Genomic DNA, 45,667 nt, shown 5'->3' with positions numbered 1-45,667 from the left:
TACAACTCGGCAACCGAACGCCCACAGGACCACCCAACGCGAGCTTCTTTACCCTTGGCATCCCTGGGCGGGCCATCAAGTCCATATTCATAAAGTGATCGATAAGAATGATGCAACGGTCTTCCGCTGCAGTCTTTCGGGCCGGGCATCCGATCGGTGGTTGGAAGTTCCTGCGTGGATGTTTGATCGAGTTTCCAGCGCGCGCTGGCAGATCACGGCTGCACCGTATGTCGAGTTTGCTGCGCTTGGCGCCTTGGCGGTCCTGCTTCGGGACACGAGTACCACATCACAAATGCAGGAGATGGGCGCAATATTGAACTCTCACGAGGCGAATCGGGGAGATATCCATGCCGCGCCCATCCACGAAAGACCAGTTCGACCTGTTCTCAAAGCCGAACGATGCCAAGATGGTGGCGACACCGCAATGGCAGGCGCTGCCGGCGGAGACACGGCGGTCAGTGACGACGCTTATGGTGAGCCTGATCCTCGCTCACATCGACGGCGAGCGCACTCCCGGACAGGAGGAAACGCGTCATGATGCATGAGAAGATTATGACGCACCATCTGGAGCGCAAGGCGATCTTGTATGTACGGCAGTCGTCCGCCCATCAGGTGCTGCACAATCGCGAGAGCGGCACACTGCAATATGCCATGCGCGACCGCCTGACGGCACTCGGCTGGTCTCGCATCGAGACGATCGATGACGATCTCGGCCGTTCTGCCGCCGCCGGCGTCGCACGCGCGGGCTTTGACCGAATGGTCGCCGAAGTCTGCCTCGGCAAGATCGGGGCGGTGGCAGCGCGCGAGGTATCGCGCTTTGCCCGTAACAGCCGCGACTGGCAGCAGCTCATCGAGATGTGCCGCGTCGTCGACACTGTGCTGATCGACCAGGAGACGGTTTACGCGCCACGTCAGGGCAATGACCGATTGCTGCTGGGGCTCAAGGGAAGCCTCAACGAATATGAACTCGATCTACTACGCCAGCGTTCGCTCTCGGCCCGCTACGAGAAGGCCCGCCGGGGTGAACTTGTCGTTGCAGCCCCAGTCGGCTTTGTGAAGGTCGGGGACCGGCTCGAGAAGGATCCCGACCGCCGCGTGCAGGAGGCGATCATCCTGGTGTTCGACAAGGTTGCTGAATTCGGCAGCGCCCGGCAGGCCTTGATGTGGTTCCTCGAACATGGACTGGATCTGCCAGCAAAACGCAATAATGGCGAGGTGATCTGGCGCAGGCCGAGCTACGCAACCATCCATCGGATGATCGGGAATCCGATCTACGGTGGCGCTTATGCCTATGGTAAAACTCGTACTGCACCGGGGTTTGGTCCGTCACCCGCTCACACAGGTGTTCGACGCAAGGCGCGCGAAGAATGGCTGGCACTGATCCCGGATGCCCATGAAGGTTATGTCAGCTGGGAAAGGGCAGAGACAATCCGAAAGATGGTGAGCGACAATGTATCCACAAGCCGACATCATGGAGCGCCCAAGCATGGCGACGCGCTGCTCGCCGGGCTTGTTCGTTGCCGGCGCTGTGGCCGTAAGCTCACGGTGCGTTACACGGGTACCAAGCACAACATCCCGCGCTATTCCTGCTGGCGGGGGCTGCTCGACAATGGCGAACCGCGCTGCATCGCTTTCGGTGGGCTGCGCGTCGATGATGCGATTGAGCAAGCACTCCTGTGTGTCGTCGAGCCTGGCGCGGTAGCTGCCGCTGCCGAGGCCGAAACACAGGCAGTCAGTCGCCGCGATCAGGTCCGGGATTCCCTCAGCCGCGATCTGGAGGCTGCCCGCTACGCCGCCGAGCGGGCTTTCCGGCAATATGACGCGGCCGATCCCGAGAACCGGTTGGTTGCGGCAGAACTGGAGATGCGATGGAACCGTGCCCTCGCGCATGTAGGCGAGATCGAGGGCAAGATCGCCGCACACGACAACGCCACGCCAGGACCATCACCCGTATTGGCAACGGATATCACGGCACTGGCTACAAACCTCTGGACTGTCTGGTCGGCACCGACGACGGATGCCAGGCTCAAGAAGCGCATCGTGCGCAGCGTCATTCAGGAGGTGGTCGCCGACATCGACGATGAAGCCTCCGAGATCGTCCTGTTGATCCATTGGGTTGGCGGCGCCCATACAGAACTGCGCCTGCCGAAGCGGCGCCGTGGACAGCGCAACAGCACCGCCGACGACATTATCGCAGCCATCCGGCAGCTGGTGCTGATCGCCGGCGACGATCTGATCGCCGGCATTCTCAACCGCAACGGCCTGGTGACCGGGCACGGAAATCGCTGGACACGCGAGCGGGTCACGGCACACAGGTCCCATCACAAAATCCCGGTTTTCCGGTCGGCGCCGGACGGGAACGATCCATGGCTAAACCTGAACAAGGCGGCGCGCCTGCTCGGCGTTGCACCGAAGACCCTCAGACTTGCCGCCGAAGCCGGCGAGATAAAGGGGGTCCACCCCTTGCCGGATGGTCCATGGATCTTCAACCGATCGGAACTTGGAAAACCGCAAGCCCAGCAGATCGTTTGCCGGGCCCGGAAGAACCCAAAGTACCCCACGGGATCGCATCCCGATCAGCAAACCCTATTCCCTGCAAAAACATAGAGAGATGGGTGTTATGAAACAGGATTGTAAACCTGGATGAAGCGCTCGAAGCGCTCCTGCTGCTGCAGGAAGTTGAAGGAGGCCGGCTTTGTGGCCTCTTTCTTGAGGGTAAGGTGCATGCGTTCATGCCGCCCATTCTGCTGCGGATGGCTGGGCTTGATGCGCTCGAGGGCGATGCCCAGTCTGAGCCACCAGACCGAGAGCCTGGAGAGCCCGAAGAGGGCGTTACCACTGGCAAAGGGCCCGCCGTTGTCGGTGCGGATGGCGCTTGGCAGGCCGAATTCCTTGAAGGTGCGCTCGAAGACAGTGAAGGCAAGCTCTGCCCGTGTGGAGGAGAGGCCTTCGCAGGCCAGGAGGTAGCGGGAGCGATAGTCGGTGATGGTCAGGGGATAGCAGTATTGCTTGTTGCCCAGCCGGAACTCGCCCTTGTAATCAGCACACCACAGTCCATTTGGCGCGTTGGCCGCCTGCAACAGGGTGCCCTCGGCCTTGTAGCGGCGGCGCTTGCGGCGCTGCACCAGGCCGTGGCGGTCGAGCACCGCATGCACGGTCGAGATCGCCGGCGGCTTGATCATGGGATAGAGCCGGATCAGCTTGTCGCGGACCTTGGGCGCGCCCCAGGAGGCGTGTTCGTGCTTGATGCCGAGGATGCAGCTCTCGACCTGATAAGGCAGCCGGTTGGCTTGCCGGTAAGGGCGTCGGCTGCGGTCAAACAAGGCATCGACACCGCATTCCCTGTAGCGATTGAAAATCTTGTAACCAGTGACACGGGAAATCCCGAACTCCCGGCACAGTGAGGCCATTTTCTCACCTTCCAGAAGGCGGGCCACAAAACGAAGACGTTCGTCCATTGGCTTACACTCTTTCCAGGGCATTTTGGGAGCCTCCCAAAATGCCCAGTTGTGTAAACCATGTGCCCGGAATAAACTGTCAGCTATGTGTCGGTAAGCTCATTAGAATCAATAAGTTAATATACCTAACGCGACTCTCAATCAGCTTGTTTAGCTGTTACGAGCCGGTGCCTTTGTTCCGGCTTCTGTTCCTGCCAAAAAATCGAGGCGTTGGTCCGCGGGCCGTATCGTAGACGGCAATCGACCTCTGATAGCCGCTCAGGCAACGCGGTGCTCTTGCGCGCCGGCCGCATCGCTTTCGACCAATGCGGCATGCAGGGCCTTGACCGCCTCGGTCATCTCGCCGGTGCCGACGATGAACTGCACGTCCACATGCCGGCCGGTGTCCTGTATCGCGATCGGGTCGATCCCGGCCTCGGCCAGGGCGTTCAGGCCGTGACGCGCGACCTGCAATCCGGCCATGTTGCTGCCCACTGCGCTGACCAGGGCGACTTTGCGCACCTGTATAACGGCGGCCGGATAGGCGGTGAGAATCTCCTTCTCCACCGCCTGCATCGCCTTGAGTGGGCCGATGACGTAGTGGGTGATCGTGTTGGCGTTCGAGGTCTTGGAAACGATCCAGACATCGTGGCGTGTCAACGCCTTGAGGATCGCGGCGTCATAGCCCTTGACGCCCACCATGTCCTGCTCGAACACCTGCAGTGCGACCAGCGGCAGCCCGGTGACCATCTCGACCCGCGGTGCGCCGCTGGTGTCGGAATAGATCAATGTGCCAGAATCGCCAGGATCGAAGGCGCTGGCGACCCGCAACGGGATTTCGGCCTGCCGCAGGATCTTGGCCGCCGCGGGATGGATCGCCTCCATGCCAAGGTTAGAGAGCTGGTCGGCCATGTCGTAGTTGGTGTGGCCGATCTTGATGACCCGATCCTCACCCACCAGCCTGGGATCGGCACTGGAGAGGTGGAACTCCTTGTGGATCACGGCCTCGCGGGCGCCGGTGCGCGCGGCCAGATGGGCGAATGTGACTTCAGAGTAACCGCGGTCGAACTCCTTCATCAGGCCCTCGCTGCACTGAGCATAGCCGGTCACGATGGGCATTTCGCGCGCCAGATCGACATCGTTGAAGGCGTCGTCGAGCCGCGTGGCCAGCGTTGGCTGGCTTTCGTCGCGCCAGCCGGTCAGGTCGATCAGGCGTGCGTCGATACCGTGCCGGGCCAGAAGCAGCACCGTGACGAAGGCCGAATGGGCCTCACCCAACCCTGAGAGCAACTCGCGGATCGTCATCATTTGCTGGTCGAGACGGAAATGGCCATAGGAGCAGAGTCGCTGCAGATCCAACAGGCAGGTGCGCGCACCTTCGATCCGCTCGCGAACGAATTTGTCGGCCGAGCCTTGGTCGCCGGGGTGCGCCAGCAACCGGCCATTTACTTCGCTCATTGCGTCGAAGACCCGGTCGAGGGCGTCGCTCCAGCCCATGCTGCTGTCCTCGGACGCGAACTGCCCATAGACACCCGGTGCACCGGTCTTCTTGTTCTCCAGAAGCAGGTCGGTGATGCCGCCGTAGGCCGAGACCACGAAAACGCGCTGATACAAGGACTCGCCTTCGCGGCCGCGAGTGAAGAGTGTCTCGATCAACTCGTCCGAGCGGCTCATTGTCGTGCCGCCGATCTTCTCGATCGTGTGTGCGCCCATATTCGGACTCCTTCTCGCTTCGGCAGGACCGCCCTGCGGGGAGGGGTGGGGATAGGGAATCAGCCGCGCACGGACACCGCCGCCGCGTCCAGAATGCCAAGCCCGGCCTCGAGTTGCTCGGTCGGTATGGTCAATGGGGCCAGAACCTTGACCACCTCGCCATACGCGCCCGAGGTCTCGATGATCAGGCCGCGTTCGAAGCAGGCCGCGCAGATGCTGTCGGCACGTTCGCCCGACCCCACGTCGATGCCGCGCATCATGCCACGGCCCTTGGTGTACGCGCCTGGTAGTTTTGCCGCGATTACATCCAGTCCCTGTTCCAGAATTTCGCCTTTGCGCCGCACCTCGGATGCGAAGCTGTCGTCGGACCAGAACTTCTCGAGCGCGACGCGCCCGGTGACGAAGGCGTGGGTGTTGCCGCGGAAGGTGCCGTTGTGCTCGGCCGGCTTCCAGATGTCTTGCTCGGGCTTGATAAGCAGCGCCGCGAAGGGGAGCCCGAAGCCCGAGAGCGACTTGGCCTGGGTGATCAAGTCGGGCGTGATGCCCATCTTCTCGAACGAGAAGTAGGAACCGGTGCGTCCGCAGCCGGCCTGGATGTCATCAACGATCAGCAGCGCGCCATGCGCGCGCGCTAGCCGTTCGACCCCCTGCAGCCACGCGGCCGAGCAGGCGTTCAGGCCGCCCTCGCCCTGGACCGTCTCGACAATGAAGGCCGCCGGGGCGTCGATTCCCGAGGAGGGATTGCCGAGCAAAGTCTCCAGGATTTCAAGTGTGTCCACGGCTTCGCCCAGCGATCCCTCGAAGGGCAGGTGCGTGACATCGTTCAATGAAACGCCGCCGCTGCTCTCGCGCTTGCCGGCGTTGCCGGTCGCGGCAAGTGCGCCCAGCGTCATGCCATGAAAGCTGTTGGTGAAGGCAACGACGTTCCTGCGACCGGTCACCTTGCGCGCGAGCTTCAGCGCCGCCTCCACGGCATTGGTGCCGGTCGGGCCGGTCATCATGACCTTGTGGTCCATATCCCGCGGTTTGAGGATCAGCCGTTCGAAATCCTCCAGGAACTCGGCCTTCATGCTGGTATACATGTCGAGCCCGTGGGCGATGCCATCCGCCGTTATGTGGTCGATCAGTGCGGCCTTCATGTCGGGGTCGTTGTGGCCGTAGTTGAGCACCGAGCAGCCGGCAAGAAAGTCGATGTATTCGCGACCTTCGGTGTCGCGCAGGGTGGCATTCTGCGCGCTGGTGAAGACAACCGGAAAGCTGCGGCAATAGCTGCGCACGATGGATTCGCGGCGCTCGAAAATGTCGGTCTTGGCAAGGTTCATTCTGGGCCTCCTGAAGGCTGTGGACTCATGTGTCAGATCAAGGGGCGACCTTGGCCTTGCCATCCTCCGTGGCGGTTTTACGGGCTTCGCTGGCTTCGATCTCGCTGATCGTGACCATGTATTCAGTGGCGTGGCGGCCCTCGAAATGTGTGTCGCGCTTGTAGTGAGGTTCGCGCTCAAGCGTGGCGTCCATATGGTCGGCGAAGGAGTTGAACAGCGCCCAGCTCGCCTCGTTGTCGGCGGTGATCGTTGTCTGTAGCCGCTTGATGTCGGCGCAAACATCACGCGCCAGCAGATGTTCCAGCATGCGCCGCGCCACCCCCATGCCGCGGGCCTTGGAATCGACGGCTACCTGCCAGATGAACAGCGTGTCGGGGGCGTTGGGCAGGATGAAGGCTGAAACCCAGCCCACGATCTGGCCCTCAAGTTCAGCGATCACGCAGGTTTCACCGAAATGGTCGCATTGCAGTGTGTTGCAGTACATCGAATTCTCGTCAAGCGGCCCGCTCTCGCGGATCAACTGCCACACATCAGAGCCGTCTTCCGATGTTGCCGCCCGAAGCGTCAGCCCGTCGCTGGCCTGGTCTTTCGTTCCGTTACTCTCAGCCATGATTTTGTCCTTGCCCAAAGCATCTATCCTGCTTCGGGGACAGCCTACTACGTCCGGCACCGCACGTCGTGCGTCATCGCCGGGGTGTGGCATTGGCGCGCAGAGCCGGGCAGGTCGGATGTGACCATCGTGGGGGGTGCTATCGAGGAAATCCGGATGTCAGGCGTTCGGAGAAGATACCGGTGCATTGATAATCATATCCTTCCTATCCCCTACATTGTGAAAGCGAAGTTCAATAATTTCGACGAATGACCAAAGAACTATTAAGGCGAAGACACTCCTGGGAATGTCAATTTCTGGTTGCTACGAAATGCCGCATTCTATACAGTGATATTCTGTATTTTAATGCCGTGTGCCTGCGATGCGTTTATTTTCACAGGCGGCTTTGGCTTTCGGCGCTTCGGATAGACTTGGTCGGCTGCTTGGCATTCAAGGAGACTCCCGATGAGCGACCAAAAGCCGGATACGCCAGGCCAGACACCCCCTGAAGATAAATCCCAAGAATTGGCCTCGCGCTTTCCGACAGCCTATACGATCCTGTTCCTGCTGATCGTCCTGGTGGCGGCGCTGACCTGGATCATCCCCGCAGGCGAGTACGAGCGGGCGATGAACGAGGAGGTCGGTCGTGAAGTTGCCGTGGCCGACACCTACAGCGAAGTGGAGCCGAATCCGCAGGGGCCCTTCGATGTCCTGCTTGCGCCGATCGGCGGATTCTACGATCCCGACAGCTATGTCGCCAACGCCATCGACGTGGCGCTTTTCGTGCTGATGCTGGGGGGATTCCTGGGGGTCGTGAATGCCACGGGTTCCATTGATACCGGAATTCGATTGGCCATGCTGGCCATGAAGGGGCGGGAGGTCTGGATGATACCCATCCTCATGTGCCTCTTCGCAGCTGGCGGGACGACCTATGGCATGGCCGAGGAGACGCTAGCCTTCTACATCATACTTTTGCCGGTCGTGTTGCGCGCCGGTTTCGATGCCGTGACAGGGGTGGCCATCATCCTGGTCGGCGCCGGGATCGGGGTGCTCGGATCCACGATCAATCCCTTCGCGACGATCATAGCGTCCAATGCCGCAGGTATTCCCTTTACCGAGGGGATCATCCTGCGCTTCGTCATCCTGTTGGGCGGTCTGGCAATCTGCATTGCCTATGTCATGCGCTATGCCGCCCGGGTCAAGGCGGATCGAAGCCGCTCCGTGGTTGCCAGGCAGTGGCCCGCACACGAGCAGGTCTTTCTGGGGGCAGAGGCTGACAAGATGACGATCAACAGTCTCAGCGGCACGCAGAAGGTGATCCTGGTGATCTTTGCCGCGACCTTTGCCGTGATGATCTGGGGCGTTTCCTCTCAGGGCTGGTGGATGGCGCGGATGGGGGCGCTGTTCCTTGGCTCCGCCATTCTGGTGGGATTGATCGCCAGGCTCGGCGAGAAGAAGCTGACGGGATCGTTCATAGACGGTGCGCGCGAGCTTCTTGGAGTGGCCCTGATTATCGGGCTGGCGCGCGGCATCGTCGTGATCATGGAACAGGGGCGCATTGCCGACACGATTCTCCATGCCTCGGCCCAGGCCCTGTCCGACCTTTCCAGTGTGGTCTTCATCAACACCATGTTTGCCATCGAACTGGGGATGAGCTTCTTTGTTCCCTCATCGTCCGGCCTGGCCGTCCTGTCGATGCCAATCCTGGCACCGCTGGCCGATTTTTCCGGCGTGGGGCGCGATCTGGTGGTGACGGCCTACCAGTCGGCGAACGGTCTGGTGAATCTGATCAATCCCACATTTGCTGTCGTGGTTGGCGGCCTGGCCATTGGCCGTGTGCCCTATGACCGATGGATCGCCTTCATCTGGCCGCTCCTCTTGATCCTGCTTGTCTTCATCGCCGTCGTGCTCAGTCTCGGCACAGTGATATAAATTTCGGGAGAAAGCGCGACCATGTCCCAGTCCCCCCTAGGCGTTCATTCCGAAACCGGGCGGCTGCGGCAGGTGATCATCTGTCGTCCGGGTTTGGCGCACCGGCGATTGACGCCCTCGAACTGCGAAGCGTTGCTGTTCGATGATGTCTTCTGGGTCAAGCAGGCCCAGAAAGATCATGATGTCTTCGCCGATATCATGCGCCGGGAAGGTATCGAAGTCCTGGATGTGAACAGTCTGCTGGGTGAGACCCTGGACATTCCCGAGGCCCGCAAGATGGTCCTGGACCATCGCATAACATCGAATTTCGTTGGTGTCGGGATGCTGGATGAGTTGCGCGCCTGGCTGGCCGATCTTTCAGGCGCCGCTCTGGCCGAATACCTGATCGGCGGCCTTTCCGTGGCAGACCTGCCGTTTCATCCCACGGGCATGTTCGGAAGCTATCTCGGCCATCATGGCTTCATTCTGCCACCCCTGCCGAACTTCCTCTTCACCCGGGACAACTCTGCCTGGATCTACGGTGGGGTGACACTCAATCCCATGTACTGGCAGGCGCGACGCCACGAAACCCTACTGACGGCGGCAATCTATCGCTTCCACCCGAAATTCGCCGGCAAGGTCGATGTCCTCTGGGGCGACCCCGAAAGGGATCATGCCCTGGCCACTCTGGAGGGTGGGGATGTCATGCCCGTGGGCAATGGCCTGGTCCTGATCGGAATGGGCGAGCGCACATCACCCCAGGGCGTTGGCCTGCTGGCCGAAGCACTGTTCGCCCGTGAGGCGGCCGATCGTGTTCTGGCCTGCCAGATACCGAAATCCCGCGCCGCCATGCACCTGGATACGGTGTTCACCTTTTGCGGCGGCGATGTCGTGACGAGCTTCAAGGAGGTGGCCGACGAAATGACCTGTTTCGACCTGCGGCCGGGCGAAGGCGGTGCGCCGCTGTCCATTCGCCATGACAAGCGCCCCATGTTCGAGGTCGTGGGCGAGGCGATGGGCTACAAGAGCCTGAAGGTGATCCCGACAGGTGGCAATGATCCCTTCGAACGCGAGCGCGAGCAGTGGAATGACGGCAATAATGTCCTGTCCCTGCGTCCCGGCGTTGTCGTCGGCTATGATCGCAACGACGACACCAATGCGGCCCTGCGTGCCGAGGGGATCGAGGTGCTGGAGGTCCCCGGTGCCGAGCTTGGACGCGGACGTGGTGGTGGGCGCTGCATGAGCTGTCCGACCATACGCGATCCTGCATAACCTGGCCTGTATTACCTGGAGGGAGCAAAGCCATGGCCTTCAACCTCAAGAACCGTCACTTTCTGACCCTGCGGGATTTCACACCGCAGGAAATCGCTTTCCTCCTGAAACTGTCGACGGATCTCAAGGCCGCGAAATATGCGGGGACCGAGGTTCCGCAACTCCGCGGCAAGGAGATTGCGCTGATTTTCGAGAAGGACTCTACCCGCACGCGGGTCGGTTTTGAGGTTGCCGCGCATGACCAGGGCGCCCTGGTCACCTATCTGGGGCCCTCCGGCACCCATCTGGGACGCAAGGAAACGGTGAAGGACACGGCCCGCGTTCTTGGCCGCGTCTATGATGCGATCGAGTACAGGGGGTTCGGGCAGAAGGTTGTCGAGGAGTTGGCCCAGTACGCGGGGGTTCCGGTCTATAACGGCCTGACCGACGAATTCCATCCAACCCAGATCCTGGCCGATTTCCTGACCATGCAGGAGCATTCCGAGAAACCTTTGCGCCAGGTGGCCTTTGCATTCCTGGGCGATGTCGCCAACAACATGGGTGACAGCTTGCTGATCGGTGCGGCAAAGATGGGCATGGATATAAGACTGTGCGGCCCGAAAAGCTGCTGGCCGCACAAGGGAATCGAGGAAGAGGCCCGGGCCATTGCAGCGAAGACCGAGGCACGGGTTACGGTGACAGACGACCTGGACAAGGCGGTCGACGGTGTCGATTTCATTTACACCGATGTCTGGGTCTCGATGGGCGAGGCGAAGGAGAAGTGGGCGGAGCGCATCAAGCTTCTCACCCCCTATCAGGTCAATTCCGAAGTCATGAAAAAGAGCGGCAATCCGCGCGTGAAGTTCATGCACTGCCTGCCTGCTTTTCATAATACGGAGACAGGCGTGGGAGCGGAGATCGCCGAGACCTTCGGGATCGAGGCCATGGAGGTGACGGAAGAGGTCTTCGAAAGTCCAGCTTCGATCGTCTTCGAACAGGCCGAGAACAGGCTGCACACGATCAAGGCGGTCCTTGTCGCAACACTTGGGAGTTGAAGACGCTATGCTGGTCGTTGCAGCGCTTGGCGGTAATGCCCTCTTGAAACGGGGGGAGCCGCTTACAGCGGATAATCAGCGCCGGAACGTGCAGGTGGCCGCGCAATCACTGGCGGAACTCGTGCGTGCGGGGCATGCACTGGTCGTCACGCACGGCAATGGTCCGCAGGTTGGGCTGCTCGCTCTGCAGGGGGCGGCCTACAAGCCGGATGAGCTCTATCCGCTGGATGTGCTGGGGGCCGAGACGGAGGGCATGATCGGCTATCTGATCGAACAAGAGCTCGAGAACCGGCTGGGACATGACCGTCCGGTCGCCACCCTCTTGACCCAGGTTCTGGTCGATCCGGCAGACCCGGCCTTCAAGAAACCAACGAAATTCGTGGGGCCCGTCTATAGCGAAGAGGAGGCCAAGCAGCTTGCCGACAAGCGGGATTGGGACATTGCGCGCGACGGCAAGCACTGGCGGCGTGTTGTGCCCTCTCCGAAACCCAAGGACATCCCCGACCTGCGCGTATTGCAGCTGCTGCTGGACCAGGGCGTGGTGATCATCTGCACGGGCGGCGGCGGCATTCCCGTAATCGAAAGGGCTGACGGCGCCATGATCGGCATCGAGGCCGTGATCGACAAGGATGCGGCCAGCGCACTGCTGGCTGAGCGGCTGAAGGCCGATGCCCTTCTGATGCTGACGGACGTGGATGCAGTGTACCGTGATTTCGGAAGCGATAACGCAGAGGCAATCCACCATCTTTCAATCAAGGAGGCGCAAGCTCTGGAGCTGCCGGAGGGTTCCATAGGGCCCAAGGTGGAGGCAGCTATCGCCTTCAGCCGCGCCGGTACTGGCTTCGCAGGCATTGGCCGCTTGAGCGATGCTCTTGCTATACTCGAGCAACGTGCCGGGACTGTGGTTTCTGTGGAAGGCTGAGGCTTGATGAATATGGATGGATGGGCCCATGAGTGATCAACAGAAAAAGCCGCCTGCCAGCCTCATGGTCTGGTTCGTGATGGGTCTGGTTGTCCTGGCCAGCTTGAGTCTTTATTTCCAAACCGACAGCGAACCAGCCCCCATCGACCTGTCTTATTCGAGTTTCAGGTTTCACGTGGAGTCCGGGGATGTTGAGTCGGTCGTCATCGGTCAGGAAGCGATCACAGGGGACTTCCGGAGCCCACAGGAAATACCGTCCGGTGGCATGGCACGTGCTTTCCGGACACGTATCCCCGCCATCGAGGATCCAAATCTCATGGCCCTGCTGGATGAACAGGGGGTCGAGGTTTCCGCAGAGCGAGGCAGTCCCATCCCGAATTGGCTATTGGCGTTGCTGCCGTGGGTGCTGATCCTCGGCTTCTGGTATGTCTTCGTGATCCGGCGCATGTCGGGCGGTTTGCCTGGCGGCATGGGCAAGGATGGTCCCGGCGGATTCCTGAAAGGGCGCACCCGCAAGGTGGAGCCGGCGACTGCCCCCAAGGTGCGCTTTGCCAATGTGGCCGGGCAGGACAACGCGAAGGCCGAAGTCTCGGAGTTGCTGCAGTTTTTGCGCAACCCAGAGCGTTACCAACGGCTTGGGGCCGAGGTGCCGCACGGGGTGCTGCTCGAAGGTCCACCCGGTACGGGGAAGACGCTGTTGGCGCGGGCACTGGCAGGCGAAGCGCAAGTTCCTTTCTTCCACACCTCCGCCTCTGAATTCATCGAGATGTTCGTGGGGGTTGGGGCCTCACGGGTGCGAAACCTGTTTGAAGAGGCCAAGAAGCATGCCCCCAGCATCATCTTCATCGATGAACTGGACAGTGTCGGTCGTGTACGTGGCACAGGGTTGGGCGGTGGCAATGATGAGCGGGAACAGACGCTCAACCAGATTCTCGCCGAAATGGACGGTTTCGAGGGGCACGAAGCCGTGGTGGTGCTGGCGGCGACCAACCGGCCGGATGTGCTGGACCCCGCATTGCTGCGTCCTGGCCGCTTTGACCGTCATATCACCCTTGAGTTGCCCGATCAGAAGGCGCGGGTCGCGATCCTGGAAGTGCATTGCAGCAGGGTGCCCTTGGCCGATGACGTAGATCTGGAGCAGGTGGCAGCCGGAACACCGGGATTTTCCGGAGCCGACCTGAAGAACCTGGTCAACGAAGCCGCCATGGCGGCTGCCCGCGAGAATCGCAAGGAAGTGAATGCGCGTCACTTCGACGAAATGCGCGATCGCATCATGATGGGCGCGCTGCGAACGCTCGCCATACATCCCGAGGAACGCCACCGGCTTGCCGTCCATGAATCCGGCCACACGGCGGTTGCCTATTACCTTCCGCATGCCGACCCCATCCACAAGGTGACGATCATTCCGCGGGGGCGGGCCCTGGGCCTGACCCATCAGTTGCCAGAAGTAGAGCGGCATACCCTTCCGGAGGACTACCTGAAGGAGCGCCTGGCCGTGATGCTGGCCGGACGAGCGTCCGAGAAGGTTTTCCTGGAAAGCCTCAGTTCAGGGGCGGACGAAGATATCCGCATGGCCTCCCGTCTTGCCCGTGCCATGGTGGGACGCTGGGGCATGTCAGAAGAGTTGGGCCCAGTCGACGTTCGTGAAAGCGATGAGCATCCCTTCCTGGGCCGCGAAATGGCACAGCCTCGCAGCTTCTCGGAGGCCACGGCTGCAATCGCGGACAAGGCAGTCCAGAAGATCTTGACGGAAGCCGAGGCATTGGCCGTCGAAATCCTTCAGGGCCACCGTTCGAAGGTGGAGCGTCTGATCACGGAACTCGAGACGCAAGAAACCCTGGATCGCAGTGCCGTTGCAGCCTGCCTGGGACCCAAGGAAGTCACTTCAGGCTTTGCCAAGTCCTCGACGAAAGCTCTTGAAGCGGACCGCTCCAATCCTTGAGCAGGCTTGACATCACAGCGACAGCACAAGTGAGGTGGAACCGCTTACAGACTGATTGGGAGCCTTATCAATACTTATGTTCCCAGATTCGTTTATGTGCCGACCTTCAAGGCGTGACAAATTGCAGCGTGGGAATCGTGCCGAAGGTCCCTTATCTCCCCTGTATTAAGGTAGCAGAGAACCACCGAAATCCATGACACCTTACCCGCCGGAAGCTGCTCAATGACAGCCGACATCACAGGGACGCACGCAGAAGAACGCTGGACTGCAGATTCCCTTGCCGGCCACTCTCTGCCTGCTGCGCTGCAGGCAATAGCGGCTTTGCTATGGCTGCCCCAGGCAGCAGCTATAGCCTATGCCATTGACCATCTGGCTGCTGTCGGATCGGTTGATGCGGTCATCGTCCCCGCGCTCGTTGTCCTGATTCTGGGCATCCTTAAGACCGGTCTCAATGCCGTCGGGAGTCGCCTGGCCTTTCGTCACGCACGCCGCAGCCTGACCGAATTGCGGGCGCGCGCAACGTCGGTGCTGGCCGCGCGCTCACCGATCGATATCAACCGTCCGGATTCCGGTTCAGCGGCCAGTGTCCTGGGCGAACAGGCCGAGGCGCTGGTTCCCTATCTGGCCCGCTATCGCCCGGTTCGTTTTCGGGTTGTCCTTCTCCCCTTGGCAATACTGGTTTGTGTCCTGCCGTTTTCCTGGATTGCCGCCGTGATCCTGGTGGTGGCGGCGCCCTTGATCCCGCTGTTCATGGCCCTGATCGGCTGGCGTGCCCGCGCAGCCAGTCGGGAACAGCTGGACGAGATGGGCAGCATGAATGCCTTCCTGCTGGACCGGCTGCGCGGTCTTGCCACCCTTCGTGCCTTGGGAGCGATCGAGCTAACGGCCGAACGGCTGCATGCCGATGCGGAGAACCTGCGCCGGAAAACCATGTCCGTGCTTCGCATAGCCTTCCTGTCGTCGGCCGTGCTCGAACTATTTGCGGCACTTGGCGTTGCGATGGTTGCCGTCTATGTCGGCTTCCATCTGTTGGGGCACCTGAATTTCGGCGCCTGGGGAACGCAACTGAGCCTGGGGGAAGGTCTCTTCATCCTTTTGCTTGCGCCAGCATTCTTCGAGCCGCTGCGGGATCTTTCCGCCACCTGGCACGACAGGGCCGCGGGCCAGGCGGCAGAGGATGCCCTTGAAGCCCTGGCAACCCAGGGACGCGCGTTTCCTGCTTCCCGCCAGAGTGGGACCTCGGAACAGGTCACTCCGAGCGACAAACCGCCCGGCATCGCCATTGAAGGCCTGGATTTCAGTCATGCCGCCGGTGTTCGGGTCTTCGAAGGCCTGGACCTTCGGGTTTCGCCCGGCGAACACCTGGCCTTGTTCGGGCCGAGCGGGAGCGGAAAATCCACCCTGCTTGCCCTGCTTGCCGGTCTTGTCGCTCCCGATCGAGGCCGTATCGTGATCGGCGGCCTGCCCCTGGAGGACGAAACAGCGGAAGAGCTGCGCCGTCGCATGACCTGGGTGGGGCAGCACCCGCATATCTTTCAAGGCACCATGGCCCGCAATGTCAGCCTCGACCGTCCCGAGGTGGGCGAGGCAGAGATCGACAAGGCCTTGCGCCACGTCGGCCTGGAAGACGTGGCCCGCAGTCATGCCGGAAGTCTTGGGGAAGCCGGCGTCGGTCTGTCGGGTGGCGAGGCCCTGCGCCTGGCGCTGGCACGGGCTGCGGCAGCGCCGGACTTTGGGCTTGTTCTTGCGGATGAACCGACCGCCCATCTGGATGCGGCCACGGCGGCGGATATCGGAGATGAGCTGATGGCGCTTGCTGGCAGCAAGACCATGATCGTTGCAACCCATGATCCGCAACTGGCGAACCGCATGGACCGTGTTGTAGACTTGGTGCCGCTCCTGGCCGCAAGGGAGGCTGCGGAATGAGTTCAGGCGTGCAGGATATCAAGGCTGTATTGCTCCTCTTCCGCAAGGAGCGCCCGCTCGAACTCGTGGGGGGTGTCCTCCTGGCCGCGGCAACGGTTCTCTTCGGTATCGCCCTCCTGGGGCTTTCGGGCTGGTTCATAACCGCGACCGCGATCGCAGGCCTGTCGATTGCCTCGGCGCTGGCCTTCGATGTCTTTGCGCCCTCCGCGGGGATCCGGTTCTTTGCGCTGGGCCGGACCTTTGCGCGCTATGGCGAACGCGTGGTCACGCACGATGCAACCCTGCGCATTCTTGCTGCCCTGCGTGCGCGCCTGTTCCGCGGCTGGGCAGCCCCCGGTTCGGCCCGCCTGCTTCTGAAACATCCGGCCAAGCTACTGTTTCGCCTGACCTCGGATATCGATGCGCTCGACAGCCTTTACCTTCGACTGCTCGTTCCCGCGGGTGCCGCCGTTATCGCGGCGCTGGCCACGGCCCTTGCACTTGGGTTGATGGCGCCATGGCTCGGCATTGCGGTTGGGCTTGTGTTGCTGGCTGCCGGACTGGGGCTTCCTGCACTGGCAGCGGGCCGTTCTCTGCGGCCGGCCCAACGCAGGGCCCAGGCACTTGAAGGCCTGCGCGGGCGTGTCGTGGACCTGCTTTCGGGACAAACCGAGCTGGTCATGACGGGACAGCTGGAGGCGCAAACCGCAAAGGTCCGGCGGGCCGATCAGCATGCGGCACGGGCCGATGACCAGCTGGACCGAAGTGAAACGATGGTTGATTCCGGTCTTGGCGTTGTCTCGGCCGTGCTCCTTGCCGGTACGCTTGTCGGCGTTGCCGGGCTTGTGGAGGCCGGGACCATCTCCGCGCCGGTGGCGGCTCTGGGGATGCTGGTGGTTCTTGCGGCCATGGAGCCCTTTGCGGCATTGCGCCGCGGCGCTGTGGAACTGGGCCGGACCTTGCTTGCCACGCGCCGCTTGGCCCCCAAACTGTCGGAAACCGACCAGGGCGTCGAAGCCTTGCCTCTTCCTCCCGGCGACGGTTCGGCAATTCGTCTACAGGGCGTGACGTTGCGCCATCCAGGCAGTTCGGTGCCTGTACTCGAGCAGGTTTCCCTGGAGGTGAGCCCTGGAGAGCATGTGGCACTTGTGGGCACGAGCGGTTCCGGGAAGTCGACCCTGCTCGGCGCCCTTGCTGGTGAGCTTCGCCCAAGTGAAGGACAGGTCGAAACGCGCGAGACCTGTTTGCTGCCCCAGCGAACCGAGCTGTTTCGGGGCAGCCTGCGCGACAATCTGCGCCTTGCCAGACCGGATGCCAATGACGACTGTCTGAATCAGGTGCTGGCGATGTCCGGGTTGGACGCGCGTGACAGGTTGTTCGGATACGGGCTGGATACAGCCCTGGGCGAAGGTGGTTCCGGTCTTTCGGGCGGGCAGGCGCGGCGCCTGGCGCTGGCACGTCTCCTGCTTCGCGACTCGCCCATCTGGCTGCTCGATGAGCCGACCCAGGGCCTCGATGGCGAGATTGCGCGGGATGTTCTGGGTCGGATTCGAAAATGTGCGGAAGGCCGAAGCCTTGTGATCGCTACGCACATCAAGCGTGAAGCCGAGCTGGCGGATCGTCTCTTTGTCCTGGATGCGGGCCGCATTGTTGCCTCGGCGGAACGAGGTACGGAAGCCTTTGCATCAATACTGGGTGGTTTGCGACCTGACTGAGGCCGCTTGCCGATCTTGCCCCTTCCGACTGAATTTCCTGTCGGGGCAAAACTGAAGGAGGCCTGAGAGGGCCAGGGGTAGAAAATGGAACTTGATATCGTTTCGCTGTCGCGTCTGCAGTTCGCGATAACAGCCTTGTATCACTTCCTGTTCGTTCCGCTGACACTTGGTCTGTCCATGCTGCTGGCCATCATGGAAACGGTCTATGTCATGACCGGCCGTCAGATCTGGCGGCAGATGACCAAGTTCTGGGGCGTGCTGTTCGGCATCAACTTCGTTCTGGGGGTGGCCACGGGAATCGTCATGGAGTTCCAGTTCGGGATGAACTGGAGCTATTACAGCCATTATGTCGGCGACATATTCGGGGCACCTCTGGCGATCGAAGGTCTGATGGCCTTCTTCCTGGAAGCCACCTTTGTCGGCCTTTTCTTCTTCGGCTGGGACAAGCTGTCCAAGGTCGGCCACCTGGCCACGACCTGGGCCGTCGCCTTGGGTTCGAACTTCTCGGCGCTGTGGATTTTGATCGCCAACGGCTGGATGCAGAACCCGATCGGCTCGACTTTCAACCCGGAAACCATGCGCATGGAAGTCACGAACTTCTTTGATGTGCTCTTCAATCCCGTGGCGCAAGCGAAGTTCGTGCATACCGTTTCCGCAGGCTATGTGACGGCATCGGTCTTCGTTCTGGGTGTTTCGGCCTGGTACCTTCTAAAGGGGCGCCATACCGATCTGGCCAAGCGCTCGATGACAGTGGCTGCCTCCTTCGGCCTTGCCGCCTCGCTGTCGGTGGTCGTGCTCGGCGATGAAAGCGGCTATCTCTCGACCGAACATCAGAAGATGAAGCTCGCGGCCATGGAAGGTATGTGGGAAACCGAGCCGGCTCCGGCGGCCTTCACCGTGATCGGCTTCCCCGACCAGGAAGCGCGCGAGACACACTTCGCCGTCAAGATCCCCTGGGTCATGGGCCTGATCGGGACACGCTCGTTGACTTCCGAGATACCGGGCATTGAGAACCTGGTCGAGGGAGCTGAGGAGCGTATCCGCAGCGGCATTCGCGGTTATGAGGCGTTGCTGGATATCCGCGCCGCCGGCAGCAGCGAGAACGTGCCCGAGGATGTGCGCCAGGCTTTTGAGGAGAACGGCGCCAACATGGGATATGCCCTGCTGCTGCAGCGTTATCTGGATGATCCGCGGGAAGCCTCGGAGGAACAGATCGAGGCGGCGGCCTGGGATACCGTTCCGCACGTGCCGACGCTTTTCTGGTCGTTCCGGATCATGGTGGGACTGGGCTTCTTCTTCATCCTGCTGACGGGCACCTTCTTCGTGCTCTCGGCGCGGCGGGCCCTGGACAAGTACCCTTTCCTGCTGCGCGTGGCCGTTTTCGCCATTCCCCTGCCCTGGATTGCAGCCGAGCTGGGGTGGATCGTGGCCGAGTTCGGCCGCCAGCCCTGGATTATCGAGGGCATCCTTCCGACGGCCGCGGCGGTGTCCAGCCTTGGGGCTTCGACCGTGCTGATGACGATCATCGGTTTCGTGCTGATCTACACGGTTTTGATCGTGATCGAGATGGGATTGATGCTCCGGGCCATTCGCAAGGGACCGGATCCCGACGATGCGCCTGAAGCTGAACTGATTTCCTCCCGTATTGTACCGGCGGAGTAAGAGCCATGATCCTGCATGAATTGATCGACTACGAAACCTTGCGCGTGATCTGGTGGCTGCTGCTGGGCGTGTTGCTGATCGGCTTCGCGGTTACCGACGGTTTCGACCTGGGTGTCGGTGCACTTCTTCCCTTTGTGGCGCGCAGCGATGTCGAGCGGCGGGTTGCCATCAACACCATCGGTCCCGTGTGGGAAGGCAACCAGGTCTGGCTGATCCTGGGCGGCGGCGCGATCTTCGCCGCCTGGCCACAGCTTTATGCAGTTTCCTTCTCGGGCTTCTATCTTGCGATGTTCGCCATCCTGGCCGCCCTGATACTACGTCCGGTGGGTTTCAAGTATCGCTCGAAACTGGAAGACCCGACCTGGCGCAGCAGCTGGGACTGGGCCCTGTTCATAGGCGGTTTCGTGCCCGCGCTGATCTTCGGGGTTGCTGTCGGGAACGTTCTGCAGGGTGTGCCCTTCCGACTGGATGCGGATCTGCGCATTTTCTACGAGGGCAGTTTCCTCGCGCTGCTCAATCCCTTTGCGCTGCTCTGCGGGCTGCTGTCGGTGGCCATGCTGGTGATGCACGGGGCCGCCTGGCTCGTCCTCAAGACCAGTGGCAGGGTGGCGGAGCGTTCCCTGCGGTTCGGCAGCATCTCGGCCATCTTGACGATACTGCTGTTTGCGTTGGGGGGAATCGCACTTTGGTTGGGCGTCGACGGTTATCGCTTCGTGTCCGCGCCCGAGATGACGGGCCCGTCCAATCCACTGAGGTCCGAGGTGGTGCGTGATGGAGGCGCCTGGTTTGCGAACTATGGCGAACATCCCTGGACGATGCTTGCTCCACTGTTCGGTTTCCTGGGCGCTTTCGGCGCCCTGCTGGCAATGCGTGGCGGGCGTGAAGTCCTAACCCTGCTGCTCAGTAAGCTGTCGATTTTCGGCATCATCTCGACGGTCGGACTGTCGATGTTTCCCTTCATTCTGCCGTCCTCGATTCAGCCGGACGCCAGTCTGACGGTATGGGACTCCTCCTCTAGCCACCTGACCCTGTTCATCATGCTGGTTTCGACCGCCATCTTCCTGCCGCTGATCGCGCTCTACACAAGCTGGGTCTACAAGGTCCTGTGGGGCAAGATCGATGAGGAGGAGATACGAGACGAAAGCAGTCATTCCTACTGACGCCGCAGGAAGGAGCATAGAATGTGGTATTTTGCCTGGTTGCTGGGACTTCCGTTGGCTGCGGCCTTTGCCATCCTCAACGCGATGTGGTTCGAGTTGATGGAGGATGCCGCCAAGAAGAAAGCCGAGGAAGAAACGCAATAGATTTGAGTCCTTTGCAAGGGCCTGCCCTGTCCAAGGCAGGGCAGGCGGCCTTCTGACAGGACGGTCCATGGCCCTTGAACACGTGACAATTCGCGCAGAGCAATTCTCCTTTTTACTGGCTAGTGTAAGTTACACTGAATCAGTGTAAATTATGGCCTTGGAAAGGGTGGGACTGCCGTGAACCGTAGAACTTTCCTGCTGGGCAGTTCATCAGCGCTCGCAGCATTGTCGCTGAGGGTGCCGGGAACAGTGGCGCAGACATCGGATGCAGCGGTCAAGATCGTGATTGCGGGAGCCGGGGCGGCCGGCCTGTCCCTTGCCAGCAGGCTGCGCCGCAGCATGGGCAAGGCGCGGATCACGATCGTTGATGCCAAGCGCGAACACCATTTCCAGCCGGGCTTCACCTTGATCATGGCTGGCCTCTGGCAGCCCGGGGATGTGACTGAAAGTAATGCCGAGTACATGCCGCGGGATGTGGAGTGGGTCGAAGAGGCGGTCGCCGAATTCGATCCCGAGTCCAACAGCATCACCACCAGTGGCGGTCAGCGGCTGGACTATGATTATCTCTTCGTAACGACCGGACTGAAGCTGGATTATGCTGCGATCGAAGGGATGGAGACCTCGCTGATCGGCAAGGAGGGCATCGCCAGTGTCTATGCCGGTCCGGAGGCTGCGGCAGCTTCATCGGCAGCAATGGATCGTTTCCTTGAAAGTGGCGGGACGGGCCTCTTCGGACGTTCGGCCACGGAAATCAAGTGTGCCGGCGCGCCGCTGAAGATGACCTTCATCACCGAGGACAAGGCGCGGCGCCAGGGGCGTCGGGGCAACGTGGAACTGGTCTATAACGCCCACAACGATAGCCTTTTCGCCATCCCGCCCGTCAATGACAAGGTGGAGGAGCTTTTCGCCGCGCGTGATGTGCAGGTGAATTATGGACATGTCCTGAAAGCCTTGGAACCCGGCCGACGGCAGGCCGTCTACGAAACCGTGGAGGGCGAGGTTGTCCTGGATTATGACTTCATCCATGTGGTCCCGCCGATGCGCGCGCCCGACCCTGTGCGCAACAGCCCTCTGCCATGGCAAGAAGGGCCGCTTGCGGCCGACGGCTGGATCGAGGCAGATCGGGAAACCCTGCGCCATCCTCGCTATCCCAATGTCTTCGCCCTGGGGGATGTGGCCGGCGTGCCGCGCGGCAAGACGGCGGCCAGCGTGAAGTGGCAGGTCCCGGTAGTGGCCGACAACTTCGTGGCGGAAACACGGGGCGAGGAGCCGGTGGCGGCCTACAACGGCTATACCTCCTGCCCGATGGTGACGGCCTATGGCACGGCCATGCTGATCGAGTTCGATTACGAAGGCAACCTGATCCAGTCCTTCCCTTTCATCGAGCCTCTGGAAGAGCGCTGGGTCTCCTGGCTGATCGAGGAAAAGGGGCTGAAGGGCGCCTATCTGGCCATGCTGCGCGGGCGCGCCTGAGGGTAAGGATGGAACAATGAGCGAATTCGATCCCGTCAGCCTTTTCTTCATCCTTTACGAGAGTTTCGGGTCCTGGTTCTGGCCGGCCGTCATCCTGGCACTGCTGTTTCTGGCCGGGATCATCGTCGGCTTTGTTTTGCTGCGCCGTAAGGGCCAGCCCTTCGGCCGACCGATCCTGATTGCCCTGGCGCTTGGAGCCGTGACAACCTTCGTTGCAACCCTGCTGGCCCCGGCCTGGACCCACGCCGATCTGGGCGCGCTGGGCTCCATCGTCGATATTCTCGCCGCCGTCGCCCTGGCGCTTGTTCCAGGTGCCGTCGCTGCGATCCTAGCCTTCCTGCTCGTGGCCGTGCTCTCGGCAAGAAGACGCCGCCTGTAGACACACGCGGTTGAAGCCGGGCAGCCAGCAGACCATTCAGATCGACTTCACGAAAGATGTGCACTGCGACCAGTTCGCCGGAAGGAGAACACATGCCGGTGTTCACAATAGTGTGCCAAGGGGCGTGTCGTTGGCGCAATCACACTCAGAATATCGGAAGAAACAACTCCTGTGGCGGTAATTGACCTCGCGCAGATTTTGCCAAAACAGATCAGGTTGCAGCTTGCAATAGCGTATCAATGAAGGGCATATTTGCCACGAAATTGCTCTCCGCTCTGCTGCAGGCATGAGACCAAGGAACAACCCTGTGGACCACAATGCAGGGGTGAAAGAATACCAATGACAGTTCGCTGTTGAGGGGCAAGGCTTTTGAAAGCGATCAATTCGCAGGAATCCAGTGACTCAGCAAATAGTGACACGAATGAACAGTTCGCACTGACAACAATACAGGCAGGTATCTGGCTCGACTGGAAAAAAGAGCAAGATCCGTCCAGCTACAATATCTGCAATGTCATCCAATTCGAGGGCAACCTTGATGTCGACAGGCTCTGGCAGGCCATTGTAAAGGCAGACCGCGAGAACGATGCCCTTCGACTGCGCTTTTCCAACGTCGATGGAGACGTGAGGCAGCATTTTGCTTCGGAAGTTCGTGCCACCGATTTCAGCGTAATCGATCTTCGATTTGCCGATGATGTCGAGGCGGCTGCCTATCAGGAACTCGAAGCCACCCGTACGCGTCTTCTTGATCCCGAAAACGGGTTTCTTTGCCGTCACCGCCTGTTCCGTCTCGAGGACAAGGTCTGTTGGTGGGTTCGGGTGTACCACCACCTTGTTTGCGACGGTTTTGCCGGGCATCTGCTGGCCGAGCGCGTGCAGGAGATCTATCGCGCGCTGGGTTCGAATACGGCGATTCCGGACTGTTCCTTCCGCTCCTATCGGAACTTCATCCTATCGGACGCGGCCTATCCCGAGAGTGATGCCTACACACGGGACCTGGCCTATTGGAAGTATCGCCTGGCAGACGGCAGGCCGGTCACACGTTTTTCTGCGCGCCCAGACAGTGCGCAGTCGCACCACAGGCAATTCCCGCAAAGTCTGAGCGGCGATGAGCTGGATGCCATTATCGGTGCAGCCAAGAAAGCCGGCACCTCTTCGCCTTCGTTGATGATGGCCACGTTTGCAGTTCTGCTTGGCCAGATTTCAGGAGAAAGTCACCCCATCCTGACTGTGCCGATGCTGAACCGGATCGGCCGTGACGAGCGGAATACCCCCGGTGCCTTTTCCTGTGTCGTTCCCCTAGATATCGACCTGAACAAGCATCAACGCATTTCGGAACTGGCCAAGGATATCTTCGGACGTGTGCGCCGGGATGTCCGTCACATTCGTCTCGGGCCGGCACGCATGCGTGCGGCGCGCCTGGGGGGGCACAGCCTCCTTGGCGGCGGGGCATTCTTCAACAGCCTGGATTCGATGACACCGCTGGAGTTTGACGACACCAAAGCCAAGCGGATGAATATCTATAACGCGCCAGTCAATGACCTTGGACTGGTCTACTTTGCCCAAGCGCTCAGCGAAACCGAGAACGAAGCCGAACTGATCTGGCAATACAATGCCGACCGCCTGGAACACGAAACGGTCGTAAGAATCGCTGAATGCTTTCGCCATATCCTCGATGCCGTCATCGCGGATCCTGAGCAGGAGATAGCCGCCCTTGCGGCTCTGGTCGGCGATGCGGGCGAAGAGCTGCGTCCGGGCGGTGGCATCGTAGCGGGTAGCGGGGTACAGCTGCAGGATCCTCCGGTACAGGCAACGACGCCGACTTCACAGGAGCGTATGGCCCAAGACTCAACGGTTGGCAAGCTGGCCGAGCGTGATTTCACGCAGAAGGTCAAGGCTGTCTGGGCCGAGCTCCTTCAGAGTGATGATATCCCGGTGGATGCCAATCTGTTCGAAATCGGTGCACATTCTCTGCTCGTTCCACGGGCGCAGTTTGCCCTGACGAAACTGGCCGGACGCGAGATCAGATCCGTCGAGATATTCGAGCACCCTTCCGTCAAGGATTTCGCGCGCTATCTTCTGGGGCAAGCGAGCCCGGCTATCCCTCTAGCGGATCTGGACACGAAACAGCGGGCCGAGGGCGCTGAAACCGATACATCCGACATCGCCATTGTCGGCATGGGGATCCGCCTGCCGGGTGCAGAGGATCGCGATGCGCTTTGGTCGCTGCTGGAAAGCGGGACGGACATGATTCGCGAGATCGATGCGGCCCGCCTGGAAAGCCTGGGTGGGGATCCTTCACAGCTGGAGGATCCGGCCTTTGTCGCACGTCATGGCATTCTCGATGACGTGGATTCCTTTGATGCAACCCTGTTCTCCATGACGGATCGGGAGGCGCGCGAAACCGATCCGCAGCATCGCCTGCTGCTCGAGACGGCGTTGACCGCCATGGAAGACAGCGGCTGCCAGCCGGAGCAGGACGGCCCGGTTGGGGTCTATGTGGGCGTTGGTTTCAACAGCTATATGCTCGATGTTCTCGGCCGCGCAGAAGCGGGCACGGGTTCGGGGGCCGTGCGGTACGGGTTCGCAATCGCCAATGACAAGGATTATGCGGCCAGTCGGCTGGCCTACAAGCTGAACCTGACTGGCCCGGCACTGTCCACGTCCACCGCATGCTCAACCGGTCTGGTCAACATTGCACTTGCCGTGCAGGCCCTGCGCGCGGGGCAGTGCCGCGTTGCCCTTGCGGGGGCTGCTTCCTTGGGGCTTGCGCCTTCAGGTGGGTACTACTTCACTGAAGGCGGAATCGGGTCGCGCAGTGGTATATGCCGCCCCTTCGACCATCGCTCAGACGGTGTTGTTGGCGCCAGTGGTGGCGCGGTCGTTGTCCTGAAAAAGCTAAGCGATGCCGTCGCCGACGGGGATACCATTCATGGCGTTATCAAGGGGGTCGGGCTTTCCAACGATGGCACAGCGAAGGCGGCTTTCAGCGCCCCGACTGCAAATGGCCAGGCCAGTGCTATCCGGACAGCTCTGGCCGATGGGAAGGTCGCCCCGGAAAGCATCCGCTTCATCGAGGGGCACGGCACCGGAACCCCTCTTGGCGATCCGATCGAGGTATCGGCGCTCAATCAGGTTTTCGGCAGCGGCGATACATCAGGCAAAGCCCCAATCTGGCTGGGATCGGTCAAGGGGAATTTCGGGCATCTGGATGCTGCGGCGGGAATGGTCGGACTCATCAAAGCGCTGCTGGCGCTGAAATACCGTACGCTGCCGCCGACCTGCCATTTCGAGGAGCCCAATCCGCGCCTGCCGCTTGAGGATGGGCCCTTCCAGATCAACGGCCAGCCTGTCGCGTTGGCAGGGGACGGAGCGACACCACTTCGCGCGGGTGTCAGCAGTTTCGGGATTGGCGGCACCAACGCGCATGTCGTTCTTGAAGCCGCCCCGGAAACGACAACGCGTGATGAGCGCATTGCCGATCCGATCCCCCACTTGCTGTGTTTTTCCGCAGCCACCCCGGGGGCGCTGACATCCTTGATGGCGCGAACATCTGTTTGGTTGTCGCACAAAGGGGCGGATGCCGATATTCGCGATCTGGCCTACAGCCTTTCCAGGCGGCGACAATATCCCTACCGTGCCGCCATCGTTGCCAAGACAATCCAAGCTGCCGGCTGGGCTCTTGCCGATGCGAAGTCTCCTGCGCGTGTCGAAGGGTTGGCGGACAGCAGCGAGGCGATCACCGCATTCCTCTTTCCGGGGCAGGGGGCGCAGCAACCGGGTATGGCACGCATGCTCCATTCTGCCGACGCGGCCTCTGCCGAACTGATCGATCAGGCCTGTGAAACTGTAGCGCATTTTTCCGGTCCTGAAGATCTCAGATCCCTGCTTCTTGCAACTGAGCCGACATCCGAATCTGCGGAACGTCTTGCGCAAACCGACCATGCGCAGCCGGCTCTGTTCATTTGTGAATATGCCATGGCCCGCCACCTGATGGCCTGCGGTGTCCAACCGGCCGCGCTGGCTGGGCACAGCATCGGGGAATATGTCGCGGCCTGCCTGGCCGGTGTCATGTCGTTCGAGGATGCCTTGCGTCTCATGGTGATACGCGGGCGGCTGATGGCCTCGACAAACCCTGGTGCCATGTATGCGCTCGCGGCCGGTGAGGCGGAAGTCGGAGCACTTCTGGAGGCCCATGGTCCAGAGCTCTCGCTTGCCGCGATCAACAGCCCGCGGCAGTGCGTGGTTTCCGGCTCGATCAAAGCGATCGACGATTTCGAGAAGCGTCTGCAGCAAGAAGGCAAGGTCGGACGGCGGCTCATGGTTTCACGCGCCTTCCATTCCGCCTTGATGGAATCGGTGCTCGCGGACTTTCGGAAAGCTGTTGGCCAGATCGCGTTGTCCCCGCCCGGCATTCCGATACAGTCCAATCTGACCGGTCAGTGGCTGCGTGATGCTGAGGCGGTCAATCCCGATTACTGGGTGCAGCACATGCGCAACTCGGTCCGCTTCGCCGATAACATCAAAGGACTGCAGGCGGCCATGCCCGGAGCCCTGATGGTGGACTGTGGTCATGGTGACATCGCCTGCCGGCTCGCCGCCGCGAACGGTGCGGATGCCAAGCTCTGCATTGCAACCCATCCACGGCAAATGTCAGAACAAACTGGCAGTGAAGTCGATGCCGGTCACGTCGCCCTGCAGACCGCGTTGGCGCAGATGTGGGTTCAGGGCGTGAAGCTTGATTTCGGAACTGTCGTGCCGAGTGACATGGTGCGTCGCATTCCGGTGCCGACTTATGCATTTGACCGGCGACGCCATTGGGCGAGATCAAGTGCTGAACAGTCGAGCCGGACAGGCAAAGAGCGCCTGCATCCCGCTTCGCTGCGCGCCGAGGATACGGCGGGCACACTGGAAACGGGCACTCCGGAAATCGTCAACGATGGACAGACCGCGTCCGCGGAGCAGATGCATCTTTTCAAGGTTCTTAGAATCTGGAGCGAGATGTTCGGGAATTCGGGCATCACGGCAGATCAGGACTTTACTGACCTGGGCGGGGATTCCCTGTTGGCGGTGCGGATCGCGTCACGCATCTCCGAGGTGTTCAAGGTCGAAGTCCCGGCCTCGGTGATGATTGAGTACCAGACGCCAGAAGCTGTGGCGAAATTCCTTTCTGAGCGTACAGCGCATGCGGACGGGGCGTCGACTGCTCTGACGACGAATGGCTCGCGAGGACGTGAGCACGGGGCGCTTTAATGAATGTCGAAAGCCCAATTCACCGGAAGCCGGATGTCTTCGAGCTGCTTGAGATCCTAGCATCGCGAGATATCCAGCTCTCGCTGCATGAGAATGGAGGCGATCTTGTCTTCGATGCGCCAAGCGGGGCCTTCGACGAAGACCTCAAGATGCAGGTTCGTGCCCTTAAGCACGAGATCATCGAGATCCTGCGGGACGGCACGGATGGGCAAGAGACAGTCGGACGTGATCGTGACATTGGCGCCGTAGTCGCCAGTTTCCCAGCTCATCCTGCGGTCGAAGGGCAATGGCTGGCCCGCCGCGATATACCGGCAGGCGACGATTACCATATCGCCACGCATTTCCGGCTTCCGGACGATACCGCCTTCGATGCCGTGAAACGGGCGCTGGGGCGAATCATTGCCCGGAACGATGCGCTGCGCTCCACCTTTGTCGAGCGTGATGGCCAGTTGATCCAGCGCGTGCACGAGCAAATGCCAGTTTCGATCACTCGAATTGCCCAATTCGACGATATCCAGAGCAGGGTGTTCGACATTCAGAACGGCCCGCTCATCAGGTTCGGCTATATCGAGCCGTCCGAAACACACTCACCCTTTCTGGGGCTTGTCGCTGACCATTTGTGCTTCGATGGTCAATCCATCGCGTTGTTGCGCAAGGAACTGCTCGAGGAGCTATCAGGCGGGCAGCCGCAAACCCCATCCAGTGCCGAGGCTCTATCCCGGCGCGCTCACCGGGAACTGGCCGGCGAGCGTGGACGCAAGGCTGTCGAATTCTGGGAACAGCGGTACGACCAGCTTCTGGCCGAGGGCTTGCCAAGCGACCCCTTTGCGGAAAAGGAGGATCGGGCCAAACGCCATCTGGTCGAGTTGACACCAGCCCAAGCCGAAGCGCTGGAGACACTAGCGCGCCATGCCGAGAAAGCGACCCAATCAGCGCTTTGGATGGCACTTGTGATTGCAGTCATCGCGCGCCACAGAGAGGATGGCGCAGCCTGTCTTGGCCTACCGTTTTCCGGGCGTGCGGATCGCGAAAGCCTGCATGCGCTTGGTTGTTTTGCAAATGTCCTGCCGATTGCCATTACGCCTGATATGGACGCAGGTTTTGATGTGCTGCTGAAGCAGGTCGGGCGCGAAATCCTCTCGATTATGGATGTGCAGGACTATCCGCTTACGCGCCTGATCCAGGGGCTCTCGAAACACGCGCAAGGCCCTGCCGATTTGCCGTTCGATGCCGTCAGCGTCATCGAAATTCATGAGGACGTGGAGGATGTCACCGACATCGATGTTGGCGCCGGGAAGTTCCCGCTGCTGATCGCGCTGGTCAAATTCGCATCCGGTACCTATCTGGCGGTGGAACATCAAACAGCCGCCTTCAGCGTCGACTGGGTGAAACGTTTTACGGATCGTTTCCTGAACTTTGCCTGCGCTCTTGCCAGGGATCCCTCGCAACCGATCGGCGATGTCGACCTGATTCCGGCAGATGAAAAGCACCTTCTGGAAACGGCGTTCAACGCGACGCAATCGGATTATCCAAGAGATTCCGGTCTTGGCGAACTGCTGGCACAGCGCATCAACCATCCGGATTCTGCTGAGCGGGTGGCTCTTGAGGATGGCAGGTCCCGGATCACCTATCGTGAGCTGGGAAACCGGCTGGCTGCGATTTCTGCGGAACTCGACGAAAGCGGCGTCAGGGCGGGGGAGACCGTCGGCCTGGCCGCCGCGCGTGGTCTGGACAGCATCCTTACGATCCTGGGTCTGGTCTGGCATGGGGCGGCCTATCTGCCGATTGACCGGTCCCTGCCTGCCAGGACGGTTGCCGACCTCATGAACGAGTGCGACGCGCGGACACTGCTATGTGATCCGCGCGAACGCGCGCGCCTGTCCGAACTTGAAGACAGCTTCCAGGTCACGTCGCTTCCGAAAGGCGGTGGCGAGGACCAGGACGGCAGGGCACGGGACGCCGTTCCTGCAAAGCGCAGGGGGCATGACCTGGCCTATGTCATGTTCACTTCGGGTTCGACCGGAAAGCCCAAGGGCGTTCTGGTGCCGAACCGGGCTGTTGCGCGCCTTGTTCTGAACAATGTGGCTTTGCCTTTCGGGCCGGAGGATGTGATCGCTCAAGCGGCGTCTCTTGGCTTCGATGCTTCGACGCTCGAGATCTGGGCGCCGCTTCTCAATGGTGGGCGGCTTCAAGTCATCGAGGATGATACGCTATTCGATCCCAACGCACTGAAGGACACTCTTGATACGTGCGGGGTGACGAGCCTGTGGCTGACGTCCAGCCTGTTCAACCGCATAGCCGACGATCTTCCGACAGCCTTCGCGTCCTTGGAGCGCCTCATGACCGGAGGAGAGGCGCTGAGCCCTGCGCATGTCATGAAGGTCATGCAGGCCTGTCCCAATCTGACGCTGATCAACGGCTATGGCCCGACCGAGAACACGACATTCACCTGCACGCACAGGATCACCGGGCAGGATGTTTCCGCCAGCAACATCCCCATCGGCAGGCCAATCGGCAATACCCGGGTCTACGTTCTGGACAGCAGGAGCCAAGTGGCGCCAACCGACTGCTGGGGCACGCTTCATGCTGCGGGTGATGGCCTGGCACTGGGGTACAGTGGCGCTCCCGAACGAACAGCCAGATCCTTCGTGCAGTACGGCAATATCGCCGAGGAGCGGCTATACAGAACCGGGGATCGGGCCCGCTGGCGTAGCGATGGCACCATCGAATTCGGTGGACGCGGGGATGGCCAAGTCAAGATCCGTGGACACCGGATCGAGCTTGCGGCGGTAGAGCAGAAGTTCTCCGAATTGGAGGGCATCCGAAATATCTGCGTCCTGACTATGGGCAAAGGTGCCGATGCCTTTCTTGGCGCTGCAATCGCCGCTGATTGCGACCATCGCGATTCATGGATTGCCGCAGCGGCGCGCGCGCTTCCCGAGTACATGATCCCGGAACGGGTCGTTGTGCTGGACCACCTGCCGGTCAATGCCAATGGCAAGGTGGATCGCAAGGCGCTGCATTCCATGATCGCAAGTGCCGAGGACACCCCGGTACAGGCAGCCACTGCGAATAGCGCTTCAGAACAGCTCGTCCTCGCCCTGTTTGAAAGCCTGTTCGCCGGTAACGAGATCACGCCGGCTTCCGATTTCTTCGCCCTTGGCGGGCATAGCCTGATCGCCATGCGGCTTGCCGGCCTGATCGAAAAGGAAACCGGTTTCCGTCCAAAGCTTCAGGATATCTTCACGTCACGCACAGTTGCGAACCTGGCGGCACTTGTGGATAGCCAGGGAGGGACAACGGGCTCTAGCAGCTTGCCCAGGGCACGCGGCGAGCGCTTCCCGCTTTCAAGCGGTCAGGCCCGGCTTTGGGTCCTGCAGCGCATGCAGCCGGATCTTGCCGTTTATTCGGTTCCGGCAACGCTCCAGATCGATGGTTCCGTTGATGCCGAGGCCCTGCAGCGCGCGCTTCATGCCTTGGAAGAGCGCCAGCATGCACTGCGCCTACGCTTCAGGAGCGACCCCGGACATCCGGATGGAGTCAGCCAGTATCTAGCCCCCGGCGGGTCCTGGAGCTTGCGCCGCCATCGAATGGATGAGGCATCGGCGCGCAGCTTCATTGCATGTGAAGCTGCGCGGCCTTTCGACCTCGATGATGTGCCAATGGCGCGTGCAGACCTGATCACCCTGGCTAGCGATCGTCACTGGCTGATGATCTCACTGCACCATGCGATCTGTGACGGCTGGTCCATGCCGATTCTTTTGCAGGAACTGACGGCTCTGTATCAAGCTGAAGCGGCCAGCGAAGCCGCCGTCCTGCCAGAGCTGGAGCGTCATTATGAAGATTTCGCAAGCTGGCAGCGGGCCTATCTGGAAAGCGATGCCGGCAAGGAGGCGCTCGCACGCTGGAAAGATCGCTTGACGCCTTTGCCCGAACCGCTTGATCTGCCAACGGATCGGCCGCGCGGGGCTGAACGGCGCTTTGCCGGAGGTTTCCATGACTTCACGTTTGACGCGGAAACAACCCAACTCATCGAGGAAAAAGCAGAGCGTAGCGGCACGACCGCCTTCAGTATCCTGACGGCACTTGTGCAACTCCTGCTCCATCGCCATTGCGGGCAGACTGACATTCCACTGGGCATGCTGGTTGCCGGGCGCGAGCATAGCGCCCTCGACAGTGTCATAGGGTTCTTCGTCAACACTGTGCTGCTGCGCCAGTCGGTCGATCCCGGGATGCGGTTCGACGACCATCTGGCCGTCACCAGCAGGACGATCATGGATGCACTGTCCGATCAGGCCGTGCCCTTTGAGGACATCGTAAGTGCGGTCAATGCACCGCGCGAGCTTTCGCGAAATCCGCTTTTTGACGTCCTGGTCGCCTGGCAGGACGGCATCCCGGAGATGGGCAAACTGGGTGACGCAGAGCTCTCTCTGGTCGAGACCGCGTTCCCCTTCTCCAAGTTCGATCTGGGCTTCTATTTCTGGCGCCGTCATGGGCGCCTGCAGGGTCAGATCGAGTTCGACAGCGACCTGTTCGATCGCGAAACCATCGCGGCTCTGGTCGAACGACTGAACATCCTCTGCCGCAGTGCCCTTGCCTCCGGCGCCACGACAGCGGTTTCGCGCCTGCCCATGATGCCGGAGGGCGAAAGGGACGAGCTCGACCGGTTCAATGCGACCACGCAGGATCTGCCAATCGAGCGCAGCATTCCAGAACCCTTTCTCGATCAGGTCCGCAGGACACCGGATGCAGTCGCGCTCCAGGATGGCCGGGAAAGCCTGACCTACACGGAGTTTGCGCGGCGCGCCTCCGGAATCGCCACGAAACTGGCGGAAAGGTCCGTTCGGCCCGGTCAGGTGGTCGGCCTGGCCATGCGGCGTTCCGTCGACATGCTGGCTGCTATCCACGGCATCCTTCTGGCTGGGGCGGCTTATAGCCCGCTCGACCCCGACCATCCCGAACAGCGCCGTCGGGAGATGCTTGAAGATCTTGGCGATGGTCCGGTGCTGACGACGCCGGATCTTGTCGAGCTGTTCGATGACGGCCGGGTCCTCGTTGTCGAGGGTCATGAGGATACCGATATCCCGGAGCTCGCCGGCGGACCGGATGACCTTGCCTATGTGCTGTTTACCTCCGGGTCGACGGGGCGTCCCAAGGGAGTCGAGATTGCGCATCGGGGGGTCCTGAACCGGATCCTGTGGATGCAGGACGCCTTCCCGATCGGACCGGATGACGTTGTCCTGCAGAAAACCCCGATCACCTTCGATGTGTCGGTCTGGGAACTCTTCTGGTGGTCGTGGACCGGTGCGAAACTCGTTCTGCCGCCCCCTGGGGCCGAGCGTGATCCCCAGCAGCTTGCTGAAACAATCCACGACAATGGGGTCACGACACTGCATTTCGTGCCATCGATGCTTGCGACCTTCCTGTTCGCCATCGAAAGCGGCATGGTCGCTATCGACAAGCTGTCCAGCCTCAGACGCGTCTTTGCCAGCGGTGAAGCCCTGGACGCTCCGATCGTGGAGCGTTTCAACGATCTACTGTACGAGAGATTCGGGACCGAACTGCACAATCTCTATGGTCCGACAGAGGCGACGGTGGATGTGACCTGGCAGCCCTGTTCGCCCAGTCCGGGCAGATCTGTGGTGCCGATTGGCAAACCGATTGCCAATACGACGGTTCAGATCCTGACAGAGGAGCTGCAGCCGCTGCCGATCGGCGTGACCGGTGAGATTGTCCTGGGCGGTGTTCAGGTTGCACGGGGATACCGCAACCGTCCCGAACTGAGTGCCGAAAAATTCCCCGAAGATCCATGCAATCCCGGGCAACGCCTCTATCGTACCGGTGACCTGGGGCGATGGCGCCGGGACGGGACGATCGAGTATCTCGGCCGCATCGATCATCAGGTCAAGATTCGCGGTTTCCGCATCGAATGCGGTGAGGTCGAAGCCGCCCTAGAAAGCCATCCTTCCGTGGAGCGCGCGCCGGTCAAGGCCGTCAAGATCGGCGAACTCGACGAATTGCATGCCTTCATCCTGGGCAGCGACGACCTGACTCCCCTTGGCTTGCGTGACTATCTGCGTGGTCGCTTGCCTGAGTACATGATGCCCGCCCGTTTCTTCGTCATCGAGCATCTGCCGCTGACGAGCAGCGGCAAGATCGATCGCAAGGCTCTTGCCGGGGCACCTCTGGCGGCTTCACCGAATGCCGCCGATAGATCGGCCGAAGCCGCAGTGGAATCGACAGAAAAGGATGACCCGCAGGCAGGCCTGCTTGAAGCGCAACTTACCCGGTTCTGGCAGGAGGTGCTGCCGGATGTTGCGCCAGCACGCGAAGATGGCTTCTTCGATGTAGGCGGAAACTCCCTTCTGTTGCTGCGACTGTTCGAGAAGATCGAGGCGCGCTGGCCGGGAAAGCTTCGGATCGCCGACCTCTTTGCCAACCCCTCGATTGCGCGCCAGGCCGAACTGCTTGCCGGTCAGTCTGCCGATGCGAAATCGGGCGACTTGGCCGAGGCGGCAGAAGTGAAGCTGGCCGAGTTTGCACCGATTGCCGTGATCGGCATGGGGGTCCAGCTTGCCGGCGCCGAGGATCTGGATGCCTTCTGGCGTGATATCGCAGAGGGGCAGGATCATGTCCGCCCGCTTCCGGTGACACGCGAAGCGGAAACACGTGCTCTCCTCTCCGCCATCGGCATTAAGGCACCCAAGCACTTCCGTGAAGCCGCCTACCTTGAAAGCATCTTCGATTTCGATGCCCAGCGTTTCCGCATGGCACCCGCGGACGCCAGCCTGTTGGATCCCGAACAGCGGTTGTTCATGGAAACCGCCCTGATGGCGCTGGAGAATGCCGGTTATGGCGGCAACGCCCTGCGCGGCCAGAGAGTTGGCGTGTTTGCCGGCGGTGGTGCCAATCCGGCCTGGCGGCTTGTCATGGAGCATGCGGCGAGCGGGAAGGCCGAGCAGGCCTTCGCCCTCAATGTGCCGTCCAACATCGTCGCGCGCCTTTCCTACCTGAAGGACTGGCATGGTCCTGCCCGGGTGATCGATACGGCGTGCTCCTCCTCGCTCGTCGCCGTCCACGATGCCTGTCAGAGTTTGCGTGATGGCAGCAGCAGGATCGCCATCGCCGGCGGCGCAAAGCTGCTGCCCTGTCCGTCCGATGCGGACAGCGCTTTCACAATCGACTCCTCGACCGCACGCACGCGTGCCTTTGACGCAGATGCCGATGGGACGGGGGTGGGCGAAGGCAGTGCCGTCTTTGTCCTGAAGCCGCTCGACGCGGCGATGAAGGATGGAGACCCCGTCCACGCCGTCATTCGCGGCAGTGCAGTCAACCAAGACGGCGCCTCCAGCGGTGCGGCCGCACCGAACCCGATGCAGCAAGCGGAGGTCATTCGACAGGCGGCGGAATCCGCCGATATCGATCTTTCAAGCCTCTCCTATTTCGAGGCGCATGGAACGGGGACATCGCTCGGCGATCCGATCGAGATCGATGGCATCACCCGTGCCTTCGAAGGAAGGGATCAGCTGTTTGAATCCGCCTTTATCGGATCGGGGAAGGGCAATTACGGACACCTGGACGGTGCCGCCGGTGCGTTGGGCTTGGCGCGGGCGATCCTGGCACTTCGCCATGATCGCGCCCCGCCGCAACCTTTCTTCGAAAACCCCAATCCGAAGATCGATTTCGACCGCTCACCGGTTCGTGTGCCCGAGCGGTTGGAGAAACTGCCCGATCGTGGCCAGGCACGGCGTGCGGGTGTCAGCTCCTTTGGCCTGAGCGGAATCAATGCGCACATGGTGGTCGAAGCAGCCCAAGCCTTCATCGACACAATTAGTGCTCACACCGATGCAGGTTTAATCCACGTGGTTGCTCTTTCAGCGGGCAGCGAGGCGGCATTGCGCGACTATGCCGCAAAACTTCATCAGCGTATCCGGTCCGACGACAGCCTTGCCGTGCGCGATATCGCCTTCACGCTGGCCACAGGCCGCGATGACCTGAAGTATCGCTTTGCCGTCGCAGTTCAGAATCGCGAGGAATTGCTGGACCAGCTGACGCAGCTTGCAGATGGCCGACGTCAGGCAGGTTTCGCCAAGACTCCCGGCGAAGGCAAGGCAGGGAGTGCCTCTGCCACCACGGCGGCAGAAGCGCAGGGTCATATCATCCGTTATCTTGACGGTGCGCCGCTCGGCTGGCCCGATGGGCGGCAGGCGCGGCGCGTGTCCTTGCCGTCTGCCCCCTTCGTCAAGAAGCCCTGCAAGCCGGATTTCAAGGCAGGGCAGCGAACATTAGAAACCTGGCTGCGGGGGCCGGTGGAAACCGCAACGGCACAGTGCTTCAGCCTTGCCATCAGTGATCCCGACTTCTGGCCGGTCAATGAGCACAAGCTGAACGGCCAGCCGACTCTTGTCGGCATGGCGGTGCCGGCACTGATCGCCCAGGCAGTCAAGCAGCTTGACGGCGGAGGCCGGACGGTGGGGATAGATGATCTGACCTGGCATCACCCACTGGTCGCGTCCGCTGTGCCTGATGGCAAGGTGACGCTCAGCATATACGAGGACGGCCAAGTCGAATTGGCCGGGCGTTTGAAGAATGGGAAGTGGCGCGTCTTTGCTACGGCCAGATGGAACAGGCACGTCATAGCATCCAACCGTCCCGGTCCCGATCTGACATCCATTCGAGGCAAGGCGACGGTTACACACTCTCTTGCAGGCTTCACCGGACAGTATGGCCCGGTTGCCATGAGTGAGCGCTGGGATTGCAGTTTATCCTTCCAGAGCGATCCGGAAAGCACCTCTGCAATCAAGCATCTGCGACTGGCCGACAAGTATCACACGGACCTGGACGACTGGCTGTTCCACCCGGCCCTGGCGGATGTCGCATGCAGCATGGCCCTGGATATTATGGCTGAAGGCTCCATTCCGCTCGGTATAGAGCGGGTCATGGTTCATGGGCTATCCAGCGCAGAGGTGTTTGCGTGCGGCCAGTTACATTCTCCCGGTAAGTTTGATGTGACGCTGTTCGATGCCGACAGCCTCGAACCTGTCCTGACGGTCACCGGCATCCGCTTTGGTAACGCAGGCGGTGAGGCCAGGACAGGGGCTCCGGAACCGCTGAAGACCCTCTGGGAAACGACAGCCGTGCGGCAGCAGGATATCCCCGAGGGGTGCCTGTTCATCACGGATGGGGATTTCTGGCCGGTGCCACACGGCTGCCGGGCGGTGCATCCCGACGATCTTGATCGCAGGGTTCTCTCGGACATGTCACATGCGGTGCTGGCGCTGCAGCCCGGTTCGGACGCGCCGCGCCGGAACGCTGAAGCCCTGCGCAGTGTCCTGCGCAACATGAGCGGAGGATTGCGACTTGTCACCCTGGGGTGCGGTGCGTTCCAGATGGCGGGCGATGATGTCGCGATGGCGCCGGATCAATCCGGAACAGCAGGCGTTGTGACCGCTGTTGCACATGAAGAACCCAGGCTTGCGATAAGCTATGCCGACATGACGCCCGAAACGCTCCGGAGTTGCCTGGGGGCCGAACTGGCCTGCAAACCCGCACGCGATCCGGTCACTGTCTATCGCGATGAATCATGTTTCGTGCGCAAGCTCGTGCCGCTTGAGGAAAGCGACCGGCGCGAGGACGCCGGCTGGCCGGATTACGGTGTATGTCTTGTCACCGGTGGAACGGGCGGTTTTGCCTTGGCATTGGCCGAGGAAATGTCGGCAGGCGGAAAGGTGCACCTGGCCTTGCTCGGCCGGCGCGATGAAGCGGGCCTGGACGAGGACACACGGCGTGGTCTTGAGGCGCTGCGTGGCAAGGGGATGGGGCTGTCACTCTTCGCCTGCGATGTTGCCGACAGTGCTGAACTTGGTAAGACGCTGGATCGTATCCGGAAGGAACTGGGCCCCATCACGGCGGTGGTGCATGCCGCCGGTATCGCGGACGGTGGCTTTCTTGCCTTGCGCGACATGGCACAGTTCGATGCGGTGCAATCGGCCAAGGTTGCAGGGGCTGTGAACCTTGATCAACTGACCCGCAATGATCCGCTTCAGGCCTTTATGATGTTCGGTAGCCTGACGGCCGTGGTCGGTGCGCCGGGCCAAACAGCCTATTCGGCAGCGAACGCCTACCTGGATGGTTTTGCACAGCTGCGCAGAAACCAAGGGCGGCCAGCCCAGACGATTGACTGGTGTGCGCTCAGTGACCAGGGCATGGCTGCCCGCAACGATGTGCCGATGCAGGAGGGGGCCTGGATCCGTCCGGGAGATGCCGCCAGGCTGTGGCGGAGCGTACTGGGCAGTTCGACTGCACAGCTGACCATGCTTGACCCCGTCCTTCTGCAAGATGATCCACAGAGCGTTCCCGAAGCGATAACCCCATCTGTCTCTTCGCAAGCAGCATTGCCACCCGCTGTCGAAAGTGATGTGGAAGCCCGCATCGCGAAGATCTGGGCGGCGGTACTTGGGTATGACTCCGTCGCTCCACAGGATGATTTCTTTGCGCTTGGCGGTGATTCCATCACCGGCATGCAGATCGTCGACGAGATCAACGGGGAACTCGGGCTTTCCTTGACACTCTCGGACCTCTTCACGGCCTCGAGCGTGTCGGAAGTTGCGGCCCTTGCCCGTAGCGCGCCCGATGGCGCGGGCAGGGGGGGCGAACTGCCAGAGGACGCTGCCGGCACAGGCGACCGACCGGCGGCCGGTCTGGAGAAGGCGCTTGCAGCGATCTGGGCCGAAACGCTGGGATATGACGCGGTCGATCCAGATGAGGATTTCTATGCGCTTGGCGGAGATTCCATCACCGGTATGGAAATTACCGATCGCATAGTTCGCGAACTCGGGCATGAGGTGAGCCTCACCGACCTGTTTGAGCATTCGAGCATCCGGAAACTGAAGGAGAAACTGGCGCCTTCGGACGGTGAAGCGGAAGCCGTGAAGGATTCCCCGCTGGAGGCGGAAGCGGAGACGCCAGCGGACGTGGTTGACCAGGCTCCGCCCGAGGAAGCCGACCCGCGATGTGCACCGGAGTTGTCGCGCTACCCCTTGGCGCTGGAACAGTTGTCGGTGATGAATGCCGCGCAGAAGGGCAACATGGGCACCGCGTTCAACCTGCCCCACGCCTTTGTGCTTGGCGAAGACTGTGATCTTGATGGTCTACGGGCCGCAATCCGGAGTCTGACCGAGCGCCATGAAATCTTGCGCACGCGGATCTTGCCCGATGGTGACGACTGGCAGATGGAGGTGTTGCCGGCTGCACAGGTCATCAGCGAGCTGCCCGTGACGCAGGTCAACGCGCCGGTTGAAGAGGCCTGTACGGCGCTGGTGGAGCCCTTCGATCTGGAAAATGAGATCCCGGTGCGCTGGCGCTTCCTGGCCGACCCCTCCGGGAAGACGGCCCTGTTCTTCGATATCCACCACATACTTGCCGACGCCTTTAGTGTCGAACGATTGCTTGGCGAACTGTTTGCACTTCATTGCGGAGAGGACCTTGCCCCGCTTCGTTACCAGTTGCGCGATTATGCCTGGTGGAGCCACACGGATGACAATCGCCAGCGTCTCGCGTCGGCGAAGAGCTATTGGCAGTCACTCTATGCCGATTCACTGCCCAAGCTCGACCTGCCTGCCGATCGGCGTCGCCCGGCCTATCACACCTTCCGGGGAGATATCGTCGGGTTCGAGCTTGATCCCGAGCTGCTGGGGGAGGCGCGGAAGTTTGCCGCAAATCAGCGGGTGACGATGTTCACCCTGGTCCTGACGACCTGGTTCGTCGTTCTCTCGCGTCTTGCCGAGACGGAGGATCTCGTCATCGGCGTGCCGGTGGATGCTCGTGATGCTACCGGTTTCCGGGATGTGGCAGGGATGATGGTCTCGTTGTTGCCTTTGCGCATGCAGGTCCGTGGCAGGGATACTGTCGAGGGTCTGCTGGCGCGAATGCAGCACCATCATGTCAATGCCCTTCGCCACCGGGCCTATTTCCTGGACCAGCTTCTCGATGACCTGTCTCCTCCCGCTGCTCCGGATCGAACTCTGCTGTCGGAAGTGACGCTGTCCTACATGAACTATCAGGCGGCAAATCCGGGATCGGACAGCAGCGGCATTGCGCCGAAGGTGATCAGCCTCGATCGTCGCCACAGCAAGAACGACATCTCGATCTTCGTGCGTGATTTGCCCGAGAGGATGGCGATCACCTTCGACTACTATGCGGACCTTTATGACCGTGCACGTATCGAACAGCTTGGCGAGGTGTTCTCCAACACCTTGAAGCGCCTGATCCACTCCAATGCCCAGCAGGTCGGGTCCATCGAGCTGTTGCCCGAAGACCAGACCAGGCACCTGCAGGTATGGGAGAACGGTCCCGCTGCCACTGTTCCCGATGATACCAGCCTGTTTGGCCTGTTTGCGTCGAAGGTCACGGTTTCGCCAGAGCACTGCGCCGCCCGCGATTCCGAGGGCGCCTGGACCTACAGCGAATTGCTGGCCGAAGCGCGGGCCGTGGCGCGCCACTTGGCAGCGGCCGGGGTCGAGCCGGGTGATTTTATCGCGATGCATGTGGAGCGCGGCCGTCAGGCAATTGCCGCCATGCTTGGCGTCGCTGCAATCGGCGCCGGTTATGTGCCGCTCGATCCGGCTTATCCAGTGGAACGGAACCGCTTCATACTAGAAGACAGTGGCGCCAGAATTGTTCTGGTCGATGATGTCGGACAAGCTGCCTTCGCAGAGATGTCGGACTGTGTCGCACAGGTCTGCCATGTCGCCGAAATCCCTCCTGACGATGGCAGTTTCGAGCCCCCGGCATTACAGGACCCGCACGCGGCGCCGGCCTACCTCATGTACACCTCCGGCTCGACGGGTCAGCCCAAGGGGGTTCTGATTGAGCAGGGGGCTGTCCTGCGCCTGGCCCTGGGCGAGGACTATGCCTGGGTTGCACCCGGTGATGTGGTGGCCCAGGCCGGGCCATTGTCATTCGATGCCGCGACCTTCGAAATCTGGACGACGCTGCTTTGCGGCGCCGAGATCGCCGTGATTGATCGCCATACGCTGCTCGATCCAGCCGCCTTCGCCAGGTCCCTGGAGCGCTTTGGTGTCGACAAGATGTTCATGAGCGTGGGGCTGTTCAATCGACAGATCGACCATGATCCGGCAAGCCTGTCGGGACTGAAGGTCCTGATGATCGGCGGCGACAGCATCAGCAAGTCGCACGCCCGCAGGTTCATGGAGGCCTGCCCGGACACCCAACTTTTGAATGCTTACGGCCCGACCGAGAGCACGACCTTTACGACCGTGACACGGATCCGGGCGTCCGAACTGGACGAGAATATGGATTCCACCGTCATTGGACGCCCCATTGCGGACACCAGGACGGTGATCCGTGACGAAAGCGGATTGCGCGTGCCGATCGGGGCCTGGGGAGAACTGCAGATCGGGGGAGACAGGCTGGCGCGCGAATACTGGGGCCGCCCGGAATTGACTGCGGAACGGTTCGTGCCCGATCCCGACTGCCCCAGTGCACGACTCTACCGGACCGGCGACCTGGCACGCTGGACCCGTGATGGCCGGATCGAATTTGGCGGCCGCCGGGACAACCAGGTTAAGCTGCGCGGTTTCCGCATCGAACTGGATGAAATCGAACAGCAGCTGCGCCAGGCACCTTCCATCAGGAATGCCGTTGCATTGTTCAACCCTGATGGCCTGAACGGTAGCGAGATCATCGCCTGCATCCAGGAAAGCGATGAAGCAGGTACCGTATCGGACAGCCGGTTGGGAGGTCTGCAGGCCTGGCTCGGTCAACGCCTGCCCAGCTACATGCTGCCGGCGAAATGGTACCTGGTCGATGACATCCCGATCACGGAGAACGGCAAGGTTGATCGCAAGGCACTGCTGGACAGGGTGCTCATGCAGTCCCCGATCGATGCACAGGGGCCGGACGAGGAAGAAACAGCGCTTGCGCCGACCGAGCAGCTTGTTGCCGATATATTCAGTGAAGTGTTCGAGACCACGATCCAGAGCCGTAATGCCAGCTTCGCCGTCCTTGGCGGCCACAGTCTGATGGCAATCCGGATTGTCAATCGGATCATGGATCGCACAGGCAAACGTCTCAGCATGGCAGACTTCTTTGCCAACCCGAGCATTGCGGGCCTGGCACGCCATATCGATGATATGAGCACAGATGACAACCATGCCGCCGGGACCGTCATCCCGCCGGCTCCGAAGATGGATGTCTATCCCACCAGTCATGCGCAAAGAAGGCTGTATCTGCTCTCGCAGATGGAGGCCGGCAGTGGCGCTTACGGAATGCTGTTTGCGCTGCGGTGCAGCGGGGCGCTGAAAGCCGAGGCCCTGCAATCCGCGCTTCGGGCTCTGGTCGAACGCCATGAAACCTTGCGTACTGCCTTCATCGAACAGGACGGCAGTATCGTGCAGCGCATTGACCAAACCACATCACCGACTGTCGCCTTCAATGATGTCTCGGATCATTCCGATCCTCTTCGTGAAGCGTTGCGCCTGGCGCGTGAGGAAGCGGCCACTCCGGTCGCGCTCGACCGTCCGCCCTTGATCCGTGCGCAGATGATCAAGGTCGGTTCCGACGAGCAGCTGCTGATCCTGGCAACACATCATATCGTGGGGGATGGCTGGTCCTCGCGGATTCTGTTGCGCGAGCTCAACCTGTTCTATCAAGCAGCATTGGGAGGTGAAACGCCTGATCTGGCGCCACTGCCCATCACCTACAAGGACTTCGCCCATTGGCAGGTCGAACAGAACTGGTTGGAGGCGGCCGCGTATTGGCGCGCGAAGTTGGAGGGGGCGCCTGAGCAGATCAAGCTTCCCACGGACCGACCGGCGCCGGAGGTTCAGTCCTATCGCGGGGCTCATGTCCATCTGCCTATAGCGCCAGAGGTTCTCAGCGGCCTGCATGGCTTGGCGCAGGCCCGCAATACGACGCTTTCGGCTGTCGGGCTGGCCATCTTTTCGGCGATGCTTTATCGCCTGACCCGACAGCAGGATATGGTCATCGGTATGGGGGTGGCCGGCCGCGAGAGGACCGAGACGGAAGGATTGATCGGCTTCTTCGTCAATGTCCTGCCGATCCGTGTGCATCTTGACGAGGAATCCGATCTGGAGGCCTTGATCGACGATGTCCACCTGAACATCACCTCGGCTCTGGACCGGCAGGACTATCCCTTTGATGAACTGGTGCGCGCCGTGGCGCCCAAACGCCATGCCAACCGCCAGCCGCTTGTGAATGTGGTCTTCGAGTACCAGCGCTTCGATGCGCTGGCTCGCATGGATGAAAACAGCGGCTTGCCTGCGATTTCCAGCGAACGGGAAGGCCTGCTGTCAGGCAATCTGGACAAATTCGTCGACAACACGACGGCAAAACACGACCTGATTCTTTTCCTGACTGAAGAGGCCGGTCAGGCGCGCTTCACGCTGGAGTATGATACCGACCTTTTCGAGGCACAGACCATGCAGCGCTGGCTTGGCTTCCTGGAGAGGTTTGCCCGCGCAGCAGCCGAGAATTTCCACAAGGACAGTTGAATGAAGATTGGCGATTTCGATTTTGACGACCTTGAAGCCTCGCATGAAGCGCCGGCCCCCACGTCGCATGTGGTGACCGACAGCATTGTCGAGCGATTTGCGAACGGGCTTTCAGAGCATCCCGAGCGCCTGGCCGTTCATGACGAAGACGGGAAACTGACCTACCGAGAACTTGATTTCGAAAGCAGCCGGATCGCCCGTTTCATCGCCGCCCTGGATCTCGGCAAGGAAACCCTGGTCGGCGTGATGACCGGCCGTTCGCGGCACTACATCACGACAATACTGGGCGTCCTCAAGGCAGGCTGCGCCTTTGTCCCGCTCGATCCCAATATGCCGCTGATCCGGCGTCTTTCCATCGTCCGAAGTACCGGACTCCCGTTAATTGTGGGAGATGGCGCCCACATCGGGGATCTGCATCAGTTGCAATGGCGCTGCGGGTCAGTCGACCGCATACTATGTATGGACCAAGATGAGGTCGACGCACTCTCCGAGGCGCCCGGATCCTTGATGTCGGCCGAGCTCTGGGATCATCTTGCCGGCGATGACGCTGACGATATTCTTGCCGGTGGCTGGAAATCTGCCTTTACAGGGCAGCAGATACCCCAGAAGGTCATGGAAGCCTTCGGCGCCAATGCGCGCAGCAAGGTGGCGGGCGTCGTTTCGCAGGACAGCCGGGTTCTCGAGATTGGCTGTGCCTCCGGTGTGACCATGAGGCATGTTGCCCCCCTGGTCGGCGAGTATGTTGCGACCGATATCTCGCGGCGCAATGTCGAACGCACGGAAATCCTGGCGATCGAATCCGGCATGAGCCATGTCATGGGGCGCCAGCTGGCCGCCCATGATGTGGATGTCTTTGAGCCGGGTTCCTTCGATCTGGTCATCCTCAACAGCGTGATCGAGAATTTCCCGGGATTTGGTTACCTGCGTCAGGTGCTGGACAAGGTGGCCCGGCTTCTGGCGCCTGGCGGCGCAATCTTCATTGGCAATGTCTGGGATGCCGACCGGCGTGATGCTTACCTGGCGGATCTGGCGGCTTTCGCTCGTGAGAATGCCGGAAAGGGATATGACACCCGCCTCGATTTCCTGGAGGATCTTTTCGTTCCCGAGGCTTTCCTGCAGGACTGGCGCGCCGAGAGGGGTGGCTTTACTTCGCAGCGATCGGCAATCGATGCCCCCGGGTTCGATCCAGCCCCGTATGCCTTTGACTTCCTCCTCACGGCCGATGATAGCGTGGCGGCGGGATACGCTCGGAAACGACGCTACGCGAGAGCGCAGTTGGAGGCTTGCAGCAGTGGAGCGCAGCTGGCTGACACCTCGGCCGGCGATCTTGCCTATGTGCTGTTCACCAGCGGGACAACCGGACGTCCGAAAGGAGTGATGATCGAGCATGGGTCCGTCGTCAATCTTGCCCAGTCGGTCCTTGATACTCAGCTTTTGCTTCTTGGGGCGGACGATCCGGGCGCCTGTCTCGATCTGACCTGTGTGGCGCCCTTTGGCTTTGACGGCTCGATCGTGCAGTTATTTGCCGCCATCCTGAATGGCCAGTGCCTGCATGTTCCGGGCTTCGATACCCGGAGTGACCCCGAGGCTCTGCACCGTTTCATCCGCGAACATGGAATCGACCAACTCGATGCAACGCCGAGCCTCTTCGCGCTGCTGCTGGATTACTGGGAGGAAATGGGAGAATCCTGTGGGGCGCGTATGGTCGTGCTGGGTGGAGAGGTGGTGTCGACGGATCTTGTGGAACGCTTCTTCGCGCTTCCCGGTCACAGCGACATCAGAGTGGTCAATGCCTATGGCCCTACGGAATGCTGTGTATCTGCGGCTCAGTATGTGATGACCGCTTACAATTTTCGCCAGATCCTGCCCCCACCGATCGGCCAGGCGATACAGGGTGTCATCCTCGATATCTGTGATGACCAGGGCAACAGCTTGCCCGATGGCGTACCCGGTGAAATCCGTATCGGTGGGGCCGGTGTCGCGCGCGGATATCTGGGTGAAGACGACGAGAATGCCCTGAAGTTCATCAAGCGTGCAGACGGCAGCCGGTGGTATCGCAGCGGTGACGTGGGCCGTCGGCGTGGCGATGGGGAAATCGTCTTCGTCGGGCGCGAGGACAGGCAGGTCAAGGTCCGTGGCAACCGGCTCGAGTTGGGAGAGGTCGAGAATGCTATTGCCCGGCACCCCCTGGTTCGCCGGGCCACTGTCATAATGGCAGAGGAGGGACAGGAGAGCAGCCCGGGAATCGTGGCCTATCTGGTGACAGAAGACGGGTTCGATGCTGCCGCCTGTCGCGCTCAGCTG

At 61.1% G+C, this 45,667-nt stretch carries 21 protein-coding genes (1 of these 21 cut by a window edge); 17 read left to right on the top strand and 4 right to left on the bottom strand.

Annotation, left to right across the window (positions count from 1 at the left end):
• Positions 1–347: 347 nt before the first annotated feature.
• Both G502_RS0110395 and G502_RS0110390 read left to right on the top strand, forming a co-directional pair.
• Positions 348–545, top strand: a complete 198-nt coding sequence (locus tag G502_RS0110395) for a hypothetical protein (RefSeq protein WP_022726753.1) — start codon at positions 348–350, stop codon at positions 543–545.
• A complete protein-coding gene (locus tag G502_RS0110390) occupies positions 535–2,607 on the top strand; it encodes a recombinase family protein (RefSeq protein ID WP_022726754.1) in 2,073 nt (690 codons plus the stop codon). The genes G502_RS0110395 and G502_RS0110390 overlap by 11 nt, the downstream gene beginning before the upstream one ends.
• 11 nt (positions 2,608–2,618) lie before the next feature.
• Here G502_RS0110390 and G502_RS19685 read toward each other — a convergent pair whose 3' ends face one another.
• From G502_RS19685 to ectA, 4 genes are all read right to left on the bottom strand, one after another.
• Positions 2,619–3,458 carry a DDE-type integrase/transposase/recombinase gene (locus G502_RS19685; protein WP_022728609.1) on the bottom strand — a complete coding sequence of 280 codons (840 nt, stop codon included), beginning with the start codon at positions 3,456–3,458 and terminating at the stop codon, positions 2,619–2,621.
• Between the two features lie 258 nt (positions 3,459–3,716).
• The gene (locus tag G502_RS0110380) at positions 3,717–5,150 is read right to left on the bottom strand and encodes an aspartate kinase (RefSeq protein ID WP_022728608.1); all 1,434 of its coding nucleotides are present in this window, start codon (positions 5,148–5,150) and stop codon (positions 3,717–3,719) included.
• A gap of 59 nt (positions 5,151–5,209) precedes the next feature.
• Positions 5,210–6,472 carry a diaminobutyrate--2-oxoglutarate transaminase gene (gene ectB, locus G502_RS0110375; RefSeq protein ID WP_022728607.1) on the bottom strand — a complete coding sequence of 421 codons (1,263 nt, stop codon included), beginning with the start codon at positions 6,470–6,472 and terminating at the stop codon, positions 5,210–5,212.
• A 37-nt stretch (positions 6,473–6,509) separates the two neighbouring features.
• A complete protein-coding gene (ectA, locus tag G502_RS19680) occupies positions 6,510–7,082 on the bottom strand; it encodes a diaminobutyrate acetyltransferase (protein ID WP_051152159.1) in 573 nt (190 codons plus the stop codon).
• A gap of 444 nt (positions 7,083–7,526) precedes the next feature.
• On the opposite strand from ectA, the gene G502_RS0110365 reads away from it, so the two are divergent.
• The 15 genes from G502_RS0110365 to G502_RS0110295 form a co-directional block, all read left to right on the top strand.
• The gene (locus tag G502_RS0110365; protein WP_022728605.1) at positions 7,527–8,993 is read left to right on the top strand and encodes a YfcC family protein; all 1,467 of its coding nucleotides are present in this window, start codon (positions 7,527–7,529) and stop codon (positions 8,991–8,993) included.
• 21 nt (positions 8,994–9,014) lie between these two features.
• Positions 9,015–10,244 carry an arginine deiminase gene (locus G502_RS0110360; protein WP_022728604.1) on the top strand — a complete coding sequence of 410 codons (1,230 nt, stop codon included), beginning with the start codon at positions 9,015–9,017 and terminating at the stop codon, positions 10,242–10,244.
• Positions 10,245–10,276: 32 nt separating this feature from the next.
• Complete coding sequence (gene argF / locus G502_RS0110355; RefSeq protein ID WP_022728603.1) at positions 10,277–11,278, top strand: ornithine carbamoyltransferase; 1,002 nt, start codon at positions 10,277–10,279, stop codon at positions 11,276–11,278.
• A 7-nt stretch (positions 11,279–11,285) separates the two neighbouring features.
• Complete coding sequence (gene arcC, locus G502_RS0110350) at positions 11,286–12,200, top strand: carbamate kinase (protein WP_022728602.1); 915 nt, start codon at positions 11,286–11,288, stop codon at positions 12,198–12,200.
• A gap of 28 nt (positions 12,201–12,228) precedes the next feature.
• Positions 12,229–14,142 carry an ATP-dependent zinc metalloprotease FtsH gene (gene ftsH / locus G502_RS0110345; protein WP_026989326.1) on the top strand — a complete coding sequence of 638 codons (1,914 nt, stop codon included), beginning with the start codon at positions 12,229–12,231 and terminating at the stop codon, positions 14,140–14,142.
• A 222-nt stretch (positions 14,143–14,364) separates the two neighbouring features.
• Positions 14,365–16,068, top strand: a complete 1,704-nt coding sequence (gene cydD / locus G502_RS19675; protein WP_022728600.1) for a thiol reductant ABC exporter subunit CydD — start codon at positions 14,365–14,367, stop codon at positions 16,066–16,068.
• Complete coding sequence (gene cydC, locus G502_RS0110335) at positions 16,065–17,762, top strand: thiol reductant ABC exporter subunit CydC (protein ID WP_022728599.1); 1,698 nt, start codon at positions 16,065–16,067, stop codon at positions 17,760–17,762. Before cydD ends, cydC begins: the two co-directional genes overlap by 4 nt.
• 84 nt (positions 17,763–17,846) lie before the next feature.
• Entirely contained in the window at positions 17,847–19,424 is a 1,578-nt protein-coding gene (locus tag G502_RS0110330; protein WP_022728598.1) for a cytochrome ubiquinol oxidase subunit I, read from the top strand.
• Positions 19,425–19,429: 5 nt separating this feature from the next.
• Entirely contained in the window at positions 19,430–20,584 is a 1,155-nt protein-coding gene (gene cydB, locus G502_RS0110325) for a cytochrome d ubiquinol oxidase subunit II (RefSeq protein ID WP_022728597.1), read from the top strand.
• Positions 20,585–20,605: 21 nt separating this feature from the next.
• Positions 20,606–20,728, top strand: a complete 123-nt coding sequence (gene cydX, locus G502_RS22035) for a cytochrome bd-I oxidase subunit CydX (protein WP_022728596.1) — start codon at positions 20,606–20,608, stop codon at positions 20,726–20,728.
• Between the two features lie 177 nt (positions 20,729–20,905).
• Positions 20,906–22,201: an NAD(P)/FAD-dependent oxidoreductase gene (locus G502_RS0110315; RefSeq protein ID WP_026989325.1), complete on the top strand. Its 1,296-nt coding sequence runs from the start codon at positions 20,906–20,908 to the stop codon at positions 22,199–22,201.
• Positions 22,202–22,217: 16 nt separating this feature from the next.
• The gene (locus G502_RS0110310; protein ID WP_022728594.1) at positions 22,218–22,580 is read left to right on the top strand and encodes a DUF5368 family protein; all 363 of its coding nucleotides are present in this window, start codon (positions 22,218–22,220) and stop codon (positions 22,578–22,580) included.
• A 369-nt stretch (positions 22,581–22,949) separates the two neighbouring features.
• Entirely contained in the window at positions 22,950–27,830 is a 4,881-nt protein-coding gene (locus tag G502_RS21470) for a type I polyketide synthase (protein ID WP_022728593.1), read from the top strand.
• The gene (locus G502_RS0110300) at positions 27,830–43,363 is read left to right on the top strand and encodes a non-ribosomal peptide synthetase (RefSeq protein WP_022728592.1); all 15,534 of its coding nucleotides are present in this window, start codon (positions 27,830–27,832) and stop codon (positions 43,361–43,363) included. The genes G502_RS21470 and G502_RS0110300 overlap by 1 nt, the downstream gene beginning before the upstream one ends.
• Positions 43,364–45,667, top strand: partial view of an alpha/beta fold hydrolase gene (locus G502_RS0110295; RefSeq protein ID WP_022728591.1) — the 5' portion only. 1,191 nt of this gene lie beyond the right edge of the window; the window shows 2,304 of its 3,495 coding nt (coding positions 1–2,304); the start codon lies at positions 43,364–43,366; its stop codon lies beyond the right edge, outside the window. It abuts the gene before it with no gap.

The organism is Fodinicurvata sediminis DSM 21159, assembly GCF_000420625.1.
GTDB lineage: Bacteria > Pseudomonadota > Alphaproteobacteria > Kiloniellales > DSM-21159 > Fodinicurvata > Fodinicurvata sediminis.
The sequence above is the reverse complement of the archived record's forward strand: the minus strand, read 5'-3'. Positions and strand labels throughout refer to the sequence as shown.

Bases quoted from the DNA above. Each gene is read 5' to 3' on its own strand.
- G502_RS0110310 (WP_022728594.1), top strand. From the start codon at position 22,218: ATGAGCGAATTCGATCCCGTCAGCCTTTTCTTCATCCTTTACGAGAGT.
- argF (WP_022728603.1), top strand. From the start codon at position 10,277: ATGGCCTTCAACCTCAAGAACCGTCACTTTCTGACCCTGCGGGATTTC.
- cydD (WP_022728600.1), top strand. From the start codon at position 14,365: ATGACAGCCGACATCACAGGGACGCACGCAGAAGAACGCTGGACTGCA.
- G502_RS0110365 (WP_022728605.1), top strand. From the start codon at position 7,527: ATGAGCGACCAAAAGCCGGATACGCCAGGCCAGACACCCCCTGAAGAT.
- G502_RS19685 (WP_022728609.1), bottom strand. From the start codon at position 3,458: ATGGACGAACGTCTTCGTTTTGTGGCCCGCCTTCTGGAAGGTGAGAAA.
- ectB (WP_022728607.1), bottom strand. From the start codon at position 6,472: ATGAACCTTGCCAAGACCGACATTTTCGAGCGCCGCGAATCCATCGTG.
- cydB (WP_022728597.1), top strand. From the start codon at position 19,430: ATGATCCTGCATGAATTGATCGACTACGAAACCTTGCGCGTGATCTGG.
- ectA (WP_051152159.1), bottom strand. From the start codon at position 7,082: ATGGCTGAGAGTAACGGAACGAAAGACCAGGCCAGCGACGGGCTGACG.
- G502_RS0110300 (WP_022728592.1), top strand. From the start codon at position 27,830: ATGAATGTCGAAAGCCCAATTCACCGGAAGCCGGATGTCTTCGAGCTG.
- cydX (WP_022728596.1), top strand. From the start codon at position 20,606: ATGTGGTATTTTGCCTGGTTGCTGGGACTTCCGTTGGCTGCGGCCTTT.
- G502_RS0110330 (WP_022728598.1), top strand. From the start codon at position 17,847: ATGGAACTTGATATCGTTTCGCTGTCGCGTCTGCAGTTCGCGATAACA.
- cydC (WP_022728599.1), top strand. From the start codon at position 16,065: ATGAGTTCAGGCGTGCAGGATATCAAGGCTGTATTGCTCCTCTTCCGC.
- arcC (WP_022728602.1), top strand. From the start codon at position 11,286: ATGCTGGTCGTTGCAGCGCTTGGCGGTAATGCCCTCTTGAAACGGGGG.
- ftsH (WP_026989326.1), top strand. From the start codon at position 12,229: ATGAGTGATCAACAGAAAAAGCCGCCTGCCAGCCTCATGGTCTGGTTC.
- G502_RS0110395 (WP_022726753.1), top strand. From the start codon at position 348: ATGCCGCGCCCATCCACGAAAGACCAGTTCGACCTGTTCTCAAAGCCG.
- G502_RS0110380 (WP_022728608.1), bottom strand. From the start codon at position 5,150: ATGGGCGCACACACGATCGAGAAGATCGGCGGCACGACAATGAGCCGC.
- G502_RS0110390 (WP_022726754.1), top strand. From the start codon at position 535: ATGATGCATGAGAAGATTATGACGCACCATCTGGAGCGCAAGGCGATC.
- G502_RS0110360 (WP_022728604.1), top strand. From the start codon at position 9,015: ATGTCCCAGTCCCCCCTAGGCGTTCATTCCGAAACCGGGCGGCTGCGG.